The 55808-nt window shown below is 56.7% G+C and carries 47 protein-coding genes, 1 other RNA gene, 2 pseudogenes and 1 CRISPR repeat array; of the genes and pseudogenes, 16 read left to right on the plus strand and 34 right to left on the minus strand.

The features are described 5' to 3' along the window. From AC1DA5_RS08870 to AC1DA5_RS08880, 3 genes are all read right to left on the minus strand, one after another. On the minus strand, positions 1-2006 hold a 2006-nt coding region (locus AC1DA5_RS08870), incomplete at its 3' end, for a hypothetical protein (RefSeq protein WP_480289950.1). Positions 2007-2662: 656 nt separating this feature from the next. After that, positions 2663-3316, minus strand: a complete 654-nt coding sequence (locus tag AC1DA5_RS08875; protein WP_092648303.1) for an Ltp family lipoprotein — start codon at positions 3314-3316, stop codon at positions 2663-2665. A 60-nt stretch (positions 3317-3376) separates the two neighbouring features. Further along, entirely contained in the window at positions 3377-3574 is a 198-nt protein-coding gene (locus tag AC1DA5_RS08880; protein WP_092648302.1) for a hypothetical protein, read from the minus strand. 367 nt (positions 3575-3941) lie between these two features. Between AC1DA5_RS08880 and AC1DA5_RS08885 the strand changes: the two genes are divergently transcribed. The 3 genes from AC1DA5_RS08885 to AC1DA5_RS08895 all read left to right on the plus strand — a co-directional run bounded on the left by AC1DA5_RS08885 (position 3942) and on the right by AC1DA5_RS08895 (position 6386). Then, a complete protein-coding gene (locus AC1DA5_RS08885; RefSeq protein WP_083309375.1) occupies positions 3942-4166 on the plus strand; it encodes a FeoA family protein in 225 nt (74 codons plus the stop codon). A 104-nt stretch (positions 4167-4270) separates the two neighbouring features. After that, positions 4271-5611 carry a ferrous iron transporter B gene (locus tag AC1DA5_RS08890; protein WP_257590425.1) on the plus strand — a complete coding sequence of 447 codons (1341 nt, stop codon included), beginning with the start codon at positions 4271-4273 and terminating at the stop codon, positions 5609-5611. A gap of 16 nt (positions 5612-5627) precedes the next feature. Beyond that, the gene (locus tag AC1DA5_RS08895) at positions 5628-6386 is read left to right on the plus strand and encodes a nucleoside recognition domain-containing protein (protein WP_257590381.1); all 759 of its coding nucleotides are present in this window, start codon (positions 5628-5630) and stop codon (positions 6384-6386) included. 287 nt (positions 6387-6673) lie between these two features. Here AC1DA5_RS08895 and AC1DA5_RS08900 read toward each other — a convergent pair whose 3' ends face one another. After that, positions 6674-7456: a DeoR/GlpR family DNA-binding transcription regulator gene (locus AC1DA5_RS08900; RefSeq protein WP_480289954.1), complete on the minus strand. Its 783-nt coding sequence runs from the start codon at positions 7454-7456 to the stop codon at positions 6674-6676. Positions 7457-7620: 164 nt separating this feature from the next. On the opposite strand from AC1DA5_RS08900, the gene AC1DA5_RS08905 reads away from it, so the two are divergent. Genes AC1DA5_RS08905 through AC1DA5_RS08920 form a run of 4 tightly spaced genes read left to right on the plus strand, consistent with a single transcriptional unit; the run spans position 7621 to position 12841 of the window. Then, positions 7621-9039, plus strand: a complete 1419-nt coding sequence (locus tag AC1DA5_RS08905; RefSeq protein WP_092649056.1) for an FGGY family carbohydrate kinase — start codon at positions 7621-7623, stop codon at positions 9037-9039. 2 nt (positions 9040-9041) lie between these two features. Beyond that, a complete protein-coding gene (locus tag AC1DA5_RS08910) occupies positions 9042-10226 on the plus strand; it encodes an ethanolamine utilization protein EutH (RefSeq protein WP_092648300.1) in 1185 nt (394 codons plus the stop codon). Then, entirely contained in the window at positions 10216-11604 is a 1389-nt protein-coding gene (locus tag AC1DA5_RS08915) for an NAD(P)/FAD-dependent oxidoreductase (protein ID WP_092648299.1), read from the plus strand. The genes AC1DA5_RS08910 and AC1DA5_RS08915 overlap by 11 nt, the downstream gene beginning before the upstream one ends. After that, positions 11597-12841: an NAD(P)/FAD-dependent oxidoreductase gene (locus tag AC1DA5_RS08920; protein ID WP_257590380.1), complete on the plus strand. Its 1245-nt coding sequence runs from the start codon at positions 11597-11599 to the stop codon at positions 12839-12841. Before AC1DA5_RS08915 ends, AC1DA5_RS08920 begins: the two co-directional genes overlap by 8 nt. A gap of 178 nt (positions 12842-13019) precedes the next feature. On the opposite strand, the gene AC1DA5_RS08925 is transcribed toward AC1DA5_RS08920, so the two are convergent. The 6 genes from AC1DA5_RS08925 to AC1DA5_RS08950 form a co-directional block, all read right to left on the minus strand. Beyond that, positions 13020-13607, minus strand: coding sequence for a sugar O-acetyltransferase (locus tag AC1DA5_RS08925; RefSeq protein ID WP_480289956.1), 588 nt, complete (start codon positions 13605-13607; stop codon positions 13020-13022). Beyond that, a complete protein-coding gene (locus AC1DA5_RS08930) occupies positions 13607-14629 on the minus strand; it encodes a LacI family DNA-binding transcriptional regulator (RefSeq protein ID WP_092648296.1) in 1023 nt (340 codons plus the stop codon). Before AC1DA5_RS08930 ends, AC1DA5_RS08925 begins: the two co-directional genes overlap by 1 nt. 21 nt (positions 14630-14650) lie before the next feature. Then, positions 14651-15484, minus strand: a complete 834-nt coding sequence (locus AC1DA5_RS08935; RefSeq protein ID WP_092648295.1) for a carbohydrate ABC transporter permease — start codon at positions 15482-15484, stop codon at positions 14651-14653. After that, complete coding sequence (locus tag AC1DA5_RS08940) at positions 15484-16386, minus strand: carbohydrate ABC transporter permease (protein ID WP_092648294.1); 903 nt, start codon at positions 16384-16386, stop codon at positions 15484-15486. The genes AC1DA5_RS08935 and AC1DA5_RS08940 overlap by 1 nt, the downstream gene beginning before the upstream one ends. 68 nt (positions 16387-16454) lie before the next feature. Continuing rightward, complete coding sequence (locus AC1DA5_RS08945) at positions 16455-17726, minus strand: ABC transporter substrate-binding protein (protein WP_092648293.1); 1272 nt, start codon at positions 17724-17726, stop codon at positions 16455-16457. A 32-nt stretch (positions 17727-17758) separates the two neighbouring features. Then, positions 17759-19984: an alpha-galactosidase gene (locus AC1DA5_RS08950; protein ID WP_257590378.1), complete on the minus strand. Its 2226-nt coding sequence runs from the start codon at positions 19982-19984 to the stop codon at positions 17759-17761. A gap of 199 nt (positions 19985-20183) precedes the next feature. Here AC1DA5_RS08950 and AC1DA5_RS08955 point away from each other — a divergent pair, with 199 nt between their 5' ends. The 4 genes and pseudogenes from AC1DA5_RS08955 to AC1DA5_RS08970 form a co-directional block, all read left to right on the plus strand. Then, the gene (locus AC1DA5_RS08955; protein WP_092648292.1) at positions 20184-21737 is read left to right on the plus strand and encodes a hypothetical protein; all 1554 of its coding nucleotides are present in this window, start codon (positions 20184-20186) and stop codon (positions 21735-21737) included. After that, positions 21737-22276 carry an NUDIX hydrolase gene (locus AC1DA5_RS08960; RefSeq protein ID WP_092648291.1) on the plus strand — a complete coding sequence of 180 codons (540 nt, stop codon included), beginning with the start codon at positions 21737-21739 and terminating at the stop codon, positions 22274-22276. The genes AC1DA5_RS08955 and AC1DA5_RS08960 overlap by 1 nt, the downstream gene beginning before the upstream one ends. 293 nt (positions 22277-22569) lie before the next feature. Continuing rightward, complete coding sequence (locus tag AC1DA5_RS08965; protein ID WP_257590424.1) at positions 22570-22833, plus strand: FAD-binding oxidoreductase; 264 nt, start codon at positions 22570-22572, stop codon at positions 22831-22833. After that, positions 22815-23435, plus strand: a pseudogene (locus AC1DA5_RS08970) ((Fe-S)-binding protein); the annotation flags it as partial. The gene AC1DA5_RS08965 and the pseudogene AC1DA5_RS08970, both read left to right, overlap by 19 nt. Before the next feature lie 130 nt (positions 23436-23565). Here the strand turns inward: AC1DA5_RS08970 and AC1DA5_RS08975 are convergent. The 10 genes and pseudogenes from AC1DA5_RS08975 to prfB form a co-directional block, all read right to left on the minus strand. Next, complete coding sequence (locus AC1DA5_RS08975; RefSeq protein WP_480289959.1) at positions 23566-25896, minus strand: PEP/pyruvate-binding domain-containing protein; 2331 nt, start codon at positions 25894-25896, stop codon at positions 23566-23568. Continuing rightward, positions 25893-27050, minus strand: a complete 1158-nt coding sequence (locus AC1DA5_RS08980) for an MFS transporter (protein WP_257590423.1) — start codon at positions 27048-27050, stop codon at positions 25893-25895. Before AC1DA5_RS08980 ends, AC1DA5_RS08975 begins: the two co-directional genes overlap by 4 nt. Further along, a complete protein-coding gene (locus tag AC1DA5_RS08985) occupies positions 27050-27454 on the minus strand; it encodes a hypothetical protein (protein WP_480289978.1) in 405 nt (134 codons plus the stop codon). Before AC1DA5_RS08985 ends, AC1DA5_RS08980 begins: the two co-directional genes overlap by 1 nt. A gap of 54 nt (positions 27455-27508) precedes the next feature. After that, positions 27509-27631 (minus strand): annotated as a pseudogene (locus AC1DA5_RS08990) (TetR family transcriptional regulator); the annotation flags it as partial. 452 nt (positions 27632-28083) lie between these two features. Then, positions 28084-28460: a transfer-messenger RNA gene (gene ssrA / locus AC1DA5_RS08995) on the minus strand. A gap of 125 nt (positions 28461-28585) precedes the next feature. Then, positions 28586-29113: an SsrA-binding protein SmpB gene (smpB, locus tag AC1DA5_RS09000; protein WP_058236136.1), complete on the minus strand. Its 528-nt coding sequence runs from the start codon at positions 29111-29113 to the stop codon at positions 28586-28588. Positions 29114-29176: 63 nt separating this feature from the next. Continuing rightward, a complete protein-coding gene (locus AC1DA5_RS09005; protein ID WP_058236137.1) occupies positions 29177-30541 on the minus strand; it encodes a peptidoglycan DD-metalloendopeptidase family protein in 1365 nt (454 codons plus the stop codon). A gap of 12 nt (positions 30542-30553) precedes the next feature. Further along, positions 30554-31468: a permease-like cell division protein FtsX gene (gene ftsX / locus AC1DA5_RS09010; RefSeq protein ID WP_058236138.1), complete on the minus strand. Its 915-nt coding sequence runs from the start codon at positions 31466-31468 to the stop codon at positions 30554-30556. 7 nt (positions 31469-31475) lie between these two features. Continuing rightward, positions 31476-32165, minus strand: a complete 690-nt coding sequence (ftsE, locus tag AC1DA5_RS09015; protein ID WP_058236236.1) for a cell division ATP-binding protein FtsE — start codon at positions 32163-32165, stop codon at positions 31476-31478. Positions 32166-32280: 115 nt separating this feature from the next. Continuing rightward, positions 32281-33405 carry a peptide chain release factor 2 gene (gene prfB, locus AC1DA5_RS09020; protein WP_058236139.1) on the minus strand — a complete coding sequence of 375 codons (1125 nt, stop codon included), beginning with the start codon at positions 33403-33405 and terminating at the stop codon, positions 32281-32283. A gap of 378 nt (positions 33406-33783) precedes the next feature. Here prfB and gdhA point away from each other — a divergent pair, with 378 nt between their 5' ends. Next, positions 33784-35145, plus strand: coding sequence for an NADP-specific glutamate dehydrogenase (gene gdhA / locus AC1DA5_RS09025; protein ID WP_058236140.1), 1362 nt, complete (start codon positions 33784-33786; stop codon positions 35143-35145). Between the two features lie 66 nt (positions 35146-35211). Here gdhA and AC1DA5_RS09030 read toward each other — a convergent pair whose 3' ends face one another. The 7 genes from AC1DA5_RS09030 to AC1DA5_RS09060 are packed head-to-tail and all read right to left on the minus strand — an operon-like array spanning position 35212 to position 39765. Next, positions 35212-35679: a hypothetical protein gene (locus tag AC1DA5_RS09030; protein ID WP_480289960.1), complete on the minus strand. Its 468-nt coding sequence runs from the start codon at positions 35677-35679 to the stop codon at positions 35212-35214. Beyond that, a complete protein-coding gene (locus AC1DA5_RS09035) occupies positions 35672-36100 on the minus strand; it encodes a 1-hydroxy-2-methyl-2-(E)-butenyl 4-diphosphate synthase (RefSeq protein WP_480289961.1) in 429 nt (142 codons plus the stop codon). Before AC1DA5_RS09035 ends, AC1DA5_RS09030 begins: the two co-directional genes overlap by 8 nt. Continuing rightward, positions 36097-36525: a TadE family protein gene (locus tag AC1DA5_RS09040; protein WP_480289962.1), complete on the minus strand. Its 429-nt coding sequence runs from the start codon at positions 36523-36525 to the stop codon at positions 36097-36099. The genes AC1DA5_RS09035 and AC1DA5_RS09040 overlap by 4 nt, the downstream gene beginning before the upstream one ends. Positions 36526-36532: 7 nt before the next feature. Beyond that, complete coding sequence (locus AC1DA5_RS09045; RefSeq protein WP_285016055.1) at positions 36533-36742, minus strand: hypothetical protein; 210 nt, start codon at positions 36740-36742, stop codon at positions 36533-36535. A gap of 55 nt (positions 36743-36797) precedes the next feature. Further along, complete coding sequence (locus AC1DA5_RS09050) at positions 36798-37700, minus strand: type II secretion system F family protein (RefSeq protein ID WP_480289964.1); 903 nt, start codon at positions 37698-37700, stop codon at positions 36798-36800. Then, positions 37697-38557: a type II secretion system F family protein gene (locus AC1DA5_RS09055; protein WP_480289965.1), complete on the minus strand. Its 861-nt coding sequence runs from the start codon at positions 38555-38557 to the stop codon at positions 37697-37699. The genes AC1DA5_RS09050 and AC1DA5_RS09055 overlap by 4 nt, the downstream gene beginning before the upstream one ends. Further along, on the minus strand, positions 38554-39765 hold the full coding sequence (locus AC1DA5_RS09060; RefSeq protein ID WP_480289967.1) for a TadA family conjugal transfer-associated ATPase: 1212 nt from the start codon (positions 39763-39765) through the stop codon (positions 38554-38556). Before AC1DA5_RS09060 ends, AC1DA5_RS09055 begins: the two co-directional genes overlap by 4 nt. Before the next feature lie 233 nt (positions 39766-39998). Here AC1DA5_RS09060 and AC1DA5_RS09065 point away from each other — a divergent pair, with 233 nt between their 5' ends. After that, positions 39999-41123, plus strand: a complete 1125-nt coding sequence (locus AC1DA5_RS09065; protein WP_480289969.1) for a phosphotransferase — start codon at positions 39999-40001, stop codon at positions 41121-41123. Between the two features lie 19 nt (positions 41124-41142). On the opposite strand, the gene AC1DA5_RS09070 is transcribed toward AC1DA5_RS09065, so the two are convergent. Next, positions 41143-44511, minus strand: coding sequence for an ATP-dependent helicase (locus AC1DA5_RS09070; protein ID WP_058236147.1), 3369 nt, complete (start codon positions 44509-44511; stop codon positions 41143-41145). Further along, positions 44508-47693, minus strand: coding sequence for a PD-(D/E)XK nuclease family protein (locus tag AC1DA5_RS09075; RefSeq protein ID WP_092648277.1), 3186 nt, complete (start codon positions 47691-47693; stop codon positions 44508-44510). The genes AC1DA5_RS09070 and AC1DA5_RS09075 overlap by 4 nt, the downstream gene beginning before the upstream one ends. A gap of 108 nt (positions 47694-47801) precedes the next feature. Between AC1DA5_RS09075 and AC1DA5_RS09080 the strand changes: the two genes are divergently transcribed. After that, entirely contained in the window at positions 47802-48026 is a 225-nt protein-coding gene (locus tag AC1DA5_RS09080) for a DUF3107 domain-containing protein (RefSeq protein ID WP_058236149.1), read from the plus strand. A 12-nt stretch (positions 48027-48038) separates the two neighbouring features. On the opposite strand, the gene AC1DA5_RS09085 is transcribed toward AC1DA5_RS09080, so the two are convergent. After that, positions 48039-48668 carry a ferritin-like fold-containing protein gene (locus tag AC1DA5_RS09085; protein ID WP_058236150.1) on the minus strand — a complete coding sequence of 210 codons (630 nt, stop codon included), beginning with the start codon at positions 48666-48668 and terminating at the stop codon, positions 48039-48041. Between the two features lie 234 nt (positions 48669-48902). Here AC1DA5_RS09085 and AC1DA5_RS09090 point away from each other — a divergent pair, with 234 nt between their 5' ends. Further along, entirely contained in the window at positions 48903-50699 is a 1797-nt protein-coding gene (locus AC1DA5_RS09090) for a DEAD/DEAH box helicase (protein ID WP_480289976.1), read from the plus strand. 145 nt (positions 50700-50844) lie between these two features. Here AC1DA5_RS09090 and AC1DA5_RS09095 read toward each other — a convergent pair whose 3' ends face one another. From AC1DA5_RS09095 to AC1DA5_RS09110, 4 genes are all read right to left on the minus strand, one after another. After that, positions 50845-51315, minus strand: a complete 471-nt coding sequence (locus AC1DA5_RS09095) for a hypothetical protein (RefSeq protein WP_092648275.1) — start codon at positions 51313-51315, stop codon at positions 50845-50847. Between the two features lie 98 nt (positions 51316-51413). Beyond that, positions 51414-52226 (minus strand): hypothetical protein, encoded by an 813-nt coding sequence (locus AC1DA5_RS09100; RefSeq protein ID WP_092648274.1) that lies wholly within the window; start codon positions 52224-52226, stop codon positions 51414-51416. Further along, a complete protein-coding gene (locus AC1DA5_RS09105; protein ID WP_092648273.1) occupies positions 52223-52924 on the minus strand; it encodes an ABC transporter ATP-binding protein in 702 nt (233 codons plus the stop codon). The genes AC1DA5_RS09100 and AC1DA5_RS09105 overlap by 4 nt, the downstream gene beginning before the upstream one ends. Continuing rightward, on the minus strand, positions 52905-53336 hold the full coding sequence (locus AC1DA5_RS09110; protein WP_480289972.1) for a GntR family transcriptional regulator: 432 nt from the start codon (positions 53334-53336) through the stop codon (positions 52905-52907). The genes AC1DA5_RS09105 and AC1DA5_RS09110 overlap by 20 nt, the downstream gene beginning before the upstream one ends. 124 nt (positions 53337-53460) lie before the next feature. On the opposite strand from AC1DA5_RS09110, the gene AC1DA5_RS09115 reads away from it, so the two are divergent. Further along, positions 53461-55167, plus strand: a complete 1707-nt coding sequence (locus AC1DA5_RS09115) for an SWIM zinc finger family protein (RefSeq protein ID WP_092648272.1) — start codon at positions 53461-53463, stop codon at positions 55165-55167. Between the two features lie 93 nt (positions 55168-55260). Continuing rightward, a CRISPR array of direct repeats spans positions 55261-55808; the repeat unit is 36 nt; unit sequence GTTGGGAATCAGTCACCTTTCCCTTTGATAGACTTC.

The following is a 55808-nucleotide window of genomic DNA, read 5'->3' on the forward strand; positions in this document are numbered from 1 at the left end:
ACTTCCCAAGCCTTAAATTCCTGGGAGTCATCCGGAGCAGTAAAACCATTAGGCAACACCGTGTACTTACTGCCCTTGTTTAAAGTCTTGCCATCCATATCGCCGACTCCGCCGTTACGATCATAGCTAACAGTGGCAGTTTCGAGTGTCTCGCTGGCCGGTTCTGATTCAAGCGGCTGTTCTTCAGTGGGAATTAGTCCGCCATTATCTTTTGCTTTTGCCGTGACAGTTCCACCAACTTCGATGTCTTCAACTTTCAGAGTAATCACACCAGTGTTCGCATCAACCGTTGCACCATCTGATGTCCACGTGGTCTTACCGGAAGTTTCGTCTACGGTTCGAGTTGCAGTGACGGTTTTTTCCGCTCCTGAAGCATCCTTATAGGTGACGGTGTAGGATGCCAAGTCGGTATCATCACCCGGGTTTTCATAGGCTGGCGGGGTAATAGTTACCTCACCCTTATCCGTATCTACCGCAATCGCAGGAGATTTCGGAGCGATATTTTTTACCAGATCTTTGGCAGGGATTTTAGTGACTTTGGATACATCATTTACTTTATAGGTTCCATCAGGATTTTTTACATATATCGGATTGCCGTCATTATCCCAATCAGTTTCCACATCATTAGGGCTGATTATTGTAACGTTTCCGTCTTTATCAAACTCGATAAACGCAGGATCGGTTAAAAATCCAGTTCCATCGGGAAGCTTAGATACGCCATTTACCGTATTGGCATCTCGAATAGCTTTATCGATGGCTTGTTTATCGGCATCCGTTAATTTGTGAGGATCTCTCACGGCGACTTTGTCGGGGGTTGTTATTACCGGCTCAGACTTCGCGCAAGAACGGAATTTATGTGGCTCTTTGACAACGATACCGAACTCTGTTCCGAGTTTTAAATCGTTAACCTTATCCGTGATTGGGAAAGTAACTTTTTTGCCGTCAACGGTTACTGCTTGAGACATCTCTTGTGAGTTAGATTTGTCCACTATACAGCTTCCATTTTGGGAAAAATTCCTGTCCTCTCCATCGGTAAATTGTTTGACAAAACTAAATTTTGTTCCTTGGGCAACTTCTTTAGCAAATGTAACGATAATCTGCCCGTCTGTCACCTGGACTTTTCCTATTATCGGAGCCACAGATGTTTCCGTTACCTGTTTGATTATTACGTCCGGAGCTTCAATTTTTCCGGAGGTTGATCCATCTGTATAGGTCACTTCATAGTAGGCATGGTCCGTGTAATCGATAGAGAATTTAATTTTGTCAAGGTTAAAGTCGTTCGCAATGTCCGGATTAGCTTTCTTCAGCATTTCAATAGCTTCTGCTTGCTCATCATTATTTACAAGGTTAGCGTCCGGGTGTTCAATCCAGATTTCTCCTACCGGCATTTTGATCTTGTCTTTATTCGAGAATGCCATGGATGGCTCAGCATTTGCGGTCACCACACCAGATGTAGCGCCATCCAAAGTTTGATAGGCAGTGACGGTATCACCTGGTGCAACTTTAACGCCGTTAGGTAGACTTACCGTCCAAGCTGTTCCACTTTTAGGGGTAACAGAAACAGTGGCTTTTTCGTTGCCATCCTTACCTTTTAGGGTCACATATACAGTCGACCTTTTAACCTTTCCACCAACTCTTTTTCGTTGTACATTAGCGCCGGAAATAGTTGTGGCGTCGTAAAAGACCTTGCGAATGGTCGGTGCCGGTAAAGTTGATTGACGCACGGGTTGATCGACAGTCTCCGGTCCGATCTCTAGACCATCGCCAGACTGGGTATCAGTTACAACTTCTGGAGTGCTTACCGGCGTCGGACTGGCGCTTTGTTCGTCATCCCGGGAGCTACTCTGTAGATCCTCGGCATGAGCCATAGACGGGCTCGATAGCGTGAAGCCCAAAGCGCAGACCAAGGTTAGGATCAGTAGTTCTGTAAGAAGATGAGCTGGTTTAAGCAGCGCTCCGCCGGCGAACGTTTCAAGAAAACCGGGCTTGTCCTTGAAGTTGCGCATTAGACCTTCCTGTCCAGTGTGCTAGTTAAATCTATTCCCCTCAAAGTACCACTACGTCATCCAGAAAACCAGCCCGTTGAGCTCAGGTAGGTGGTGACAGCTACAGGAATATAGCTAAACAGATAAAACACATTAGCTAGACGTTCATTAAATACATTTTAGCTATTGAAATTCTTATGCATACGTGATTTTTTGGTAATCAAATCATCCATCAACGGTGATTTGGAATGAATGTCTGCAAAAAACATGACAACTTTTATTGCTTAATTTAGAAGGTCTGGCTTCGGGCAGTTACTCTACGGCTGCTCTAAATTATAGATCTATTCTGTGAAACCCCAAAGCTTTTAGCGACTCGCACACTTTTGGCGGATAGACATATTTTTTGTAGCTTGCTTCTCGGAGCCTTCCGGCCTCTAGAAATCTGACAAACTGTGCCAAGCCAACGATAAGTCAAATACCTAACCAAGAAGACTTCCGAAAGCAATAAAGCTGCCCCGACAAGGCGAAACGTCACATCTTATGGCATAAAAAAATAGGACGTTCACTTTGTACCAAAATGAACGTCCTAATAGTGGAGATGGGGGGAGACAGCGCCGCCACCACCCGTGACCAGCACAAACGCTAAAACTGCGATGGCAGCGTGCCCCGCACATGCCCTACCCGTCAATATGATCCATAGCGTACTGAGCCTCGTCCTCCGTAAACTGCTCAAATTCAGACACCAGCTGATCGTAAATCGCGCCATTCGACATGTCCATCGTCTCCCTGTAGCTCTTAGCCGTTTCCAGGGCATTCTGATTCCAATCGGCGACCATATTGTCTATCGCATACTGAGCGGCCTCAGGCGGATACTGTTCAAACTCAGACACCAGCTGATCATAAATTCCCTGCTTCGACATGTGCATGGTCTCTGAGTAGGATTCGGCTGTTCGCAGTGCCGCCTTGTATTCGGCTGGTACCTTCTCCTCGGCTGGCTGAACCTTCTCAACCGGAGCTGCCGCTACTGCCTCGGCAGGTTCTGCCGGAGCTGACTGCTCCGCCTCGGCGGGCTCCGGTGGAGCAGACTGCTCCGCCTCGGCCGCCGCTGACTGGCCTGACTCCTGAGAGACCGACTGAGCCGCTGCCGGCATGGATGACTGCTCGGTCGAAGCATTTTTACTGCCGCCGCCGCACGCCTGAGCGATAGCGGGGACGAGGATAATAATGATGAGAGCTATAAACCACCATTTTTGGTAGAACGGTTTTTTAGCCGGTTGAGGCTGTGGGACTGGTTGTCCGGGCGCGGGAAACGGCTGCTGCTGGCTGGTCATTGTGTTTTCTCCTTTGAACTCACATGAAAAATATGGTCTGGCTACTACACACTACCCCGCCTACCAGGCGGCGAGGTAATTTTCTGATGTTTCTAGCATGTCCTGGTATGCGTGTATGACCCACACTGGCAAGTCCAGGTCGCCTGCGATCATCCACGAGTCGCCTGCATACATGTCCTCCAGGGCTGCGTACGTGTCGCGACTGATCCACATGCGTGCCACCTGCTGGTCAATGTATTTTTCTACCGGCCGGCTCACCCCGCACTCGCCGTCCTGCCTGCGCGTTCCGGTAGCTCGTCTAGAGGCCGGCCGCGCAGCGGTAATGGAGGGCTAATCAGGGCTTCTAACGAGCTTAACTGACAGCTTCTTTGTAGTTGGGGCTGGAGAGAGTTTTAAAACCTTTCTCCAGCCCCAACACTATTTATGAAACATAAACGTTTCATGAATACAGGCATTTACGATCGTATATTGTTGGGTAATTCCTGTATTGTTACGGTTATGGGCACTTGGAGCATTGATAAATTCGCCTGCAATCACGCGAAAAAGCGATTTTGGCGTTCTTGAGGTGGGTTGATTTACGCAACGGTCGTTGCAGGTTAGGTATGCCGTATCTAATCTTTTCGGTGTGAAACTTTCTGAGTGTAAGCGCGGCGATACTGGCCAGCTGCAAAATGTTGAAATCCAACCGTGTTATCAGCTACGGGTGCAAGAACTGGGCCTGCGTTCAGGAGCGCATTTCACTGTCGTAAACCGCGCCGCCTTTGGAGGCATGGTCCTAAATATCGGAGGAACGCGAGTCGCGGTAGACCATCGTTCTTCAAAATTGATTGACGTGGAGTTAGTTAAGTGAGTTGCCCAAAGTGTTCGCCAGGAAATCCGCAGTCTTGCGATAACCCGCAGGCCAGGTCTGTTCTCTTAGACGTCAAGGATGTTCGCCATCCCCGTGACACCGTAGTGCTGGTTGGTAACCCAAATGTTGGTAAGTCCACCTTCTTTAACGCGGTTACGGGTGCTCATCAGGCGGTTGTGAACGCTCCGGGTACAACCGTGGAGCTCATGCAGGGTCGTTCTACGGCGCTGGGAGCACGTGTAATTGACCTTCCCGGCACCTACTCGCTGGTGGCCAATTCTGAGGACGAACAAGTCGTCGTCGATACCTTGGCAGGTGCAACAGGGTCTGCTACGGACATGGCGTCGGGCCAGTCTATTGACCTTGTGGTCATGATGCTGGATGCCTCGGCAATGACGCGCAGCTTGTACTTGCTTGGCCAGGTAGCACAAACGGGGCGCCCGATGGTTGGCGTTATAACGATGGCGGATGTTGTCGAGCACGAGGGCGAGGTAGTTGATGCGGCCGCACTTTCAAACACGCTCGGCATCCCGATTTTGGCGGCGGATGTGCGCACGAAGCAGGGAGTGCGCGCGGTTGAAGACATGATCCGTTCCGCTCTGATTTCTCGGCCCCGCGTAAAGTCGATTCTGCCCGATCCGACTGCTCCCGGATTTAACCAGGTGGCAGCGCAGGCAGCTTTCGAACAGATTGATAAGTTGAAGTCCCCGCAGATTTTGGGCATTGGTGAGGGCGCTCCGGTCATGAGCGCGGTAGATTGCGGTTGTTCCGCGGCAGAAAATACCAGTAAGGGGCCGGCGGATTCTTCGGTGGAAGCGGCGCGCTTGGCTGATACGTCCGAGTTTGATCGCGCGGCAAAACTGTTTGCCTGGGTTGAGCGGGTTGAGGAACAGGCGGGACGTAAACGCGACTCTGCGCGTAAACCGTCTCGTTCAGACAAGATTGATTCCCTCCTTCTTCATCCGCTGGTTGGCATCCCGGTATTCTTCTTGCTCATGTGGCTTCTATTCCAAGCCGCGGGTAACTGGGTTGGCCCCGTGCAAGACTTCTTCGATGGGCTGTTTTCCAGCACCGACGAAGGCGCTTTCTCACTAGCTAACCTTTTGAAGTTTGCGTTCGCAGGCGTGGGCTTGTCCGGCACTTGGGTTGAGTCGCTGTTTGTTAACGGTCTCGCAGTTGGCCTGGGCGTAGTTGCCTCGTTCGTTCCGCTCATGTTCGTGATCTTCTTGGCGATCGCGATCTTGGAAGACTCTGGCTACATGGCGCGCGCAGCGTTCCTAGGGGATCGCGTTATGCGCATGATCGGCCTGGATGGGCGAGTAATCTTACCTCTGATTATGGGCTTTGGATGCAACTTGCCGTCGCTTGCGGCAACTCGCACGCTACCAAACGCCAAGCAGCGGTTGGTTAACGCTCATCATTCCCTACACCTCCTGCGCTGCTAGGCTCACGATCTATTTGATGATCGCGCGAATCTTCTTTGCAGATAACGCTGGCAATGTCGTGTTCTTGATGTACGTTTTGTCGCTGTTCATGGTGGTGCTCGGAGCGCTCGTGCTGAAGCCGTTCATCACGAAGGGGGAGTCGAGGGCTCCACTGATGCTGGTGCTGCCGGCTTACCAGATGCCGCGTATTCTCGTGATTTTGCAAAATACTTGGAACCGGGCGTGGGCGTTTGTGAAGGGCGCCGGCAAGATCATCGTAGTAATGACTCTTGTGGTGTGGTTGATGAGCGCAATCCCGATGGCAAAGGGCTACTCCTTCGCTGATGAGGAGTTGCCAATGGAGAACTCCTTGTACGGCTCCACCGCGCGCGTTCTTGAACCTGTATTCCAGCCCGCTGGTTTTGGTGATTGGCACATGACTGGCGCGTTGATGACGGGCTTTGTGGCGAAGGAAACGCTTATCTCTTCGATTGTGACTTCCTACAACCTGGATGAGTCCGCGGCAGGTGACGCGGAGGACGGGGGCGACGATCTTGGTTCGCTACCCGAGCTGGTGACGGCATCATTTGAGAGGACTGCGGGCGAGCAGTACGCGTCTTTGGCAGCGTTTGGCTTCCTCGTGTTCGTTCTGACTTACACACCGTGTTTGGCTACGGTTGCGGAGCAAAAGCGTCAGATTGGGGCGCGCTGGACGATTGGGGCAGTGGTCGTTCAGTTGGCTGCAGCCTGGTTGCTGGCAGTGCTGGTGTTCCAGGTTGGTAGGCTGTTCTGGTGATTGTCCGGAACCAGCCGCCTCTTTACCGGCTGATGGATGAGCTTAGACAAGGCGCAACCTTGGAGTCTGCCGCCCAGCGGGCGGGGTTGCGGGTTGAGATTGCGCAAGTGATGGTCGACCACTTGAACCGGTCGGGGCGCTTGCAAAGCGCAGGATCACTGTGTTCATCCGGCTTGGGAGCCTGCGGCGGTGGAACTTCCCAAGAGGTGAAAGTCCACTGCGCAGGTTGCCCACTGTCGGTTGGGTGATGCGGGGCAGGTTCGCCAGAAAAACTTTTTCAGAACGGCTCAGGTACGCATATTAGGGGTTATTACTCGCCCGCCGGATTGCACTATAGTCGTTCGTATTCTCTCCGGTGGGGATTCGTTTGTGATGAGTCCTGACAGCTCGTACCAGCGCGAAACCTCGAATGTGCCCATGCGATTATGCTTCGTCGAGTCGGCAACAATGAAAGTCTGATTAGATCTTGAGGCGGCAATGCGCTTGAGCTCAATTGTATCCGCGTCAAAGTCGGTTGCGCCCGCAATATCAATTCCTCCGCAAGAAATGAATGCGGTGTCGAAATGAATTCGGTCTAGAAACAATGCGGTAGAAGATCCCCTAACGTACCTCTCTTCCTGGTTTAGAATTCCAGGCGTGAGAATAGTCTCTACCTTGTTGCGGGAGGGGAGTGCTTCGGCCACGAGAAGAGAGTTTGTGAATACTGTTCCCTTCCATTGCGGGGGGAGGGCGGCTGCTATGGTTTCTGCAGTTGTGCCTACGTCAATAAAAATAGAAGTCTCATCATTGAGAAGCTCTGCGGCGGTTCGACCGATTTCAGATTTAGCACGAGGGTTGATTGAGCGTCGTTCGTGAAAACCGGGTTCAGTGGTTACCTTTAAATCAGTTAGTATCGCACCGCCATAAACTCTATGAAGGAAACCCTGCTGTTCTAGATAAGCGAAATCGCGCCGGATGGTTTCCCCGGAAACCCGTAATGTGCGGGCTAGGTCTAGTGTGGAAACACTACCGCTAGACCGAATCTCCTGAATGATGTATCGATGTCGCTCTTGAGCAATTTTTATGGTCACAATCCACATTATTCCACATTCGTTGAGTTGAATTCCAAACGGACTTACGCTTAAAACAACAATCTGAACAGAATTGCGGAAACGGCTGATTCCGTTGAGATTTTGTTAAGCGACGAAGGAGTCGCAAGCACGATAGCAATACTGTGATAACGAAAGGTGGCAACGTGGCTATTCTTGCATTAGACCAGGGAACTTCAGGGTCGAAGGCGATTGTGGTCGATGAGCAGGGCGTTCACGCGGTGGTGGAGAAGGAAATTTTCCCGGAATATTTGGCAAACGGGGGTGTGGAACAGGATCCACGAGAGCTTTTGAGCTCCATAATTGAGGTGGGCAAAGAGGCTGTGGCAAAAGCAGGCGTGCCCATTGAAGGCGTCTCCTTAGCGAATCAAGGTGAGACCATCCTCGCGTGGGATCCAGAAACGGGCGAGCCTCTTACCACCTGTATTGTGTGGCAGGACCGCCGTGCGCAAACGGTTGTGGAACGGTTGCAAGAGTTCGCGGATGAGGTGCATCAGCGCACCGGTCTAGTGCTGGATTGTTATTTCACCGCTCCGAAGATGACATGGCTTCGTGAAAACCTCACCACCAAAGGTGTGGTAACTACTACCGACACCTGGATGGTTTATCAGCTTACGGGCGAGTTCGTAACGGATGTATCAACCGCTTCGCGATCTTTGCTATTGAACGTTGACTCAACTCAGTGGGATGACAAACTCCTTGAAATCTTCGGGCTCTCTAATGAGCGTATGCCTAAGGTTGTAGCCTGTGATGAAATTGTAGGAGAAACGAGTGCGTTCACCGGTTCGCCTGTACCGGTAGGTGGTCTAATCGTTGATCAGCAGGCCGCATTGTTTGCGCAGAAGTGTTTCAATCGAGGCGAAGGAAAATGCACTTATGGCACGGGCGCTTTCATCCTTGTGAATATGGGTGAGGACGCTCCTCGATTCGATAACGGCCTGACCACTTCAGTAGCGTGGACTCTCCGAGGTAAAACAAATTATTGCTCCGACGGCCAGGTATACACAGCGGCCTCCGCAGTGCGTTGGCTAGAAGAGATGGGTATCATTACCGGCGCTCCGCAGATGGATGAAATTGCAGCGGAGGATTCAGGTGGTGTTCTATTTGCGCCGTCCTTTGCAGGATTGGCAGCGCCATGGTGGAAGCCGGATGCGGGAGCCTTTTTATCCGGCATGCGCCTATCTACAGGCAAGCCACAGGTAGTTAAGGCAATGTTAGACGGTATCGCTGCACAAATTGCGGAGCTGGCTGATCTAACTCATGGAGAACTAGGCGAATCACTTAGCAGGCTTCGTGTTGACGGCGGTCTGACGAGATCTAAAGTTCTCATGCAATCGCAGGCCGATATGTTGCAAACGCCAATCGATACCTATCCATCGGCTCATGCTACTGCTTTGGGTACCGCTGCCTGCATGCGTTTGGCCCTGAATCCGGACCTGACAATTGAAGAAGGACCTTTTGATTGGGAACCTGCTGCAACTTATGAACCGCAACGAAGTGCAGATGATGTCGAGTCATATAGGACGGCGTGGCGTGCCGCAGTTGAGTCGTCTTTGGAGCTGTAATCATGGGATTGAATCAAATTATTGTCATAATAATGGCGTTTGCCCTGATAGTTGCGGCGCTAGACAGAGCTATTGGAAGCAAGTTTGAGCTTGGTGATCAGCTCGAAGAGGGGCTTAATACGTTTGGTCCGTTAGCGCTGTCAATGGTTGGAATGATTTCCCTGGCACCCGTTTTAGCTAAAGTTCTGAATCCGGTTATTGTTCCTATTTACAAGTTTTTCGGCGCCGATCCATCAATGTTTGCTGGTACCTTGCTCGCAAACGATATGGGTGGATTCCACCTCGCAGTTCAGATGGCGCAATCAGATGATGCTGCCATGCTGGCTGGGGCGATTCTTGCCTCGATGTTGGGTTGTACTGTGGTCTTTACGATTCCAGTGGGGCTAGGAATCGTGGAAGAGGAGGATCGTCCATATTTCGCCAACGGTGTCCTGGTCGGCGTTGTTACTATTCCACTTGGCGTGCTAGCAGGTGGCTTAGTCGCCGGTTATGGCGTGATAATGATTCTGAAGAATCTCATTCCGATTATCATCGCCGCAGCGCTTATTACATTTGGACTTTGGAAAGCTCCCGAAGCAATGACTCGAGGATTCTTGGGATTCGGCAAAGCACTCGTCTTTATCATCTCGATTGCGCTGGGCATTGTAGCGTTCGAATTTTTGACCGGTTGGAAAATAATGCCCGCGGGTTGGGAGCTAGTGCCCATCGAGGAGGGGCTAACTATCGTAGCGCAGATTTGCGTATTCTTGATGGGAGCTTTCCCTCTCATGTATGTGATTACAAAAGTCGCGCGTAAACCACTAGCTGCGTTCGGGCGAGTTATGGGGATGAACGAGGTTGCTTCAGGCGGAATCGTTATGAGCCTCGCAAATGCAATTCCTACCTTCGGCTTGATGTCGAAGATGGATAAGCGCGGGATTTTTATTAATACCGCGTGGGCTGTTTCCGCAATGGCTCTTCTCGGAGATCATCTGGGATTTACCGCAGGTGTGGCACCAGAGATGATTGTTCCGATGATCGTGGGTAAGTTGGTGGCCGCTATCTCTGCAACAGCATTGGCGTATGTAATAGCGCGTAAACGTTACCCGGCATTTGATCCGAACTTGCAAGCCGTTGTCCGCGAAACGCCAGAAACAAGTAGCCCTGTCGATCTAAAACGCACTGGAGGGGAAACAAATGTCGAATGATTACGATATCGCTGTTATCGGCGCTGGAGTTGTTGGGTCAGCAATTGCGCGAGCATTTGCAGGAACCAAGTACTCCGTTGCGCTGGTTGACAGCCGAGAAGATGTAGTTGAAGGGACGTCCAAAGCAAACACTGCATTGTTGCATACGGGCTATGATGCTTCTCCAGGCACGCTTGAAGCGCAGCTTGTAGCGCGGGGCTATCACCTAACTAGAGAGTACTGTGCGGAAGCTGGCGTCGGAGTCGATACTACTGGCGCAATCCTCGTTGCTTGGGATGATGAACAAGCGGAGTCGCTACCTTCATTGAAAGAGAAGGCTGAGAAGAATGGGTACACGGAAACGTACATTATCTCACCGGAAGAAGTATACGAACAAATACCGGATTTGGGCCCAGGAGCAACTGGTGGGTTGGTAGTTCCGGGAGAGTCTGTGATAGACGCTTGGTCGGTTCCTATCGGATACGCAACGGATGCGGTTTGTCGAGGGGCCAAGCTACTTCTGAATCACAAGGTTCTTTCCATTGATGTTGGTTCTGAATATACGAAGCTAGAAACCACACAAGGCCCTCTGCGAGCCCGCTGGGTTGTCAATGCGGCGGGATTAGGATCCGATGGTGTCGACGCCATGTTCGGCTACGATCGTCTAAAGGTTCATCCGAGGCGCGGAGAGCTACTTGTATTTGACAAGCTGTCACGCCCTCTTACAGACAAGATCATTCTCGCAGCACCTTCGAAAGCTGGTAAGGGGGTGTTGATCAGTCCGACAGCGTTTGGAAACCTCATGCTCGGACCTACTTCGGAAGACATGACAGATAAGACCGACACCTCGACCACGGAAGAAGGCTTTGAATTCCTTTATGAAAAGGGATCGCGCATAATGCCCAAGCTTTTGAAAGAGGAGGTTACGGCGGCATACGCGGGATTAAGAGCTGCGAATAACCAGAAAGACTACCTTATTGAAGTCGACGATTCTAAGCGTTACATAATTGCTGCTGCCATCAGATCAACTGGTCTTACATCCGCTCTCGCAGTTGCTGAGTATGTATTCTCGCTTATGGAAAAGTCAGGCTTGGACCTGACGATGCGCGAGGACTTGCCGCCCACTTACAAGATGCCTCCACTAGCTGAAAGTCTCACTCGACCATTTGAAGATGACGAAAAAATTGCATGCGATAGCCAATACGGCGAAGTGGTGTGCTTCTGCGAAAGGGTGACTCGGGGTGAGCTCCGGGATGCGTTCCAGTCTCCAATTCCTCCAACCACATTGTTCGGATTGAGACGCCGCACACGAGCGATGAATGGTCGTTGTCAAGGATTCTTCTGTGGCGCAAAAGTGCAAGCAATTTTTGATGAACTTGCCGGAGGTAACAATGAGTAAACAGATGCTAACCCCTACGGTTGCAATTATTGGAGGCGGACCAGCTGGATTAAGCGCAGCTAAACGACTCGCTCCCGTGCTCGATGGCGAGGTTTTGGTTATTGAACGGGAACAGAATACAGGCGGAATTCCGCGCCATGCCGACCATCTCGGTTATGGCATTCGAGACAGAAAACGTTTCATGTCTGGGCCCGCCTACGCAAAGGTTCTGACCGAAGATGCCCTGCGTGCAGGCGCGAAACTTATGACTCAAGCAATGGCAACCGGCTGGAGTGACGATAGAACACTTCAGGTAACAACCCCTGCCGGCCGTTATGATGTACGTCCAGATGTATTCGTTTTCGCTACTGGTGCGAGGGAGAGGCCTCGTCCCGCTCGAATTATTCCAGGTGATAGGCCTGCTGGAATATACACCACGGGCCAGTTGCAAAACCTTGTGCATCTGTACCACCAAAAGGTTGGTAGACGAGCTGTGGTGATCGGTGCAGAATTAGTTAGCTGGTCCGCGGTTATGACCCTAAAGCAAGCCGGTTGTGACACGACTGCACTCGTCACTGAGTACCCTAAAGGGGAGTCTTACTCGGCGTTCCGCTTGGGCGGGCGAGCCCTGTTCCAAGCAAAGGTAATTACTAACTCGAAGGTAGTTCGAATTAACGGAAAGAGGCGAGTACAGAGCGTCGAAATTGAGCAAAAAGATGGCCAACGCCGCATATTGGAGTGCGATACGGTTGTGTTCACCGGTGATTGGATTCCAGACAATGAATTGTTGGTAAAGCGAGGGGTAGATATTGATGCTAATCATCTTGGCCCCAAGACTGATCAGACCATGCAAACATCTGTCCCCGGTATTTTTTCAGTTGGTAACGTGAACCACCCTGTCGAAACTGCAGATGTAGTCGCTCTTGAGGGTGAATATGTAGCTGATCAAGTACTGGCCTATCTGTCCGGGCAACAGAAAGCTGAACATCCGATAGCAATTAAACCCGTTGGATCTATCAGGTGGATATCCCCGGGAACTTACGTGCCCGGAGGGCCCAATGTCGCTCGTAATCGTCTTATCGCGTGGGTTGATGTGTTTGACGCCACGCCCGCGGTATCAGTGAGACAAAGAGGCGTGGAAGTGGCACGTAAACGTGTGCCGTGGCCAGCAGCGCCAGGCAGAGTCTTCCGTATTCCAGCTGATGTGCTTGATACGGTAGATCCGCTCGGAGGAGATATAGAGATCGCTCTAGCGTAAAACCCTGAATCGGGGGGCTCCAAGATCTTGGAGCCCCCCGATTATTTCTGTGGAAACTAACGATAATGGGCCCTTATGAAAGGAGCGAAAAAGCTTCGTCGAGGCCAGTGCGCTAAGTCAATTGAGCTACATTTCGTATTCCAAGGTTCCCGGCTCCCTGTACTCCCACTCCAGGTCTTCATCGGTGATTCGCCTGATGAATCTGGCGGGCACTCCGGCCACAACGCACATGGGCGGCACATTCTTTGGTCACCACGGCTCCGGCGCCCACAATAGAGCCCTTGCCAATGGTGATTCCGGGAAGCACAACAGCGTGCGCGCCAATCCACACGTCATCCTCAATGTTGATGGGAGCAGAAAACTGCGTGCCATCCTCACGCAGCTTAGGGTGAATCGGGTGGTTAGTGGACGTTAGAGTCACGTTGGGACCAAACATAACGTTCTTGCCAATGTTGATCTCATAGTCGTCTACAAGCGTCAAACCCGTATTGGCATAAGCGTTGCCAGAAAAAGTTGTGCGGTGCCCGTAAGCAACAGAAATAGGCGGCTCGAGGAAAGCATTTGAAGCGCTTTCGCCAAACAGTTCTGCAATGAGTTGCTTACGTAGGGCCTCGTCGTCTACGGTTGTTTGATTGAAACGCGCAACCAGTCGTTTAGCCCGGTCCCGCTCATCCTTGAGTCCTTCCAAGCCCTCGTAGGCATCGCAGTACAGTTCGCGCTCTTCAATGCGCCTGCGAACTTCTTCTTCTGAAAAATAAGCGGCCATTAGTCTATTCCTTCTATTCTTGGGCAGCCGCAAGATTCTCCTGGTACCAGTAACACAGGGAAGATCATGTGTTTTGGTAAAGGCTCGTACGGCTCTTTAACGAGGGTCTCGACTGCGGTGGTAAGCATTTCGTTAATAGGCTGTCTTACAGTGGTGATTCGAGGTTGAACATACTTAACGGTGTCCGTGCCATCGAATCCCACGATGGCAACGTCTTCGGGGATGCGAACTCCAGCTTCTGTTACGGCTTTTTGGAAGCCGATAGCTAGTGCGTCAGAAAAACAGAACACGGCGGATGGGCGCGAGTCTAGTTGTAGGAACCGCTTTCCGGCTTCGTACCCGCCCTCTAGTGACCACGAAGTCATGATGGGGGTGAGGGGTTGCAAGCCCGCATCGGATAGTGCCCGATGATAACCAGCCAACCTAGTGTTATCGCCAGGGAATAAACCGCCTAATACTGCGAGGATTCGTTCGTGCCCATGGTCGATCAGATGCTGGGTAGCGATTCTGCCTCCCTCGGCAAAATCGGGGCCAAGTGTGGTGAAGTGTTCCAAGCCAATCTGGCGGTCCAAAAGAATGGCTGGAACGGGAAGTTTTTGGTGGCGCCAATCTTCGTCGTCGAGTGCTGAGACCATAACTATGAGGCCGTCCACTCCCCATGAGAGCATTTCGCTGATAACGGTTTTTTCAGTTTCTGGATCGTTATGAGTGTTGGAAAGCAACATGGAGAGGTTGTGGCGCGACAGTTCTCGGTCCAGTCTGTGCACTACGGCGGAGTTAAACAGGTGCTTCACGTTGGGTATAACCACGCCGCACGTCTGCCTAGCTCCTAGCCGCAGTGCTCTTGCCGTGCCACTGGGGTGGTAGCCAAGCTCTTGGATAGCTTCAAGAACTCTAAGGCGGGTGCTCTCAGCTACGGGCCTGGGGCCGTTGTTTACAACGTAGCTGACAACGGCGGAGCTGACGCCAGCTCGAGCGGCCACCTCATCTCGAGTTACCCGGCGTTTTGGTTCAGTCCGCACGTTGCCACCACCTTGAAATCATTACTTCACCGCGCCCGCGAGCATGCCCTTCATGAAGTACTTTTGCAAGAACAGGTATGCAACTAGCACGGGGATTACACCCAGGAATGATCCGGCGATTGCTGCGTTCACGTTGGATCCGGCCGCGCCGAAGAAGGACGCGATAGTGGGAGCCAGCGTACGCATTTCATTTGTAGTCATGATGTAGCTACTCAGCGCGAATTCGTTCCAAACGTTAGTGCCGGTAAGGATAACCACCGTGATTGTCACGGGCTTTAGTAGCGGCAAAACGATAGAAAAGAAGGTTCGTAGCGTTCCCGCTCCATCGATCTTCGCGGCTTCCTCCAAACTTCCGGTGATACCGCGCAAAGACTGCGTGTACAGGAAGATCGCCTGGGGAAGAGCGAAAGCTGCCAGCGGCAAAACTAGGCCCATGTAGGTGTTCATCATGCCGAAGCTCTTTAGCAGACGGATCAAGGGAACAAGGATGGACAGTGGGGGAATCATCATGACGGTAAGCGTCAGCATGAGGATCGTTTGATTCCACTTTGTCCGGCGTCGCGCAAGTGGGTAGGAGGCTAGTGCGCCAACAACTACCACGATGGCTGTGGCCAGGATGGTAACAATAGCCGTGTTTAAAATGGCTTGGCCTACGTGTCCGCGTTCCCATGCGATGACAAAGTTCTCAAACGTGGATTCTCCAAAGGGGATCGCCCACGCCGAGCTTTGATCTCGCGAACCTTTAAAGGATGCAACCACGCCTAGGTAGAAAGGTACTAACTGCACAAGGCAGACCAGTACCAGGAGGAAAAGTATGAACTTAGGAGTTTTCAAAGAATTCTTATTTTCACTCATCACAGCCCCACTCTCGTAGCGCGCCTATCAAGCCAGCGGTTTGTAATAACCGTGAATAGAACGATTATGAAGAACAGCACCACGCCTTGCGCGGCTGCGTAGCCGGCGGCCTGACTGCCAAAGTAGGTGCGTCCAATAAGCGTTGAAACCGAGTTGGTGTCAAAGCCTGGACCGCCATCGGTTAGAACCTTGATGATGTCGTAGAGCTTGAGTCCTCCGATTAGGTTAATGACCACGGAAGCAGCGAATGCCGGGTGGAGCATTGGCCAGGTGATGTCTTTGAACTGTTGCCAGCCGTTAACACCGTCAAGTTGGGCGGCTTCGTGAACTTCTGTTGGAATCGACTGCAGTCCGGACAGGTAGATGATCATCGATACGCCAACGAACTGGAACGAGTTGATGAATACGATTACGGCGATAGCAAAGTTGGAGTTTGCAAGGTATGCGACGGGCTGACCACCAAACGCTTCCAAGATCCCGTTCAACGCGCCCTGGCGGAACCGGAATACGAGGTAGTAGAAGGTGCCCATAACGACCGGTGAGATGAGGACCGGCAGGTAGATAATGGCTCGCACACTGTTGGAAATCTTGCCGGAACGCTCTAGCAGCACTGCTAGAAAGAGGCCAATTATCTGCTGTAGTATCGTGCTTCCAACTCCGTAAATGAAGGTGTTGCGCACCGCTACAAAAAAGTTGGGGTCGCTTACAAGCCTCGTGTAGTTAGACCATCCTGCGCTGGAAAGAGTTGGAGAGTATCCATCCCAACTGGTGGTGGATAGGTATGCGCCTTGGATTACGGGCCATACGAGGAAGATAGCGAAGATTGTTAAAGCGGGAACATACATTAAGTTCACAGAAGAACCTTTGAAGAATCTGCGCACCGCTGTTTTTGTATCACTCATGGTTCACCTAATCGTGGTAATGAGGTGGGGTAAAATCTGTCGATTTTACCCCACCTCTAAGCAGATAATTACTTCTGCTGTGAGTACAGCGTCTGGTACTGGTCTGCCATCTGCTGAGCAGCAACTTCCGCTGTCATTTGACCATTGATCACGCCATCGGTGGTGGTAATAATGGTGTTCCACATGCCGTTAGGCAGGTAGAGACGGTCGAAGAACGGCATGGTCGGAATCTCGCCGGGGGCAACGTACTTGTCGAAGCTCGGCTGCAGGTTGCCCAGGTCTACTTCAACGTTGGTTAGGCCAGCGTAAGCGCCCATGGCCTCAAGGAACGGCTTAGCATTTTCTGGCTGTGCAAGGAAGTCAACGTACTTCAAAGCAAGCTCTTCGTTCTGGCTGGTCTTAGAAACGCCGAATGCGCTCACGCCTTCGCCACCAACCATGTACGGTCCGTCAACGCCGGGCATCGGCATGAAGCCAAGGTTTGCATCCGGGTTGTACTCGTAAGCCGTGGAAAGAACGAACGGCCAAGAGATCGCAAAAGCTGCGGTGTTGTCAGCTAGCTGACGCGACATGTCGTCAAGCGTCGCGGACACGTAGTCAGGGTTGAAGAATCCCTTTTCCTGCCACTTCTGAACGTGCGAAGTTACGCCCTTAGCCCAAAGTTCAGTGCTGAAATCGCCATTCTTAAACGCTTCGTTTTGCTCGGGCGTAAATGCGCCAGAAGCAATGTAGTTACCAACGTCGCCAGCGTTTGACTCTTTACCGGATGCAGTGATCGGGGAAATATTGAGCTCGTCCTTGATCTTCTGCATGGCGGCGTCGACGTCATCCCAGGTCTTTAGCGAATCCGGGTCAACACCTACCTTGTCGAGGATTTCGTAGTTGACCAAGAGTCCTGTGGTTGAGTACTCAAGAGGAAGGGCGTAGATGTTTCCGTCAGCGTCATACATGACCTTGTCGAGGCCCTTGCTGACGTACTCCGCCCAAGGCCGGTCATTCAATGGGCGCAAGTAGGGGCTGTAGCGGTTAACAGACCAGCCGTGCGTTGAAAACACGTCTGGCACTGAATCCGAAGCCATCTTGACCTTCATGTCATCTTCGAACGAAGAGGACGCGATGGTGAGATTTACCTTTGAATTCGTTTCGCTCTCAAACTTTGCGGTCAGCTCCTTGATCTTGGCTTCCTGAGGCGAACCGGTAGGCATGTTCATGAACACGTCAATGGATCCGCCGTCAGCGCTGCCGCCTGCGTCAGAGCCAGAGCCTCCTGAACAGCCAGCTAGGCCGAGTGCCAGTGCTGACGCTGCTACGGTTGCAACGAAAATTTTCCCTTTTCTCATCGTGAAAAGACTCCTTCGCCTTTATTGGTTTCCTACTTTTCGACTATTTCGAAAAGTAGCGTCTGGTCAGTGTGTAGACGGGGTGTCTGCACACCAGAATTTTGGAGAATGGAACCGGTGGTGGTGATTCCATCAAAGTAGCGCCGGCCATCTTCAGCGGGTTGGCTAAGTTCGCCAAACCACAGTGGCGGCACCAACCCTGAGGGCTCACTGCCAACGATTACCGGACGAATAGTGTAGGTGCGCGAATCATCCAATCCGCTAAAGCGTAGCCTTCCGCGCGGAGAGATAGCGGAGCGTCCTCGCGTAACCATTTGGAATAGCGCGCGAGATTTATCTTTCGTAACTACTCCGTGTAGCCAAATCGTTTCATCGGGTGTTTCGCAACGAACAATGTCCGAAGAGTGGAGGAAGTCACGGTTCAACTTGTAGAACGCGATCCAATCCTTCAGGTCGGACATCTCGCTGTCAGTGGCTTCAAGAATGTCCCACTCGATTCCAAAATGGCCCCAAAGAGCGGTGCCACCGCGCATGGCCATAGTGGAGTGGCGTCCAGTGGTGTGCGATTCGGTTGATGCCACGTGCGTGCCCATGAGCTCCGGCGGTGACACCTGGTTGTACCAGCGGGTCATCTCTTGGCGCTCAACCGGATCAATGCAGTCCGACACCCAGAATCGGTCGGTGTGCTGCAAGACCTCTAGATCTACGCGGCCACCTCCAGAAGAACAACTTTCAATTTCGAGGCCGGGACATTCTGCCTTGATCTCGTCAAACAGCCGGTAAACAGCGTGTGTTTGAGCAGATACGCCAGCGCGTCCACCAAGCTGAGTGTTACCCGCTTCGATCAGGTCACGGTTGTGATCCCACTTGATGTAGTCGATCGAATACTCGCGCACTAGCGACACAACGCGGTCTTTAACATACTCAAACGCTTCCGGGATTGCGATGTTGAGAACCTGCTGATGACGCCACTGTAGCGGTAGGTCTTTTGCGTCGGTGCTTCCCTGCGCGGCCATGATCCAGTCTGGATGCTTGCGGGCCAGGTTGGAATCTTCGTTGATCATTTCCGGTTCAAACCAGAGCCCGAACTGCATACCGAGGTCGTGCACCATGTCAGCCAGTGGCGTTAGTCCGTCTGGCCAAACATCTTCATCTACGTACCAGTCGCCAAGCCCCTTAAAGTCATCGCGGCGGCCAAGGAACCAGCCGTCGTCGAGGACGAAGCGCTCAACGCCAATTTCGGCAGCCTTTTGAGCGAGCTTCTGGAGCTTCGGAAGATCATGGTTGAAGTAGACCGCTTCCCATACGTTAAGGGTTACGGGACGCTCAGTCTTGGGATGATTCTTGCGGCTGCGGAACCAGCGGTGTACCTGCTGGGCAGCGTCATCGAGGCCGTAACCGTGCACAGCGTAGAACCAAGGAGTCGAGTACGTTTCGTCCTTGCCCAGCGTAACTTCACCGGGCATGAGTACTTCCGAACCGGCAATGATCTGCTGTCCGCCGATGGATTTTTCCACCCAGGTGCGGTGGTTGCCAGACCACGCGGTGTGCAGGCCCCAAACTTCGCCCTGGCGGAACGAAAAGCCTTTTGGACCAACGAAAGTGAAGCCGGGAGCGTCAAAGCCGGTGCGTCCGTGGCGCCCTTCGCGCAGGTCGCAGCCTAGAACTACGGGGCGACGTTGGGCTACGCGTTCCTTGCCCCACCTTCCGGTGGTATCGAAGATTTCATTAGCTTCGAGCGGCAGGCTAAGTGAGATGCCCAGCTCTTCCAAGTGGTAATCGGACTCGGAGAGGTTGGTTAGCTCCGCGCGGATACGCAGTGGGCCCTGTTCGAACGGCTCCACGAAAATCTTCAGAGCGAGCTGTGAACCTTCTGAAGTTGCAGAGAACGCAACGGGCTGGTTGTTAACGAATGCGACTCTGTCTGCAATATGGCAATTCTCAGGGAGTTCTATGTCCGCGCATTTAAAGCGGGGAGCCCAGCTGGTTCCGTCGGCTCGGTGTCCGGCCAGAGCTGGACGTCCCAACCAGCCGTCGGATTCAAGTGGGATGAGAGTGGAGGAAACGTGATCATCGGGCGCATTCCCGTCCAAAGACTCTCGGTTGCTTATTACCGCCGCTTTCACGTCAGCTGGGGTGAGAGTACCTAAGGCTGGGCCCCAATAGCAAACCTGGGGGATTCCGCCGAAGGAATTGTCCAGAATAAATCCGGTATCTCCGGCGCACATGTAAACGGCGTCGATTGTTTTATCTTTCACGCGGGTCTCCTTTGAACTGCGTTAAAACGCTTCTGCAGCGACAAAGCTAACACGATCTACACGCGTAGACCAATTTTCAGAGAGTAGTTACCAAACCGTTATGTTCATTCTCAGTCTCGAGTTCTTTAAGATGCTCCACGCCTGGTCCCACGTGCTGCCTTGCCTTGAGCTGGGTTGTTAGGCCTGTCATTATTGCTACGTGAGCGACACTAGTGTGCAGGATTCAAAAGATATTCGAGGTGGGCTCACTGGCGGCATTGCCAGTGAGAAACCCCGCCAAATCCAGGTTGCGGACTTCGACTCGGTTCGTCAAGCCAGCATGTGGCGCCAGCATGGTAGCGCGGAAGCCACGCGGCGCCTAATCGCAGTGTTGCGGACCGCGATCCTGCTCGGAGACGTCCTCACCATCGATCGAAATCAGCTGTTCGACGGGATCTTCTTTCTCTCACTCGGGCCGCAGGGCATTGCCCGGGAATTGGGGCTCGGGTCGGACGCTGTTCTTCCTCTTAAAGTCAAATGCCAGCCCGAACCTGACCAAGATGCCGATAGCTGTGATGCAGACAGTGACCGGAGGGTTCCCGCAATGCGGGGGACGAACGCCGGCCAAGGTGACCTCGTAAACGTTGATCTACAGCTTCGAAAAGTGCGCGATCCCGCGTTCTTGCAAGCCTCATCCGCACGCATGGCAACCATGGCGGATACAGCCCCAAACGACTGGCTGTGTCACGCGATTGGCAAGAGTTGGGTGCGCGGGGCGGGCCTCACAAATTATGCGAATGAGCTTGAAGATCAGCGGATTGAAGCACTAATTTGTCGCGCGCAAGATCAGTGGGCACAAGCCATCGTTGACGGCCTGGTGGCGGTTGATCGTTGGGATCGAGGGACGGGCACCGCCACTCTGGATGTGCCGGGCACACTCCGCCAGACGCTTGCGCAGCAGCTGGGGGACGAACAGCCAAGACCTCTGGCGCAATTCGTCCTGGAGCAAACATCAAACTTTCGCAAAGAAGTGACCGGCAGTGTTTTTGCGTGGATGACCGCGAATGAGGGCGAGGCTAAGCCGGCTCCAAGCGCGCGAGATCGCTCCACGCGAGCACTGGAAACGGACACTACTTGGCACGAGGCGCGTATGGCGATGGACATGTGGTCGCGCTCCTACTACCGCGCCATTGCGAGCCAGGACGGCGCAATGTACCTGTCGTTCTATGACAACTCGTTCGATGCTAGTAACCAGAACTTGGCCGCGCGTTACAGCCTCATACTGCCGGGCCGCTCGCGGTTGCAGCGGGTGCGTGACCGCGCTTTTTCCTCGGGTCGGGCGCAGACGATTCGTGTTGAGGGAGAAATACTTGACCATATGCTCGTGATTGCACCTCCTGTTTTCGCGCAGCTCTATCCGCTAACTCGAGAGTCTGCGCGAGACCTGATTCAACGCGGGCAGCGGCAGGCAATGTTTGACATGGCCTATGCGGCGCGCGAGGCCGTGAGTGCGCCAGATACGCATTCGCATAGGAAGTTCGTGACCCTCATGCGCGTTTTGTCGATGTCCGTGTTGGCGGTTGTGATTTCCGCGTTGAGTTTGATGACGGACTTGACGGATATGTCTACGGGCGCACAGATTGTTGCTGTAGCGGTGTCCGGTATTTTGGGTGTTGTTGCCGGTTTGCCGTGGGATGATTTGGCAGAACTTTTCCGGCTTCGCGGATCTGCGATGACAGCTACTTTGACGATGAGTAATGAGGGGGAGCATTAATGTCGGACTGGAAACTGGAGTGGAGTGCGCCGGATTTCCCGGTTCGTGTTGACAGTAGGAGCGGCAGCACGCCCACAGGGGAACCTCAGACGCACTACCGCGTGAGCGTGGGCGAGGCCTCTTTTGCCGGCGCTGTAGCGGTTCCGGTCGCTCGTGATACGGGCCGCGTGCTTTTAGTACACCAAGAGCGCATCCGGGTTGGGCGAGAGCTGTGGGAGCTACCTCGCGGCATGGCGGAAGTTTCGGACCCTGATCCGGTTGCAACGGCTTTGCGAGAGCTACGTGAAGAAACGGGGATTAACGCTAAGGCCGGCGAGTTCTTGGGAATGGTATTTCCAGATTCTGGTTTCTTAGCGTCCGAGGTGGCTGTTGTGCTCGTAGAAGTGGCGGGCGAGGACGTGGCGAGAGATGCCTGTGATGGTGAGGTTCAGGCGCAGCGCTGGTTCTCAAAAGAGCAATTGGATGAGATGATCCGAAATGGTGAGCTGCGCGACTCGATTAGTTTGAGTGCGTTGGCGGTGGCGGCTCAGCGGGCTTAGCCGTGTAAAGGGCCTGGATTGTAAAGGCACCGGATTGCCAGAGGTAAGGTGCGTTGCTTTTCTGTGGCTGGACACTTCCTCAAAAGAAGGCAAAGTCATGACACACTGAAGGTTTGCCTACCGCTCCTGCTTCGTCGTTTCAAACGCTTTACCCGAATAATCCGGATCCTAACCAGCCGGATACCGAAGTTTTGCGCCAGTTAGCGTCCCGCCTGTCCGGGCAGGTTCGCGGCGAACTCGATTTCACTACGACGGCGCGGGCCCTATATTCGACGGACGCCGGCAATTACCGTGTGGTTCCTAGCGTAGTTTTTGCCCCGGTAGATAAGGCGGAGGCCATCCTGGCTATCAACACTGCGCGGGATCTGGGCATGCCGATTACGCCTCGCGGATCGGGTACGTCGTGCGCGGGTAATGCGATTGGTCCAGGCCTCGTGATCGATTTCTTGCGTCATATGAATCGCGTTATCTCGGTTGATCCGCAAAAGAAGACGGCGATTGTGCAGCCGGGCTGCATTGAGGCAACACACCACCGCAGGATCTTTGTTGTGGTTTAACTTGGATTACAACTGGGCAGCTCGATACTGCACGCGAAAAAATCACCACGCTTGTCGAGTAGCTAACCCCGTTTGCGCTTGCCGGCATCCCGATCGTTGGGGTGGAGCCGTCTTGCACTGCGGTACTTCGCGATGATGCTTTGGATCTGAACATTCCTGCAGAGGTGGAGACCGTGAGCTCAGCTGTTTACACGCTGGCAGAACTCCTCACGGCGCCGGCGCCTATCGGACCCGATTCAACGGATTGGATGCCTAACTTGACGGGTAAAGAGGTGGTGGCCCAGCCTCACTGTCACCACTATTCGGTGATGGGATGGGACGCGGACGAGACCCTGTTAAACCGCGCGGGTGCCAAGCTGATCAAGCTCTCTGGTTGTTGCGGTCTGGCTGGAAACTTTGGAATGGAGGCGGGCCACTATGAGACCTCGGTGAAGGTAGCGCAACAGTCTTTGCTCCCCACTCTCGCCCAGCACCCGGATGCGATTTATTTGGCCGACGGATTTTCTTGCCGCACCCAGGCAGGGCAGTTGGCGGGGCGCGGCGGAGTGCACCTCGCCTCTCTAATCAAACAAAACCAAAACGGTCCAGGGACCAGCTCGTGATGTCTGCAAGCTAAGAAATGAGGTGTCCACTTAGACGCCCATTTTGATACAACGCTTGGCTTGGCTGGGTAGCGGATCGGGATGGGTGTTTTGCTTGTTGGAGTGGCAAGGTAGTTCGATCGGTTGTTGGCTATGTGAGGGTGATGGTTCCTTTCGTGCCGTCGACGGTTACGATTTGCCCATCGGTGAGTGTGCTGGTGGCGTTTTGGGTACCCATCACAGCGGGGATGGCGTATTCGCGAGCGACGATAGCGGCATGGGATAACTGTCCGCCAGTATCTGCAACCACCGCACAAGCCAGACTAAACAGTGGTGTCCAGGTGGGGTCAGTGTACTGGCAAATCAGTACGTCGCCGGGCTGAAGCCGGTAGAAATCCGCTGTTGAGGTAATGATTCGGGCTGGCCCCGATGCTCGCCCAGGCGATCCGGGAGTGCCAGTGAGCGTGGCTTCACCTTCGAGCCTGGTAGGAGCTGCGTTTCCCCACCATCTTGCGGCAGCTTCGGGTCGGTGTCGGTGCCGCAGCGCTATGAGTTTTTGCACGTGTTCGATCGTTAGCTCCTGATTTAGGGCGGCGGTGACCTCTGCGAAGGTCAGTAGCTTGATGTCTGAAGCTTGGTTAAGGTAGCCGTTCTTGTACATGCGATTGGCGAGTATGTCCATGAGCACTCGGGCTTGAACGTAGGCTTCCTCGATCATGTAAAGGGAAGCTTCGCGGGCGATGTGCCCGGCTCGCCAACGTTGCACCATGAGTTTAAACTTGCTGCGGGTGAACCGTGGTAGGCGTTTGGTAATCGATGCGATGAGATCGTCATGACTGGGCGGGTTATGCTCAGGGACGCTCTGGCGTCGAATCGCGGCCAGCGTGTGGCTGAGTTGCTCGAGGTTTTCGCGCCAGGAACGTTGCGAGAATGGCAGGTACATCTTAGAGGTGTTCGCTCCGTAGGAATCTAAGAACTGCGTGATCTCGGCACAAGTGGACTCTGATTCAGGTGACAAGGCGGCTAGTCGTTGTAGTTCGCGGTTGATTACAGTGGTCGTATAGTCGAGTTGACCGAGAAGATCGTACGGGGTCAGGTCTGCGCGTCGGGCAAGTTTCAGCATGGCTTTGAGCCGGATGGAAAGCAGCATCGCTGGGCCGAGGTAGTCAAGGAATCTAGTGCGCGCAATATCATCCACCAGAGCCAAAGTTCGGTCGAGGGCATCGATAATCGTGGTGTGGGGTGCATCATCCGCCGGAATACCGATAGCTGTGAGCCGCTTGCGAAACTCTTGTTCCACCGTAGGCCAGTCATCGGGGTCGGGTGAGGGGTAATTCAATAGCCGTAGCAGTTTTGGGCTGAAGCGCACCTGGGGGTAGGCGACGGTGATGGTGCCGTCGTCACTCATCTCGATCAGTTCAGTGATCGGGGTGGAGTACACCCCAATCTGGGCCATGCCGAATTGCAGCTGGCGGTGCACCCTGGTAATGGCAAGCAGGTCGAGAGGGTATGGGCCGGGATAATGCTCAACTAGGTCTTGGTGAAATATCCGCGCCAGCCGGGAGGGCTTACGACCCGGTTTCTCCGCAGTACTACTGGTGTCAGTCTTGGCTGGGATGGTGGTGATTGGTCTGGCTTGCAGCAGCCACAGCTGGTCGTCGTATGCCCACTCGACATCCATCGGCATAGCGAAATACTCATGCACCTCTCGACCCACGGCTGCGAGTTCACGTACTTGGTCATCGGTGAGGCAGCGTTTGCCTACCTCATTGGGGGTTTCGGTGCGTATCGTCTGGCTGCCGCTGCGGTCGAGGCGGGATTGTTTCGCCCCTACCTGCACGCTGATGTGGTTGCCGCTGACGCGGTAGTCATCCGGTGTGACCGCACCAGCAACCACGCTTTCACCTAAACCCCACGATGCGTTGATCACCGTTTCCTCCGCACCACTGATGGGATCAACAGTGAAAAGCACCCCGGCAGTGGTAGCGTCAATGAGGCGTTGGACGATGACCGCTATCGCTACCTCGGTGTGGTCGATGTTGTGGCGTTGGCGGTAGTTGACTGCCCGATTAGTCCACAGTGACGCCCAGCACGAGCGCACAGCCGCACAGACCGCATCTACCCCCACGACGCCGAGGAAAGTGTCTTGCTGGCCAGCAAACGACGCCTCCGGCAGGTCTTCAGCAGTAGCCGATGAACGCACCGCCACCGCCACATCCCCACCCCACGCAGCAAGATATTCCCGGATCGGAGCCACGACCTGTTCAGGAAGAGCCTGGGCTTCAACCGCATCCCGCACCGCGCCAGCGCCCCCACGTGCCAGTAAATCGGCAAGATCGAGATTAGCTACCGCCTGCCGGTAGACCTCAGCCGAGATAACGAACCCATCGGGCACCGGGAACCCCGCTTCAACCAGACGCCCCAGCCCCACGGCCTTGCCACCACCGGTGGCCAAAGTGGCCTCACGCAGCGAAATGATCATGATGAACTCCTTGCTACTACCAGCCCACCCGCAGTGAGCAGGAGGGCAAGAATGACCATGCATAGTGATGCTGTTCCCAACGAAAACCTGGTGCACACCCCGAAGGCGGGTACGAGAACAGCTGCCCCAGCGTGTCGACCTAACTGCACCCATGACGATGTTGTTGCCACCTGATCTGGTGGAGCCACCGCCTGGGTGGCAGACAAGATCATCGGCAAACTCCCCGCGCAACCCCCACAGATCAGCGCCACCCCCAGACTCAACGCCACCACCGAGTTAGCACCAAGAACCCCCACCCCACTTGCGGCCACCGCGAAAGACACAATCAAACCCCACCGAGACTGTGAGAACATCCCACCAGTCAGGCTACCCACCGCCGCCGCGAGAAAACACGGCACCAACCACAATCCCATACCGGCCGAGTCGATGCCATGAAGACGATCCAACTCCCACGGCAGATACGTCACCGCCACCGCGATCAGCCCACCAGCAATAGCCGATAACACAAAAAACCTGGTTAACACACCAGCTGACACTCTCGGCACCACCGCCGATAGCCGCCAACGGTGGCTACCGTGAGCGGCAGGAGTACTGCGAGGTGTGCGGGGAATAAGAACCAGGGCTAATGCCACACCACACACCGCCACCGGGACCACAGCGAGCAGGCCGAAACGCCAGCCTGGCCCAGCAGCAAAATAGCTTCCAAGAAGTGGACCAGCTACTTGAGCAACTACCTGAACCAAGCCGAGCACACCAAAGACCCTGCCCCGCTCACCCTCGGGCATCCCACCTACCACCAACAGCGCAGCCGGCACCACCACACCAGCACCCATGCCTTGCAAGAGGCGACCCAGCAGAAAAACCAGCATCGACGAAGCTAGGCCGGCAAACACAGTCCCGACGACGTAAATAGCGAGACCACAGGCATAACTTCTACGGGCACCCCACCGGTCAGCCAAGGGAGCACCCACCACTAAAAAGACCAAAGAGAAAACGAAATACGTGCCATTAACCCAGGAATAGAACCCAGGCGCAGCAAAATCACTCACAATCCGTGGCGTCATCACCGCCACCATCGCGTGCATCAACCCAGAACACGCCATCCCCACCGCAGCAGGAATCAACGCGGCATGAGGGCACGCGCGCAGCACCATCACCGACGAATCCCGGTAAGCAATAGATCCAATTGCGCATCAAAAACCTCGCCCAAGCCAGGCGATTCAGGCTCCAACGCCCACAGCGCAACCGAAGAAAAATAACACGCCGCAAGCCCGTGTGTAATCTGCTGCACAGGCACATCACGCCACTGCCCAGAAGCCACACCACGCTGCGCGCACTCAGCGAAAAACTCAAACAGTCGCCCCCGCTCAGCACTAGCAGCAACCTTACCCACCGAACGCAACCGCGCCAACACCATCATGCGAGCAATAACCTCGTTATCACCAAACCACTCGGCAGCTGCCGCAAAGCTGGCACGCACCTGCTCATCAGCAGGCAACGACGGGTCATCTGCGCCCAGCATCATCTCGAGCACATGCTCACTCAGAAACGAAAACACGCCTTCCTTCGTCGGGAAATGCGTGAAAAACGTTCCCTTGCCAATATCGGCCGCTTCGGTGATCTGATCGACAGTAGTGGCATCAAAACCCTGCGACTCAAACAACTCAACAGCAACCTCAACAATCCGCTGCCGCGTCGCGACCCGCCTGCGCTGAACCCGTGGACGATCAACCATAAAAATAGAGTAACACTAAACATGACCACAGTCATATTAGGTGGCAGTGCGGGCCCGGCACCCACACCGCACCCCAGTGCACCCGCCGCAGCCGTTGTGCAACCAAGAAGCACCTGCTGCACCCAAAACCAGCTTTTTATCAAAATGAACGTCTAAACATCATGTTTTCAAGGTAATCAGCCTCATCCCCGAGTTCTTCTCTTGGGATTATATGGTCAGCCTGAAGATCCAATCGAGTACCGCAGTCCTGGCATCGACCTGTCTGACTGTTGTGCCACTCGTAAACCGCTTTCATTGTCTGACGGGGCGGGTAATGAGCCTGGAATGTCTTCTTGGACGCTATGGAGGTTCCGACCTGGGACGGATTCAAGGGGAGCAAACAAGCAATTTTTGGAGCAAAAAGGCAAAACAAAACCTGCTGGCGCGAAATTGTATCAACACCAGCAGGCAGTTAGTGGAGATGGGGGGAATCGAACCCCCGTCCGACAGCCGCCCCCGAGGTCTTCTCCGGGTGCAGTTTGCCAAAAGATTTTCGACCCGCCTCTACTGACAAACCAGATGAGGCAAGCTTAGTCAGCTAAGTGTTGACGACCGCCCACTGACAAGGCGCCCATCCAGTGGCTCCCGAAACGACGCCAGGATCCGGGCTGGGAGCATCACCCGGGCTGACGGACTAAAGGCTCTCAAGCCGCAATATCAGGCGGCGAGAACGTAGTCGGTGCGATTCTGTTCGGCACCTATTGGTTTGCACGCATCGTTGACGAGATGAGCATGCGTCCTCGACCCGCTTCCCCTCGATTGACGACCACCGTCGAAACCGATCATCCCCTATGTAATTCACAAACCCGTCGCTGTGCCACTTTCGCAGCGTCACCAGCGCCGGACATCAAAGTATAGCGAGCAGTCGGTACACTTTCAATATCCAGTTGAAACCAGCAAGGCCGGCCACCCTCGTCAGTGACGAGCCTGCTTCACGTAGCGCCGCATCGCACGCTCCGCCTCACGCTTATCCTGAGCCTCGCGCAACGCCTGACGCTTGTCCCACTCCTGCTTGCCCTGGGCAAGCGCAATCTCAACCTTGACGCGCCCGCGCACAAAATACAGTTCCAACGGCACAATCGTCATACCTTTGGCCTGGCTGCGCTGTTCCAGACGTGCAATCTCATCACGATGCAGCAGGAGCTTGCGCTTACGGGTCGGCGTGTGATTGTTCCAGGAACCCTGCGAATACATGGGAATATTCGCCTGATAGAGCCACGCTTCCCCATCGCGCGCTTCCACCCACGCATCAACCAGCGACGCGCGTCCCATCCGCAGCGCCTTGACCTCGGTCCCGGACAGGACAAGACCGGCCTCAAACGACTCATCTATCGAATAGTCATGCAGCGCCTTCTTGTTGCGTGCAATCATCTTCTTCGCGTCAGAATCTTCCTTGCGCTTCTGCGCCTCGCTCAGTTTCGGTTTCTTCCAGTCCTTCGGCATGTCCCCTCCTCCCAGGATTGACGAGGGTACCCTCCAGCACCGCTCACTCAGCAGCCACCCATTCTACAGGAAATCGGTCGGATCAACGTCCACACCGTCCTGCATCAACGACAGGTGCAGGTGACATCCGGTCGCATACCCCGTCGCACCGGTATATCCCACAACGGTCGAACGGTCCACGTGAGCACCCACCGGCACAGCGAAACTCGACAGGTGCACGTGCGCAGAAACCCACGAATGACCGTTAATCATGCCGTGGTTGATGTACAGCACGTTGCCGCCGGCCGTCTCCTGCTGAGCAGCCACCACCGTCCCCGGAGCAATCGGATACTGGGGAGAACCACACGGAGCAGCAAAGTCAGTTCCGTTGTGATACCTGTCCACACCCAGAATCGGGTGGTGACGCCACCCAAAGGGAGAAGTGATCTGCAGCGGAATATGCAGCGGAGAGGTGAACATGGATCCAGCAGGCGCGAAGTTGCCTGACGTGGCTGCCTGCTGAGCTGCTGCGGCGCGGTTAGCGGCATCGATCTCAGCAAGTTTGGCACTCATCGCGTCAAATTCTTCCTGCCACTTGGTCAACTGGCTCTGAGCCGTCTTCTTCTGGCTCTCCCATTCTTTCTTCTTCTGATCGCGATCCGACTTCATCGCCGTCAATTCGCTCAGATGTTTATCGGCTTCTTCCTTGGAGGTGCGCGCCTGCTCGGATGCCTGGCGTGCTGTCTGTTCAAGGTTTGCGATCCGCTCCGTGACAGCTTCCTGACGCTGCGCCTGGTTTTCCTGGCGAGCCTTCAACGCCAGAGCCTCATTGAGCGCACGGGTGTGCGAACGCGTCAACGTGTCAGCCGCAGCTGCACGATCCCCGATTTCTCCCGTCCCCTGCGAGGTCAGAGCCAGCAGTTCTGGGCTGGACATGTCGCCGCGATACATTTCACGGGCGAGGGCACCGATCGCCTGGTTGGCTTCGTCTTGCTGCTTTTCAGCTTCATCAATTTCCCGAGCGATACGGCTCTGCTCAGCTTCAGCACTGTCGAGCTGGTCAAGCGCCAACTGGTGCTGGCGGTCAGCCGCCTCGAACGCCTGCTGCGCTGACTTCAACTGAGCTTCAGCCCCCGGGATCTGACCGTTGAGACGTTCCAGATCCACATACACCTGCGCCAGTGACGAATCAATTCCCTCAAGCTGACTGGTCAGCTCATCAATATGCTGAGCCGAGTCCGCCTGCTTGCGAGCCACCGAGTCGCGATCATCATCACCGTCAGCTGCGGGCATCAGCACTGCAGGTGATGGCGCGGCCTGCGCTGGGGCTGCCAACGCGTCGCCATCAGCGCGGCCGGCGATGCCTAGAGCACTGATAAACGCAACCGTTGTTCCCACAGCGAGGGCGGCACGGCGGCGGCGCCCTCGAACCTGACGAACCTGACTCATCGCACCCTCGCTTTAAACCTTCGTATACTTTGCCAGCGAGAACGCCGACGCGACTACCGCCAGCAGCAGCGCTGCCACAACCAGCACCGGAGTCATAATCCACACTTCGCGCATGCCGACAAAGCTTGTCCACTTGAACGCCGGAGCGATCCACCCGCCGATCACGAACTTCACACCCAGGAAGAGCGACCCAACAGCGAGCAGCGCGCCAGTCAGAGCGGCCAGAGCACCCTCGATCATGAAGGGAGCCTGAATGAACAGCGAGGACGCACCGACAAGTCGCATAATCGACGTCTCACGTTCCCTGCTCATCGCGGACAGGCGGATCGTCGTTGTGATCAGCAAGATGGCCGCCACAATCATGACGCCGGCCAGCCCCAGTGACATCAGCTTGGCTTTGTCGATCACGGAGAAGAGCGGCTCCACAATTTCGCGCTGATCCTTGACCTGCGCCACGCCGGGAGTGCCGGAGAATTCTTCCTTGATGATCGAATACTGCTGAGGGTCAACCAGGCGCACGCGGAACGAAATCGGCATCATGTCCACCGTGGTCCACTGCGTAATCGGGTTCTCCCCCATGATTTTCTGGAAGTTCTCGAACGCTTCTTCCTTCGATTCTTCGTACACGTCCTTGATCAGTGGGGCCAGCTCACCGGACGTCAGCTTGGTACGCACCGCGTCAATCTGGTCGCCGGTGGCTTCCTCGGCGTTACACGAGGGGATCTCATCGCCCTGTGCGCACATGTAGATCGACACTTCGATCTTGTCGTACCAGTCGGACTTCATGCGGTTGACCTGCATCTGCGCCAGGCCGGCCACGCCGACGAACAGCAGTGACACGAAGGTGACGATGATGACGGCCACCGACATCGCGCGATTACGGGTCAGGCCTTTGCCGACCTCGGAAAAGATAAAGCGTAGTTTCATCCCTCGATCACCTTGCTGCTCCGTAGACACCACGGGACTGATCGCGCACCACTGTGCCGTCCTGAAGCTCGATGACGCGTTTACGCATCTGGTTGACGATGTCGGCGTCGTGCGTGGCCATCACAACAGTGGTGCCGTTGCGGTTAATGCGGTCAAGCAGGCGCATGATGCCCAGCGACGTATCCGGGTCAAGGTTGCCGGTCGGCTCGTCAGCCAGCAACAGGGACGGCCGATTCACCATTGCGCGCGCGATCGCCACGCGCTGTTCCTCACCGCCGGACAGTTCGTGAGGCAGGCGTTTTTCCTTACCGGACAGTCCCACCAGTTCCAGCACGTCCGGTACAGCCGTCTGGATCGCGTGCTTGGGTTTTCCGATGACCTGCATGGCCAGGGCGACGTTCTCATACACGGTCTTGGATTCGAGCAGCCGGAAGTCCTGGAAGACCGTTCCAATCTGGCGGCGCAGTTTCGGCACGGCCCAGCGTGTCAGTTCACCAACATCGTGCCCCAAAACCCACACATGCCCCGAAGTGGCGATATTTTCTCGCATCACCAGCTGCAGGAACGTCGATTTGCCGGAACCTGATTTGCCCACCAGGAAGACAAATTCTTCGCGCTCAACCTCAAGGGACACATCGTCGAGGGCGGGGCGCGCACCCGGCTTGTACACCATGGTGACGTGGTCAAATCGAATCATGAACAGAACGCCGTTTTCATCAGACAACAGATCATTGTCAGACTATGGGCATTCGCCCTCATGGCCGGCGTGCGACACGCGGACGCGCGCATTCTGCGCGCGTCACCACCTCGCATCAGGCCGATTCAGCTTCGTTCTGCTGGTTCTTGCGCCAGCGGATCCCTGCGTTAATGAAATCGTCAATACCGCCGTCGAACACGTCCTGCGGGTTCCCTGATTCGAACTCGGTGCGCAGATCCTTGACCATCTGATAGGGCTGCAGGACATAGGAGCGCATCTGGTCACCCCACGAGGCTTTCACGTCGCCAGCCAGTTCCTTCTTCTTGGCCTGCTCTTCCTCGTGACGCAACACCAGCAGACGTGACTGCAACACACGCAGGGCTGCCGCGCGGTTCTGGATCTGAGACTTCTCATCCTGCATCGACACAACAATGCCGGTCGGCACGTGGGTCATACGGACAGCCGAATCCGTCGTGTTCACGGACTGGCCACCAGGCCCCGACGAGCGGAAGACGTCAACTTTCAGATCCGACTCAGGAATATCAATGTGGTCCGTTGACTCAATCAGCGGGATCACCTCGACGGCGGCAAAAGATGTCTGGCGTCGGCCCTGATTGTCGAACGGGCTGATGCGCACGAGACGGTGCGTACCGGCCTCCACTGACAAGGTGCCATACGCGTAGGGTGCCTGCACCTCGAAGGTAGCGGACTTAATTCCGGCTTCTTCCGCGTACGAGGTATCCATCACTTTAGTGGGATAGCCGTGGCGCTCCGCCCAGCGCAGGTACATCCGCATGAGGATTTCGGCAAAGTCGGCGGCATCCACACCGCCGGCACCTGAACGAATGGTGACCACGGCGTTGCGCTCGTCGTATTCACCATCCAGCAATGTGCGGATTTCCAACGATGACAGGTCATCACGGATTGCCTGCAGATCATTTTCCGCTTCATCCAGCAGATCGCCCGACTCATCGGAATCTTCACCTGCCAGCTCCACCATCGCTTCGAGGTCGTCAATACGCTCTTCCATGGTGGTGAGGCGTTCGAGTTCATTTTGCGCATGCGACAGTGCAGTGGTCACTTCCTGCGCATGTTCCACGTCATCCCACAGGTCAGGTGCGGCCGCCTGCCTGGACAAGTCAGCAATCGTGGATCGCAGCTTATCCGGCTGGGAGACAGCCAGAATATTCTCCATAGTGGTGCGCAGTGCTGGTATTTCTTCAGAAAACTCGATGGTCACCCTCCCACTGTAAACGATCGAGGGCAGCGATCAGGACTCCCCTGCTGTTATACATCTGACCCACCGCCAATAAGCGGCCGACCGTGCGATGCCTCAACGTTTCATGTCACACTAACGTTTATTTGACCACTTCTTTACTTTGCGGCGCGTGGCAGGAGGCCGCTCGATTTTTCAATGGCGACTGGAAAACCGCATGTTGGCGCGCGACTCCCTCGTTCATCGCATAAGAAAACCCCTACCCACACGCACGGCACCTCAGGGGTAAAAGACGTCCTTATTGTGCACCCTCGGCACCGATATGGGAATACCTTGAAGTAAAAATAACCAAATAATGGAAAGGTAGTCGGCAAAGTCTTCCGCGTCTGCCACAATTTTTCCATGACCGATTTAGATCTTTCTCGCTTAAGCGATTCCCTGCAGTCACAGTTCCACGCGCTCCAGGAGCGCAACCCGTCAGAACCGGAGTTCCTGCAAGCCGTCTACGAAGTGTTCCTGTCACTGGGACGCCTCGAAGGCAGCCGTCCTGACGATGACCGTTACTCCATCATCACGCGCCTGTGCGAACCTGAACGCCAGATCATGTTCCGCGTTCCGTGGGTAGATGATGACAACAACGTGCGCGTCAATCGCGGCTACCGCGTTGAGTTCAACTCGGCGCTTGGCCCCTACAAGGGTGGCCTGCGTTTCCACCCCTCCGTCAACCTGTCGATCATCAAGTTCCTCGGCTTCGAACAGATCTTCAAGAACTCCCTGACCGGCCTGGGAATCGGCGGCGGCAAGGGCGGTTCCGACTTCGACCCCAAGGGCAAGTCAGACGGCGAGATCATGCGTTTCTGCCAGTCCTTCATGACTGAGCTGTACCGCCACATCGGTGAAAACACCGACGTCCCCGCGGGCGACATCGGTGTGGGCGGGCGCGAAATCGGCTACCTGTTCGGACAGTACAAGCGCATCACGAACCGTTACGACGCGGGTGTGCTGACCGGCAAGGGCATCACCTGGGGAGGCTCCGAGGTGCGCACCGAGGCAACGGGTTACGGCCTGGTGTACTTCACCGACGAGATGCTCAAGGCGCAGGGCGAATCCCTCGACTCCAAGTGCGTGACTGTGTCCGGTTCCGGAAACGTCGCACTGTACGCCATCCAGAAGGCACAACAGCTCGGCGCTCACGTGGTAACCGCTTCCGATTCGTCCGGTTACGTGCTGGACGAGGACGGCATCGACTTCGAACTGCTCCAACAGATCAAAGAGGTCGAGCGCGGCCGCATCAAGGAGTACGCCGATCGGCGTCCTTCCGCAAAGTTCGTTGAAGGTGCAAAGCCGTGGGAGGTTGCCTGTGATGTGGCACTTCCGTGCGCGACGCAAAATGAACTGGACGAGGCGAACGCACGCCAGCTCATTGACAACGGTGTGCATCTTGTTGCTGAGGGTGCGAACATGCCGACCACTCCGGAGGCGACCGACCTGTTCCACGATAACCGTGTCCTGTTTGCTCCTGGAAAGGCATCGAACGCTGGTGGCGTGGCGACCTCAGCTCTGGAGATGGAGCAGAACGCTGCTCGTCATCCATGGACCTTTGAGCATGCCGACAACCGTCTCCACGAGATCATGGCGACCATTCATGACAACTGCTTGAGTGCTGCCAATGAGTACGGCGCGGAAGCTGACTACCAGACTGGCGCGAACCTGGCTGGCTACCTGAAGGTGGCTGACGCCATGCTGGCGATGGGTGTCATCTGATTGACTCATCACGAGTAATCTGACAGGCGCCGCAGCGGATCTCACACTGCTGCGGCGCCTGTATGTTCAGACCGTGCGCGCCGATGAGGACTGCGTCATGGCGGGCGCGGCAACGCCTTGCAGGACGGGCGGCAGCAACGGCAATGTGGCATGTGTGCGCACGGTGACCTGAATGACGTTTTCTCCGACCCTCAGGTCCGTTATGCCCACGCCCTGCCCCACTGCGCACGTGGTCGTTGACAGGCGCTCCAGGGTTCTGAAGGCTTCCTGCCTCGCCCCGCTTTCAGATGGTACTGCGAATTCGGCGCCACCTTCACCGTAGTAGTTCTCCGCAGACAGTACTGCTGCGCCTGCTGCAGAGATTCGATCAGCGCAGCTCAGGAGCGCACGTTGTTGAAGGTGAACGGACGTGATGATCACGCCGACTGCTACGGCCAGCAACGCCACTGTGACCAGCCCGATGAGCAAGACAGTGATCCGGCCGTCCTCGCTGTGCGGCTGATGCGCGGCGCTCCTGTATCGAGTCTTATTCAATGCGCACCCCCTCGATGACTGCCTGCGTCGTCGAGGAGACGGGGAAAACTCCGCGAGCGCCGATCCACGATGGGATCAAGGGCAGCGGAACAGTTGTGGAGACCGTGACCGTCAGAAGGGCGCCGCTGGTGGAACATGACGGGTCGCAGCGCGTCGTGACTGATTCTGGAGCGGGCAGCCCAAAATCTGCGAAGATGACGTGCGCCTGCTGTGATGCAAATTCAGTGCGCTGCGGATCCGCCGACAGAAGCCGTGCGGCTTCACGGGAGGATGATTCACTTGCGAACGCCGCCGCCTGCACTGATGCAAGGGTGACAACGATGTACAGCGCGGGGATGACCAGCACGACCATCATCATGATGAATTCGACGATGGCGTTCCCGTCTTCACGTATGTCTCGCGCGGCCCTGGTGTCCCTCACGGTTCGGTTCCTTCTGCCTGGGCGGTCGGCTCACCGTCTTCCACCAGTGAGCGTCCGTGCACGGTGAGCCAGTTGGGTGGGCCCCACGTGAGGAACACAGGCATCGTTGTACGTACTGTCACGACGAGGGCGTCCTGCCCCTGCCACTGGTGGTGGGATGTCGAAATGTCACGGGGACGTCCCTGCCCCAAAGAATCATCGAGTAGGTCGCCGGTTCGCTGGATGGCATCTGCGTCGACCGCGCCGACCAGGGCTCCTCGGCGTGCTCCCTCACTGGCGGCAGAGATCGCCAGGTTACGAGTGTGCAGGGCGAACGCGGTTTGCAGGATGATCAGGAAGACGATGACGACCAGTGCCTGCATCATGGCGTGTGCAACCACCTCTGAGCCTTCTTCGCTCCAATGCGTCCGCTCCTGCGTTGTCATGGTGGCCTTACCCGAAGTTGACGGAAGACAATGCCTGTTCCAGCATGTTTTGCAGTTGCGGACCGGCGATCGCCCATATTCCGATGACGAGGGCGACGGTCATGAGCGTGATGAGGACCCATCCGGGTACGTCGCCGCGCTCTCCCTCGTCAGGCTGTGTCGGCAGGTGGATGAACCTGTCTGTCAGTGTTGCGATCCATAGGAAGAAGGTGTGCATCGGGTTTCTCTCTTTTCTGTCGGTGCGGTGGTGGTGTGGTATTGGGATATGCATGTCACGGTCCGATCTGGAGGGCAAGCAGCCCGGGGTACAGTGCGAACAGGACAGTGATGGGCAGGATCAGGAAGACGATCGGGAACAGCATGGCGATCTCTTTCCTGCCACCTTGTTCCATGAGTCGTTGCCGAGTTACTTCACGAATGTCGCGCGCCTGGTCGTGCAGGGTCTGAGCCAGTGGCGCTCCGCGTTCGATGGCGGTAACAAGGGTCTGACACAGTCGTGACAAGTTGGGTGAATCATTGCGGGCGGCAAGGTCGGTCAGTGCCCGCGTGGTGGCACGGCCCATCCGTATCTGAGTGACCGTGTGGTTCAGTTCGCGGGCCAAGTGTGACTGGGAGATTCCCGCCACACGCGACAAGGCTGCCGGCACCGATTCACCGGCACCGATTGCCAGTGCGAGCAGCTCAGAGGCGTCAGGGACACTACTGTCCAGTTGACGCTGTCGACGCCTGGCCTGCACACTCAGGAGCTGGTCCCACAGTGCGGCCCCCGTCAATGCACCCACCGCCAGAGCACATATGAGTGACATGATTCCTGCGGGGGTGCGGTGAATCAGCGGGATGATCGCAACTGCGGCCAGGAGCATCAAGCAGGTTGCCGCAATGAACTGGTGCAGGCGAAAAGTGGCGAGCTCCCTGCCCGAGCCGAGCAGTTCCAGGCGGCGAACAACGCTGGTGGATGTGGAGCCAATTGCGTCCATTACGCGTGCGAGCCACTGCGCCGCCAGTGAACGTACCCGACTGCCCGGCATATCGGAAGGCCACGTGGTGTCCGAGCGCTGGCTCCACACGCGCATGGCGAGCAGATTGTTGCGGGCACGGATGGCAATCGCCAGCTGCCATATTCCAATACCCAGAGTCATCCCTATCGCGACAGCCGCCCACGTCATCCCATTCATCGCAGGGTCCGCCGTTCCGTTTCCAGTTTGCCGATCTGCTTCATTACGAAGTACGCGACGACCGAGACCAGTGCCCCCACACTGAGGATCACCACGCCTTGTGGAGTGGAAAACGCGCTGGCGGCCTGGGCCTGTGCGGAGATCAACACCAGCACGATCCACGGGGCTGCCACTCCCAGCCTGGCTGCGTTAACTGTCCATGACTGGCGCGCTTCGAGTTCTCCGCGGATGCGTGCATCTTCACGCAGCATGACTCCCAGGTCTCGCAGCAGGACCGCCAGGTCTGATCCGCCGACATCGCGTGCCAGGCGTAACGCTTCGATAATGCGGTCTGCCACCGGGTCGGCGAGCCGGTTTTTCAGTCCCGTCAGCGCATGGTCGAATCTGCCGTCAGCGCGGTACTCCGTACTGAACGTGAGGAAATAGGGACGCAAGATTCGCGGTCCGCGCTCACCGCAGTCGATGAGCAGTTCGGGCAGGGAAGCACCCGATCGGATACCTGCCACCAGTTGATCCACCACATCGGGCCACGCCGCTCGAGTCTGCCTGGTCACGCGCGCAGCGCGACCCACGATCACCATGGTGGGAACGGGTGCGATCATCAGTGCGACCACGATGGCCACGGTCCATGTGCGTGTGTAGGCCAGCACGCCCAGGAAGACACCACTCATGATCGCCAGCGTGACCAGGACGTGCGTGCTGCGGGTCAGGGAGGAAATTCCGGACCTGATCAGGGTGTCGTTCCACGCCTGCCACCAGTTCGGTGACCACCTCGGCAATTGAGGTGTGCCGACGAAGGCTAGGAGGATGCAGTTCACACCGATCCCCAGGACGATTCCGATCAGTGTGGCGCTCATGACGGCCCACCCGTCAGCAGGGCACTCAGATCATGGTGGGCCAGAGCGAAGCGTTCATGCGCGTCAAGTGCGCCTCGGCCTCGCACCCACGTGGCACCGTCATAGCGCCACAGATCTGCTGATTCGATGCGCATCTCCTCGACCCGGCCGGGCACGGCGAGCACCTCGGACACAACGCGTGTGCCGTCGTGGTTGCGTTCAACGTGGCACACGATGTCAACGCTGTGCGCAAGCGTGGGGACAACGAACTGAGGGGTGACGTTTTCGCCGGCGAGCAAGGGGAGCATGGACAGTTTCGACAGTGCTTCGCGCGCCGAGTTGGCATGCACGGTCGCCATTCCTGGAACACCCGCGTTGAGTGCGAGCAGCAGGTCGAGCGCTTCTGGACCGCGCACCTCTCCGACGATGAGCGTTTCGGGGCGCATTCGCAGTGATTCACGCACCAGGTCACGCAGCGTGATTTCGCCTGTGCCTTCCATCGAGCTGGGGCGTGTCTGCATCGCAATGCAGTCGCGAGCCGGCAATGCGAGTTCGAAAACTTCTTCACAACTGATGACGCGGCGCGCGCCCGGGATTTCTCCGCATAGTGCGCGCAGGAGTGTTGTCTTTCCTGCCTGGGTGGCGCCCGACACGACGATGGATAAGCCACTGTCCACGGCGGCGGAAAGGAATTCAGCAACATACTCGGGCAGCATGGCCACATTGACGAGGTCGCGCAGCGAGCGGGCACGTTGAATGTGTTTGCGAATGTTGACTGACCAGTGCTGGCCGGTCACGGGAGGGATCACGACGTGCAGGCGTTCCCCGCCGGCCAGCATTGCATCCACGAAGGGTGCTGACAGGTCAAGGCGCCGGCCCGAATGGTGCAGCATTCGTTCCACGAGGTCTCGCACCTGCTGGTCGGACAGGATCAATGTGGTCAGCTCGGGTTGGCCGTTTCGCGCGATGAAGATGCGCGAGGGGTCGTTGATCCACACTTCTTCAACCTCTGGATCGTCCAGATACCGCTGGAGGGGGCCAAAGCCGATAACCTCGGCCAGCAGGTTTTCTGTGTGCTCGTGGATTTCGTCGGGGGTGAGCGGCCCGAGCATCTGCGTGACGGTTTCCTCGGCCAGCTGCCGGGCGCGTTGGGTGTGCGCGAAAGGGTCGATGCCGCGGGATGCGAGTGCGCTGCGCAGCTGTGTGGCTGTATCGGGCGTGCTCGCCATCGTGCCGTTCCTTTCGCGTTGCAGTGGGCTGTCCTTGTGATTACTGTCACCGAACGTAGCAAAGTAGCATCCTGATGGGAACCCTTTCTACTGAACTGTGGATAACTTCGGGTGGGGGTTTGGGTACCGGTGAGCGTTCGGTGCGCCAGTGACCTGCAGTTTTTCCCAAACGGGGCGTGAAACACCATTAATGAAGCGGCTCGAAGTGTGGACAGGCCATGTACCGTAAGAGGGTGAGTACACCACGAACACCTCTTGAATTGGCTGCGTTGGCGACCGCGGCGGTACCCGGCCTTTCTGTTGCGGCTTTACGTGAGCCTCAATTCAGTGACGAGGTTGTCTCCATGACCGGCATTGTCGATGATCAGGGGAACCGCTGGACCGTGGTGTGTCCGCATGAAGATGTGGGCGGTGTGGATTTGAGGGCACAGTGGGCGGTCCTTGCCCGTCTGGCGTCTGCTCACGATGCGGGTGAGGTCGGTTTTGATGTGCCGCGTCCTGCTGGTATTGCCCGCACCCGCGAGGGCGTGTCGGTGATGGTGCATCAGGATCTTGCGGGCCGTTTCATGGGTGATGAGGACTTCGATCAGTCGGGTATTTTGCCGGCCTCGCTGGCCCGATCAATCGCCAGCTTGCATAACCTGCCTGTCTCAACGTATTCGGATGTGAATGTTCCGCAGTATTCGGCCTCTGAGTGCCGTGACCGCCACCGTGCTGTCCTCCAGGAAGTATTGGCAGCTGTGACGGTTCCTGCGAATCTTGTGCGCCGCTGGCGAGCTGCCTTAGATGATGACGCTTTGTGGCGTTTCCGCCCGTGCCCTGTTCACGGCGATCTGCATGTGCAGTCGGTGAAGGTCGCAGATGGGATCGTGCTGTCCATCAGTGGTTTTTCCTCTGCGCACGTGGGTGATCCGGCGATCGACGTGGCGTGGATTTTGTCTCAGGCGTCTGATGGTTTCCTTGAAACGTTCCAGTCGTCGTATTCGATGACGAGGATGGCGACGGACTTGCACCTGGTGACGCGCGCTCAGTTGCTGTCTGAATTGGCAATCGTGCGCTGGCTGTCTCACGGGCTTCATGCCGAGGACAAGGAGATCGTTCGCGACGCGTCGCAGATGTTGACGGATGTGTCGCTCGACGTGGGCGATAACCTGCTGACGGAGCATGAGCTCGCGCCTGAACCCAAGGATGAGAATGCCCCCGCGGATGAACCTGAGCCTGCCGCAGAGCCCGCCGCGCCAACCTGGACTGCTTCGCCTGAGAACGTGACGGAGCCGGTGTCGATGGACGAGGTGGAGTCCGTCATTGACCGGCATGCCGATGGTGATCCGACTCGCACTCCCCCACAGTTTTCCTGAAGCGACGCGCAGGCGCGCTCTATGCTGGCGACTGCGTGAACACTGCCTGCAACGCGGTTTCCAGGTCGTTGATCGGTGAGTCATATTCGCGCACGATTGCGTCCAGAGCTTCCCTGGAATACATGCGCTGATCTGCTGGAACGGAAGGATTACCACCCAGGTAGACGATGCGGGCATGAATGTCGTCCGGGTCTGTTCCGCTTCGCTGCGCCCATGCGGCGGTGTAGAGGCGCAACTGAGTCAGATGCGCCTGCGCGGTGAGCGCTCCGCTTGGATTGCGCGTCGGGGCGCGACCTGTTTTCCAGTCGATGATCACTGTCCGGCCGTCGGCATCTTCGAACACAGCGTCGAAGCGGCCGGGAATACTCAAGGAGCCGATCCGCACCGAAAAGGGTTCTTCTACCGCGATCGGCTTTCCTGTATTGACAATGGGGAGGGTGTTGAAAATGCCTTTCATTGCGTCAAAGCGCCTGTGTTGCGCCGAGCTAAGCGTCTCTTCGCCGGGAATGTGCTCATCCCACAGTTCACCTGAGACCATGCGCAGCTGGCGTTCGACCCATGAGTGGAACAGTGTCCCCAGGGTCGCGGCGTCGCTGGGTTCGCGCGGTATGGGCCGACGCAAGTCGCGCGCATACTCATCTGGACTGCTCAGCAGTCGTGTCACCGAGGTTGCCGGAATGCGGCTCAGTGGCACAACAAGCGCATCGTCGTGTTTGCGCAGCAGATGCTCGTCGAGAAGGACGCGCGTATCGGCGGCCAGCGGGTGCGGGGTGCGCGCCAGATGCGTGTCACCATCGGTCGCCTCACCGCTATGCCGTGTCATCGCATCCTGCACTGCGTGAGCCACCTGCGTCATGCGTTGGCGCGATACGTCAGGAGGTGCCGGAAAGAGCGGTGAGTCTTGCGCGGCCAGGAGCTGTGCGACTTCTTCAGGTTCAGGTTGAGGCGCGATCGCACGTTCAGGGTCAGCAGCCGTCAGCCCAGCTTCAAGTGGTTCCATCAGATAGCGCGAGGGAAAGTGCAATTTCGCTGACGATGCCACCCATGCACCGGTCAGCAGCATGTGATGGCGTGCCCTGGTCAATGCGACGTATGCGAGACGGCGCTCTTCGCGCTCCGTCTGGCAGCCCATTTCAGGCCGATAGGTCTGCGAAATCCAGTTGTTGAACGCTGACTGAGGTGTTCGCCCCTCCCCTTCACCGATCGTCAAGGCCGGTAGGTAGTCGGCATCGCCTCGCAACGGGTAGGGAATCTCGCTGCTTCGCTCCAACCATCCGCTCGCTCCGGGCGGGTCATCGCGCCACGTCACTGAGTTCGAGCGGTGAGAAGGGAAAATCCCATCCCCCAGTCCGTAGACAACCACACTGTCCCATTCCAGACCTTTCGCCCCGTGGATGGTGAGAATCTGCACCGCATCGGGATCCGGGTCGGTGTGCGGCCCGGCAAGGCCACGTTCTTCCTGTTCGGCCACATCCAGCCACGCAAGGAATGCGCGCATCGACGGATCAGGGGCATCTTTCTCAAAGTTTCGGGCCACATCCACGAACGTATCCAGCGCTTCGCGTCCGTCGTTGGGCATGGGGTCGGCAATAGCATCGGTTGCCACTCCCAGTATCGAGATGGCACGTTCCACCTGATCTGTCACCGGATGCCCGGACCATTCACGGATGGCACGCAGTTTGCTGGACAGGACCTCGACGCGCGCCACTGCTGCTGCAGAGATCGCAGGAGAAGCATCATCGCCGCGCCAGTGCACGGGCGGAGGCGTATCGAGAGCGTCGAGAAGGTAGGTCAGGGGATGGTCTCCCGGCGTACGCGTATTTCGTGCCCTGGCCCACTTGCCGAGCACCTGCAGATCCGAGGCTCCCAGGTCGAGGTTCGTCACCAGCCGCAGTGCTGCAGGCGAATCGCTCACGTCAACACTCAATCGCAATGCTGCCCGCACATCTGCGACCGCAGGTTGTTGAAGCAGTCCTCCTAAACCAATTACCTGGGTAGGAATGTCATGTGCTCGAAGTGTTTTTTCCACTGCAATAAAATCGGAGGTTCGCCTGCACAGCACCGCCGCGCTTGACCATCTGGAGCCTCGGCGCTGGCGGTGCTTCACGAGGAAGCGGGCCGCTGTTTCGGCCTGGTCTTGGGTGCTGGTCTCGAAGGCGACGTCCACAACTCCGTCATGGGCGCGCTCGCGCGCAGCCTGAACCGCCTGTTCGAGGCGCTGCTGTTCAGCAACGGGAGCCGCTTCGCGTCGCGCGCGCTCCAAGTCAGCAGTCAGTGTTTGTTCGAGCGTTTTGAGCTGCGGTATGTCGGAATCCTCACGCAGCGGCCTGGACACGTGGTTGGCGACATCGAGAATCATGCGGTCGTTTCGGAACGCTGTCGAGAGGTACTGTGTTTGCTCGACGTGAGGCGTATCCGAACAGAAGCGGTCCAGGAATGATTTCAGCGATCCGGCTGAGGCACCACGCCACGAGTAGATGGACTGGTTGGGATCCCCTACCGCTGTCACTGGGTGATCGTGGAACAGTGCCGCCAGAAACTTCATCTGGATGACGGAGGTGTCCTGAAATTCGTCCAGAAACACGGCGTGATAGTCGGCTCTCAATTGGTCGCGCACAGCGGGCGCGCTGTGGGCGAGCCGGTTGGCCAAGATCAGCAGGTCGGAAAAGTCGACGACTCGTTCACTGCGTTTGCGTTCAGAGAAGGCGTCGATCAGGTCAAGGAGGCGCAGCCGCAGGTCGTTGGTGTCCACCATGCTCTTGAGTACGCCGGTCGGCTTGCCAATTTCCCGCAGCGCCGTTCCGAATTCGTCGAGGAATACGCGCATCTCATCAATGCTCATTGCGTGTTCAGCGATTTGGCCGGCAAGACCCAGTGCGCTGTCCACAAGGCTGGATACGCTCTTGTCGCTTCCCAGATCGTGTGGCCACATCTCAACGATGTCGGTCATCATCTGGACTGCGCCTGCCTGTCCGATCAGACGCTGGTTCGGGTCGATACCCAGACGCATCCCGTGGTCGTGGACGATTTGCTGTGCGAAGGAGTGGTATGTCATACATACCGGATCCTCAGTGGTGATGATGCCGTCGCAGTGCTGGCTCAGTGTGCTCAGGCGCGCTCGAAGCCGCTGACCGAGTTCAGCGGCTGCTTTGCGTGAGAAGGTCAATCCGAGGATCTGGTCGGGGGATAGTCCTCGCGCGGCGACCATGTGCAGCACTCGCATCGACATGGTCTCGGTCTTGCCTGACCCAGCGCCGGCAACAACGAGGAGCGGCTCCATGTCAGCTTCAATGACGCGTTGTTGTTCGGCGGTGGGAACTGGCAGGCCTGTCAGTTCCGCGATGCGCCGGGCTGTCATCTCAGGATGGGTCAGCGTCTGCGTAGTCATGGAAGTGTCCTCCGTCCTTCATCTTTGGCAGGGCAACTCTGAGCGAAACGGCAAAAGCGGCATGCATCTTCTGACGGTGTTGCCGGATAGTGCGGGCCGCGCGCCATCTGTCCCCACTGCTTCATCTGGTCGCACCATTGAGTGAACTGTTCGGAGTCCATTGCTGACTGTTCGCGCGTCGCGACGTTTTTCGTTCCGAGGTACACCAGGCGCGCTCCAGTCATTTCATATCCTGCGGCTGTCAATGCCACCTGGTAGGACGCGAGCTGAGGATGTTCCTGAGCCGCGGTTTTTGATACGGCGCTCTTGCCTGTTTTCAGGTCCGCCACGCGTACCTTCCCGTCCACATGCTCAATCCGGTCGATGCGCCCGCTCACGATGACATCACCGATGGTGGCGTGAATGGATTGTTCGACCTCTACCGGACCGGGCACTCCCTCCATATACGCGGCAAGGTTCTCGATGATGTGCTCAGCCTGCGCGATCTGCTGGCGTCCTGCCAGTGTGTTCGCATCGAAGTCCAGCAGGTCATATGCGGCGCGCAACTCGCTCATCATGACATCGAGTGGTCCATGCGGGTGACGCTGAGCAATGGCATGGATGAGGGAGCCCAATTCCTGGGCGGCACCCGGCGCCTGGTCAGCGCCGATCGACGTGAAGAACCATTTGAGCGGGCAATCGCGGATGTCCTGGATTTTCGAGGGTGACAGGCGCACCGTTTTCGAGCCGGTAACCTCAGAGGTCGTCACCCCGCCTGTCCCCATCCAGTAGCGCGGGTTCGCATAGCTGATGCCGCTGCGTGCTAGCACCGCAAGCAGTTCGATGGCCTGTTCGCTCTCTTTTCCACCCTGAGCTGCAAGATGGCGCAGGTGCGCGACGTGACCAGCCATGTTCAGGGGCGCAGGTACGCGTTCAACAATCAAGTCTCCATCTTCGGTGCGCGGTGCGTGACTGTATCGAGCAATCAGGTCCACGAACGACGAGGGAGCTTCGTCCTCATTCAGCACAGCATAAACCTGCACGCCTCGCGTAGCTCTGGACAAAGCGGCGGCGAACAGACGGCGTTCATCTTCCATGATCTGGTGGCGCGCCAACCGCGTGGAGGGATCAGGGTCAGCCTGCCCGATCAGGTCGGAACGCAGCACTCGGTCACGCACCGTCATGTTGGGCCACTGACCGTCCTGCACGCCCACGATGTGCACGAGCTTCCATTCGCGCCCCATCGCGGCTGCCGGTGTCAGTACTTCGATTCCTCGAGGACGAATCCCTGCCTGCGCGATCGTATCGGTTGGTACGTCATCACCGAGCAGCTGCTGCGCGAAAGCTCCTGCCCGTGCGCCTGGCTCACGCTGCTCGTAGACATCGGCAACTTTGAACAGTGCCAGGACCGCGTCGAGCTGATCGTCGTACCATGCAGCATCCGTGCCTCCAGCAATGGCGCCATTGCGCCATCGGGTCGCCACTGAGTGCTCCTCACCCAGTTCGCTGCTGCTGTTCCACAGGCGCCACAGTGCCACGCCGGGTGTCAGTTGTGCGGCATCTTGGGCCGCTTTCCACATCAGGTGAGCTGTGAGCAGTTCACCCCTGATGCGCGACACGGCCTCCTGCGCTGCTTCGTCGTCATTCTTAAGCGTGTCGAGGATCTGCGGCGAGGTGATGAGCTCAGCGATGCTCACCTCCTGGACGCGGACATCAGTGTCGTCGCCATCATCTGCACTGCCTGCACCTTCGTCCCGGCGCTGCCGGTTCAGCGCTCGCAGAACTAGCGACACGTCAAGAGGATCGACCTGGATGTAGGGCGAGTCAAACAGGTGTGTCAGCAAGGCCTCCGCATCCTCCGCCTCGGCACAGATCAGCTCAAGCAGAATCCGGGTTGCTGGCTCTGCGGAAAATGTGAAGACACGCTGGCCACCGGCAACGGGGACCGAGCCTTGCATCAGCTGGCGCCGGACCTGTTCAACGATGCTGCTGGAGCGCGCAATGATGACCTGGTCCGCCCAGTCCACCCCCTCATGCAGAAAAGCATGGCGCACGGCCCGCGCGCACTGCGCTCCCATCTGAGCATCAGTTGCAACGACGTGCAGATGCACATCATCTGTCGCCGGCGTATCGTCTGCCTGCCCATCCGATACACCCAATGCCTGAGCTTCTGTCAATCGGTGCGCAGCCGAGGCCTGCACGCCGATTCGTTCAACTGCGTCGTAGACCATGTGGCGCAGTACAGGTGTGCCGCGCCGGTTGGCACCCAGCTGCATCAGGGGAACGCCCAGGCGGCGCGCCAAGCGCGCGTCCAGATGGGGTTCGCCCCCTCGGTAAGACGCCACAGCAACATCGGGAGCGGCAAATGCCACGATCCTGGTGCCACTGCGTGCACACGCGCTGAGCAGTTCAACAGTCGAGGGGGTGCAGTCCTGCAGATCATCCACCACGATCACATCAGGTATGGGCGCATCTGTACTCACCCCCACGCGCGCGGCATCACGATCCCACCCATCGATCACCTGAGCCGCCACACGCTGTATGCGCGACATGTCAGCCAGCATTGTGCCGCGCGTTTCCACAGCGAAGTCGGGGCCCCCCTCGTACACCTGCAGAAGCTGCCCGCACGCCACCCACTCGTCTGCACCGCGCTCACGTCCAATTCGTTCCAGTTCCTCACCGCTGATACCTGCTTCACCGGCGCGAGCGAAAAGGTTGCGTACTTCCATGCGGAAGGCCGCCATGTCACGCATCTGTTCAGGCAAGAATTCCGGCCAGTTAATGCCGGGACGCGTCATCAGGTCCGCTATGAGTTGATCTTCTGCCGCTCCGGTGACCAGTTGAACGGGACCGAGTGGATCCGCGCGCACGGTGCGCCACGTGGAGACAACCTGATAGGCGCAGCCGGCCGGCGTTCGCACGGGGCGAACAGTGTGCGGTGCGAGCGCTTCCACACGGGGTTGAAGCCAGTCCGCCCGGTTGCGATCCGGCACGAGCATCATCACGTTGTCTGACCTGTTCACAGCCTGTTGGACAACAGCCAGTGCGCACGTCGTCCGCCCCGATCCAGGCATGGAGCGCACCACAGCATGCTGCCCTGCGGCAACCGCATCGCATACTGCGCGTTGATACTGATCCAGCTGAGGAACAGCAACGTGAACTGGCTGTTCAAGCGCGATAATCGGAGTCGTGGTGATGTCCATGTCCCAATAGTGACATCCTGCACGTGCATTTGCGTTCGATCCGGTACGTGAGGTGCAGCGTTGCTAGGGTGAGAATCAGGATATGGCCGGCTCGAAAGGGAGATTCACATGAAAATAGCAATCGGAGTGCAAGGCGCTGCCCGCGAACTTCAACTTGACGTGGACATGGACGAGGAAGACCTGGTCGCCCTCGTCAAGCAGACAGCCGCAGACTCGACCGCCCTCGACCTGTCTGACCGGCGGGGACAGCGCATCATCGTACCGGCAGCATCCCTGGCATACGTGTCGATCGCCTCAGAACAGCCTCGCCGAGTGGGCTTCGCCGTCAGCTAGAGATGAACCACCTCAGGGCTTGAGGTTAATGCGCTCCATGCGCTCACCGTGACGCCGGGTGACCTCGGCGGAAATGGCATCAGCCGTGTCGCCGTCTTTCGCCAGATTCGGATGCGTGAACAGCGTGGCGCGAGCCAGACCGAGCACCTCGCCCGCCACGCGCCTGGCCCACAAGGACAACCGTGCGGCCAGCTGCCCGTCCTGCGCAGTCAGCGGCGCGAGGTGTTCTTCCACCCACGCGCCCTGACCCAGATCCCACGACTCCGACACGTCATCAAACAGCTTGTGGCACACGGCGACTTCGCGCATCAGGTCACTCAGGATACCCAGCGTGACGTACGTTTTGACGGAGCGTTCCCACCACTGACTGGGCCGGGTGCGCATGTCAATGTCGTCAAACATGCCTGAATACTCGTCGGCAAGCTCGGCCAGATCCAGCCCGCGGTGACGCGCCCAGACTCCCATCTGTGTGAAGAACTGGAACGCGCGATCCGCCATTTCCATGTGAGCGATATGGGCGTCGATGGTGGGCGCCTGGTCACCGTCCTTGGCCAGACGGGTCATGGCCGCCAGCGCGCCGTACGCGAAAAAACCGAGCGCTTCACTGGTGGCGTGTGAAGGAGTTTCGTAGACACGTTGCATGGCTCCAGCCTAGCGCGATCACAGCCGTGGGACGTGATAACCCTCACCGCCTGCACATTCATACGGCCGACACGGATATCATGGAGACGAACATACGGTTGACCGGTCGCTTTGACTCAACACGACACCGTCAGATACCGACTGAACCGCGGAGCTTTCACCTTGGTGAAATCTTTGCCGCGTCCGTGCACATTCAACGTCGCCCGACATGAGGCGTGTATGTGCCCAGTGATAATGCGCGATCGGCTTCCCCTCGTGTGTGAGTGCATCGCATTCACACCTGACCTCGGGCAACGTCCCGAAGATGGAGATAGCAGGATCGTGACTGATTCCTTGACAGATAACGAAGCGCAGCCTCAGGACGAGTCACCCTCGTCAGTGACCTACTCAGCCGGGGTGGTGCGCCTGGGTGACATTGCCGACGGAACATTCGACGCTCACGCCGGCGAAGCAGTCCCGGACATCACTGACGAGGACGGCTCCACGTCGCACCTCGATGAACGCTCATTCGCAGATTTCGGCGTGTGCGATCCGATCGTGCAGGCGTTGGAGGAGCGTTCCATTACCCACCCGTTCCCGATTCAGGCACTCACCTTGCCGGTGGCGCTGGACGGGCATGACATCATCGGCCAGGCGAAAACCGGTACCGGCAAGACGCTGGGTTTTGGGATCCCACTGCTTCAGGAGCTGGTGGTGCCCTCGAGCCCAGCGTATGCGGATCTGCTCAATCCCGACTGCCCGCAGGCACTGGTTGTGCTCCCCACGCGCGAGCTGTCCAAGCAGGTGGCGGCTGATCTGCGCGTCGCCGGATCGAAACTGGGTGTGCGCATCACGGAGATTCATGGTGGCGTAGCGTTCGAGCCGCAGATCGATTCGCTGGAACGCGGCACTGACGTCGTTGTGGGAACTCCTGGTCGTCTGATCGACCTGCTCAAGCGGCGCGTGCTCAAGCTCAACGGCGTGAAGACAGTGGTCCTTGACGAAGCCGACGAGATGCTGGATCTGGGCTTTTTGCCCGATGTGGAAACTTTGCTGGCACGCGTTCCGGCTACGCGCCACACGATGCTGTTCTCAGCGACGATGCCTGGCCCGGTAGTGGCGCTGGCTCGCCGCTTCATGTCCCAGCCGACCCACATCCGCGCGCAGGACCCGGAGGATCAGGGCGCCACGGTGCGCACAGTCAAGCAGGTCATTTACCGCGTGCACGCGATGAACAAGGTGGAAGTCATCAGCCGTATTCTGCAGGCACGAGGGCGAGGCCGCACCATTATTTTCTGCCGCACCAAGAGGACGGCAGCGCGCCTGGGCGAGGATCTGACGCATCGCGGTTTTGCTGTTGGTTCGCTGCACGGTGACCTGGGTCAGGGTGCGCGCGAGCGGGCAATGCGGGCGTTCCGTAACGGCAAGATCGACGTGCTGGTGGCCACCGACGTGGCGGCACGCGGCATCGACGTTGACGACGTGACACATGTGGTCAACTACCAGTGCCCTGAAGACGAGAAAATCTACCTGCATCGCATTGGACGCACCGGCCGTGCAGGCGCATCCGGCACCGCTGTCACGTTCGTGGACTGGGATGATGTGCCGCGCTGGTCACTGATCTCGAAAGCGTTGGGGCTGGGCGTGCCAGACCCCCTTGAGACGTACCACACGTCGGATCACTTGTACACGGATTTGGATATCCCGACCGATGTCACCGACCGTTTGCCGCGTTCACAGCGCACGCGCGCGGGTCTGCAAGCCGAGAAGGTGGAGGATCTGGGAGAAACCGGTCGCGGGCATCACGGTCCGAGACGCGGATCAGGGCGTGGTTCGGGTCGAGGATCCGGGCGTCGAGGTGGTGGGCGTCGCTCCTCTGGCCGCCGTAAGGGCGCAGCGTCGCAGGACGGTGGATCTGAGGAGACACCGCGTCGTCAACGTACGCGTGTGCGTCGCCGCAAGAGTGACTCTGGATCTGCCAAGGGTGAGGGCACTCAGGGCACTCGCCGCCGTGTACGCCGCCGTTCCAGTGGTTCCGAGGCTGCTGAGTAAGTCGGCACCACCTGAAGTTTCACGCATACAGATGCCCAAGGCTGACGAATCGGCCTTGGGCATCGGTGTCAAAGTCGTCTTAGCGGGACTGGCTGGACCATCCCTTTCTCAGGCATGGCGAGGGCGCGCATCCACCCTCGAACGCCTATATCCTGCGCTGCGTGAACCTGGCTGCAAACCAGCGCGCCGTGGGTGGAACCAGCGTCAGCACTACGATGACGATCACGATTCCAAGCTGGCCCAGTTTGATCGCCCAGCGACCAAGGTGATATTCCTGCAGCAAGACCGCGTAGCTGAAAACGGACAGCAGCTCCCATCCGATCGTCATGATCCCTGCAACCAGCATCAGGATCCGTGTCATTCGCATGGTGACGAGGAGTGCACCGAGCAGCAGCAGGACACACAGGCCGATAATGACAAGGTCGATAACCACTGCAACCATCGTGAGATCCTCACCATTGTCTGTCATCTGCGGCCACGCTGTGAGGGCGTCCTTGATAGCTCTGACAGTGCTGAAGATGCAATAGATCAACGTGAGGATGAGCAGCGCCCACACCGTCCCTGGCCGACGATTCGGCTCCATCTGGCCACCAACAGGTCGCACCGGGTCCGACATTGGTACCTCCACATCCACGCTACACTGACCTTCATACTTTCTCACAGGCCCGCCTCCCTCGACAAGCAGACGAGGGAGGCGGGCTGCCTGGCAATCCGCTACCGAACGGATGTGCGCCGATCCGCGTGACGCCGCGCGAGGACAAGCAGCACCACTGCCAGAACAACCGCCCACAGGACGTATCCAAGCCCCAGCACCTCAGGCGATGCTGCGTCATACTGCACCAGTTTGACGAAGCTGGGCCACATTCCTTCCATGACGATGTCACCTGCCCCGGGATCTTCCATACGCACTCCGATCGGAATGAACAGCATGAACAGCGCAGCTCCGACTTCATAAACAACGTATGTGCAGAACAGGCCGAGGACCGGTGCGCCCCATCTGAGCGACCAGAGTTTTTCGTCAGAACTGATTGTGATCACCGACCATACGATCACCAGTGAGCAGACTAACTGGAGGAGCACGCTTGCGATTACCAGTATGACCGCATTGGTCCACGCCTGCTGAAGAATCTGGTCAATGACGTAGCGCGCAGGTTCGGCGCCGACGTAATACAGGACGGCAAGCAGCGTGAACACGGCGGTCACGATCAGTGACAGCACGCCGACGATAAGTGCGTACAGGAGTTTTCCACTCAAAAGTGTTGATGTGCGCACCGGAATGGTCTGCGTGAATGAGCCCTGTCGCCCATACATTGATGTCCAGTAGTTGAGGATGCATATCAGCGCCTGCACTGCAAGCAGCCCGCCGATTGCCACCACTGCGAGTACCAGGGAAATTTCCTTCAACACTGGAATTTTCAGCGCATCTGCGCCGATTGCTGTGCCCAGCAGCAATGCTGCCACGACAGGCATGACGCACAGCTGGCGCCACGTTGCTTTGGCGTCATAGCGGATAATTGTCCAGATCATCGTGCATACACCTTTCTAAACAGAGTGTCGAGGTCCGTGCCGTGTTCTTCTCGCAGATCATCAACGTGTCCCGCCAGCAGGATCTTCCCCTGGCGCATGAAGATTGCGTAGTCAATGATCGGCTCGATGTCGCGGATCAGGTGTGTGGACAGGATCATGAGGGCGTCGGGGTCAAAACCTGTTAGCACGCCGCGCATGATAATGTCGCGCGCCGCCGGGTCAACCCCTGATATCGGCTCATCCAGCAGGTGGACTTTTGCCCGTCTGGACATGGTGAGTGCCACTTGCGCCTTTTCGCGCATACCTTTTGACATCTCTCGGAAGCGTTTGTTGTGTGGCAGTTCGAAGAAATCGATCATCTCAGAAGCCTGAGCACTGTCGAAGTCATCGAAGAAGTCGGCATACATGCGGATCGCCTCATCGGCTGTCAGGCTGGTTGGCAGCGCCGATTCGTCCGGCAGGTAGGAGGTGATGGCTTTGGACTGCGGGCCGGGCGCATGGCCGTGGATGGCGACGTTCCCCTCGTAACCGGACAGTATTCCTGCCAGGATTTTCAGAAGTGTCGTTTTCCCGGACCCGTTGTCCCCCATCAGGCCAACGATCTGCCCGGGCTCAATGGCGAAAGATATATCGTTGAGCGCCGGCCATTGTCCGTATTTTTTGGTCAGGTGCGCAACCTCAATTGCGTGCGTTGTCATGAGGATCCTTTGCGTGTTTCTGTTCATTGCCGAGGGCGACTGTGTCAGGTCCATACGTATTCCACTGGGAATTGATCAGCTCAGTGATCGCGTTCTTGTCACATCCAAGTGCTTTCATCTGTGCGATGAATTCAGCTGTTATCTGGTGTGCAAGGTTGTCGCGATGCTGCTTGATCACGTCCTGGTCGTCTGTCACAAAGCGTCCGGCAGTGCGATTCGATTGTGTCAGGCCGTCCTCGTCAGCACGGGTGAGTGCTCGTTGGACGGTGTTCGGATTGACTGTGAATTCTGCGGCCAGTTCTCTGACGCTCGGTACTTTTTCTCCGGGCTTCCACTGGCCGGAAACAATACGCTGCGTAAACTCTTCGACCAGTTGGATCCAGATTGGCCGAGAATCTCCGCTCATTTGCATGTCTACCTCCCTCCATCTGTATCACTGTATTAATACAGTAACACAGTTTGGATGGGGGTGGCAATACTCGGTCTTTGAAATCCGACAGGCTCCAGATGCACACGGGTGCTGTCATACTTCGTTTATGGATGAGTTCCCCTTCAGCGTTGAGGATATTCGAGCCCGCGCAGGCGATAAGGTTTTCGACCGTGCACGCCCCTATATGCCTTTCGTGATGGATGCACATATAGAAGAGCACGGGGCCAACGCCTCTGTACGAGGCACCTCACTGTACGACGTTGATCTGCTGTGGGAAGATGACGGAACCCTGGATGGGGCGTGCAGCTGCCCGCATGGCGAGGCCGGACACTTCTGCAAACATCAATGCGCGCTCGCTCTGGTTCTACTCGAACACGGCCAATCAGTAGATTCTGGAACGCCTTCACTGCCTCGAGAACTCCTTGACACGTCAGAGCTGGCCGAAAAGCTTATCCAATCAGTCGACCACCAGCTCCTCCAGCATTACTCCAAAATGGCGGCCGCACTTCCTCCTGTCGGCCAGCTCTTCGCCACAGCGTGGAGTTTCAATTTTGGGTCCCCCGAGCAGTCTGCGGCGCTCGTACAGCAGGCGTATAGCCGGATCTTTCTCTGCTACGGGAAACCCTCCTGGGTCGACCTCGCTGCAAACAGACACGAGATAGTGTCACTCGGTCTGCAGATGAAGATGCTGATCACCGTTGGATTAACCGACGGGCTGGAACAGATCTGCCACAACGCACTTGCCGATTTCAAACGACTGGTCTTCGACGATCCACACGACGACGCTCGTGAATGGGCCGATCACCTGCAGACGATTTTCGAAGTGATGCTGGTCTGGATATGGATGGCCACGATGCCCGAAAAGGAAGCCGGCCGTAAAACAGCCCACTATTTCGTCGAGAATTACGAATGGCGGGAAGCCTCAGCTAGAGACATCATCCCTATCCTGGGCGAGGAAGCGACGGCTGCCTATCGCGACTACCTGATCGAATGCAGACATGAGAAAATCCAGGTCGAAAGCGCCGAGAACTCTCTCTTACGCGACTTGGCACTGTGCCAGGATGACATTCCCCTGCTGCGCATGTGCGCGACGCAGGGCGATCGCTTCGCTTACAGCATGTTCTTTAACGATCTACAGGCCATCGACCGGCCGGATCTGGCCGCTGACGTCGTGGCGCGCGCCCATCAGGCACACGCCATCAGCACCGACGCGACCCAAGGTTACTCGCCGTTCCTCATTCCCCTTCGCGAGGCGGTGCTGTGCTGCCTGGCAGCCAAACGCATACGCACCGCACTTGCCATCGCACGAACCGCTTTCACCTCGACGCCAAGTGTCGGGTTCCAGAATCTTTTGCTTACATGCGGCGAACAAGCGCATAAGCGCTCCCGTGTCCTCCAACAAGTCATCGAGTGGATTGCGCAGCAGCCCTGGACGGACGCAGACATACCCATTGACCTTGCGCTGGCTGAAGGTGACAGGGAACGGGCGTGGGACTATGCGAATCGCTGGGGCGTCAACGAGCGGTGGATGATGCTGGCTCTAAGCAAGGACCAGCCGCGTCCTTGCGAGGCAATCCGTCTGGCAGTTGAGCGCATTGAACGGGACAAGTGGAGCTTGGAGGAAAACTCGCCCCAACCGGTATTGAAACTACTGTGTACGTACGCCCGCCAGTGGCAGCACGACCACCCCGATCAGCCAATCATGCAGACGCTCTCCCAACAACTGCGGTATTACTACGGCACCGATGAGATGGTGAGATCAGACCACGCTGAAGACGGCGAGGACAAATACCATGAGGACGGCTTTTGCTAAGATTCGATCACCACGCGTGGATTCGCAATTCGAATACTCTTCAAGACAGCATCAGCTTCTTACGCTACTGTGCAGCATGCATCGGGCAAGATAGTTCGGAATCAGTCACCTTTCCCTTTGATAGACTTCGACTCGACCTCCTCATCGGAGGACTACAGTTGGGAATCAGTCACCTTTCCCTTTGATAGACTTCGCGGTCAGTTCGACAACAAGCCACACACGTTGGGAATCAGTCACCTTTCCCTTTGATAGACTTCGCCTCGATGAGCTCTCACACCTCGCCGAGTTGGGAATCAGTCACCTTTCCCTTTGATAGACTTCCTGGTGACGTGCTGGAGCCGCGTCCTTGGTTGGGAATCAGTCACCTTTCCCTTTGATAGACTTCGCTTGATATATCTGATACCGCCGGGGCGGTTGGGAATCAATCACCTTTCCCTTTGATAGACTTCCGGTAGCCAACGATACGCAACCCGTGTTGTTGGGAATCAGTCACCTTTCCCTTTGATAGACTTCCTCTCACCGATCTCACGAGCCACACTCAGTTGGGAATCAGTCACCTTTCCCTTTGATAGACTTCTCACTGACCACCTGGAAGCGCTCGTATCGTTGGGAATCAGTCACCTTTCCCTTTGATAGACTTC

Source organism: Pauljensenia sp. C0254C2 (assembly GCF_056583835.1).

Excerpts from the sequence above, each read along its gene's own strand:
- AC1DA5_RS08910 (WP_092648300.1), top strand. The coding sequence starts at position 9,042 with ATGGGATTGAATCAAATTATTGTCATAATAATGGCGTTTGCCCTGATA.
- smpB (WP_058236136.1), bottom strand. The coding sequence starts at position 29,113 with ATGCCGAAGGACTGGAAGAAACCGAAACTGAGCGAGGCGCAGAAGCGC.
- AC1DA5_RS08895 (WP_257590381.1), top strand. The coding sequence starts at position 5,628 with ATGATCGCGCGAATCTTCTTTGCAGATAACGCTGGCAATGTCGTGTTC.
- AC1DA5_RS08920 (WP_257590380.1), top strand. The coding sequence starts at position 11,597 with ATGAGTAAACAGATGCTAACCCCTACGGTTGCAATTATTGGAGGCGGA.
- AC1DA5_RS08980 (WP_257590423.1), bottom strand. The coding sequence starts at position 27,050 with ATGGTGCTGCGCGCGTGCCCTCATGCCGCGTTGATTCCTGCTGCGGTG.
- AC1DA5_RS08925 (WP_480289956.1), bottom strand. The coding sequence starts at position 13,607 with ATGGCCGCTTATTTTTCAGAAGAAGAAGTTCGCAGGCGCATTGAAGAG.
- AC1DA5_RS09080 (WP_058236149.1), top strand. The coding sequence starts at position 47,802 with ATGAAAATAGCAATCGGAGTGCAAGGCGCTGCCCGCGAACTTCAACTT.
- AC1DA5_RS09070 (WP_058236147.1), bottom strand. The coding sequence starts at position 44,511 with ATGACTACGCAGACGCTGACCCATCCTGAGATGACAGCCCGGCGCATC.
- AC1DA5_RS08975 (WP_480289959.1), bottom strand. The coding sequence starts at position 25,896 with ATGATCATTTCGCTGCGTGAGGCCACTTTGGCCACCGGTGGTGGCAAG.
- AC1DA5_RS09045 (WP_285016055.1), bottom strand. The coding sequence starts at position 36,742 with ATGCACACCTTCTTCCTATGGATCGCAACACTGACAGACAGGTTCATC.
- AC1DA5_RS08960 (WP_092648291.1), top strand. The coding sequence starts at position 21,737 with ATGTCGGACTGGAAACTGGAGTGGAGTGCGCCGGATTTCCCGGTTCGT.
- AC1DA5_RS09105 (WP_092648273.1), bottom strand. The coding sequence starts at position 52,924 with ATGACAACGCACGCAATTGAGGTTGCGCACCTGACCAAAAAATACGGA.
- AC1DA5_RS09095 (WP_092648275.1), bottom strand. The coding sequence starts at position 51,315 with ATGTCGGACCCGGTGCGACCTGTTGGTGGCCAGATGGAGCCGAATCGT.
- AC1DA5_RS09050 (WP_480289964.1), bottom strand. The coding sequence starts at position 37,700 with ATGAATGGGATGACGTGGGCGGCTGTCGCGATAGGGATGACTCTGGGT.
- AC1DA5_RS09060 (WP_480289967.1), bottom strand. The coding sequence starts at position 39,765 with ATGGCGAGCACGCCCGATACAGCCACACAGCTGCGCAGCGCACTCGCA.
- gdhA (WP_058236140.1), top strand. The coding sequence starts at position 33,784 with ATGACCGATTTAGATCTTTCTCGCTTAAGCGATTCCCTGCAGTCACAG.
- AC1DA5_RS09100 (WP_092648274.1), bottom strand. The coding sequence starts at position 52,226 with ATGATCTGGACAATTATCCGCTATGACGCCAAAGCAACGTGGCGCCAG.
- ftsX (WP_058236138.1), bottom strand. The coding sequence starts at position 31,468 with ATGAAACTACGCTTTATCTTTTCCGAGGTCGGCAAAGGCCTGACCCGT.
- AC1DA5_RS09085 (WP_058236150.1), bottom strand. The coding sequence starts at position 48,668 with ATGCAACGTGTCTACGAAACTCCTTCACACGCCACCAGTGAAGCGCTC.
- AC1DA5_RS09090 (WP_480289976.1), top strand. The coding sequence starts at position 48,903 with ATGCGCGATCGGCTTCCCCTCGTGTGTGAGTGCATCGCATTCACACCT.
- ftsE (WP_058236236.1), bottom strand. The coding sequence starts at position 32,165 with ATGATTCGATTTGACCACGTCACCATGGTGTACAAGCCGGGTGCGCGC.
- AC1DA5_RS08875 (WP_092648303.1), bottom strand. The coding sequence starts at position 3,316 with ATGACCAGCCAGCAGCAGCCGTTTCCCGCGCCCGGACAACCAGTCCCA.
- AC1DA5_RS08940 (WP_092648294.1), bottom strand. The coding sequence starts at position 16,386 with ATGAGTGATACAAAAACAGCGGTGCGCAGATTCTTCAAAGGTTCTTCT.
- AC1DA5_RS09110 (WP_480289972.1), bottom strand. The coding sequence starts at position 53,336 with ATGCAAATGAGCGGAGATTCTCGGCCAATCTGGATCCAACTGGTCGAA.
- AC1DA5_RS08915 (WP_092648299.1), top strand. The coding sequence starts at position 10,216 with ATGTCGAATGATTACGATATCGCTGTTATCGGCGCTGGAGTTGTTGGG.
- AC1DA5_RS09040 (WP_480289962.1), bottom strand. The coding sequence starts at position 36,525 with ATGACAACGCAGGAGCGGACGCATTGGAGCGAAGAAGGCTCAGAGGTG.
- AC1DA5_RS09055 (WP_480289965.1), bottom strand. The coding sequence starts at position 38,557 with ATGAGCGCCACACTGATCGGAATCGTCCTGGGGATCGGTGTGAACTGC.
- AC1DA5_RS09115 (WP_092648272.1), top strand. The coding sequence starts at position 53,461 with ATGGATGAGTTCCCCTTCAGCGTTGAGGATATTCGAGCCCGCGCAGGC.
- AC1DA5_RS08935 (WP_092648295.1), bottom strand. The coding sequence starts at position 15,484 with ATGAGTGAAAATAAGAATTCTTTGAAAACTCCTAAGTTCATACTTTTC.
- AC1DA5_RS08945 (WP_092648293.1), bottom strand. The coding sequence starts at position 17,726 with ATGAGAAAAGGGAAAATTTTCGTTGCAACCGTAGCAGCGTCAGCACTG.
- AC1DA5_RS09005 (WP_058236137.1), bottom strand. The coding sequence starts at position 30,541 with ATGAGTCAGGTTCGTCAGGTTCGAGGGCGCCGCCGCCGTGCCGCCCTC.
- AC1DA5_RS09075 (WP_092648277.1), bottom strand. The coding sequence starts at position 47,693 with ATGGACATCACCACGACTCCGATTATCGCGCTTGAACAGCCAGTTCAC.